Here is a 55,470-nt window from a genome sequence, read left to right on the forward strand (position 1 = left end):
GTCGTCGTGGCGGATGACGAGGTTCACCGCTGCTGCCTGCCTGGCCAGGAAGACGGCTACCTGGCCGGCGGAGTTGCCTCCACCGACGATCGTGACCAGGTCGCCCCTGCAAAGCCGTGCCTCGTTCTCGATCGCAGCATAGTAGACGCTGGCCGGCTCGAGGCGCTCGAGTCCTGGCACGTGGTCGCCGGTAGCGGACCCCCTTGGCCAGAATCACCACGTGGGCGGTGAGCTCCTCGCCGTCACCGAGTCGCACCACGTTATACCCGTCGACCAGGCGTAGCGATCGTGCCACCCCTGGCACCGAGAAGCTGGCGCCGAACTTGCAGGCCTGGACCACTGAGCGGTCGGCGAGCCCGGCGCCGGAGATGCCTGCCGGAAAGCCGAGGTAGTTCTCGATCTGCATCGAGGTGGCGGCCTGTCCACCAGTTGCGACTGCGTCCAGTACCACGGTGGAGAGCCGTGTACTGGAGCTGCACGGCTTCATGGGCGGGATCGTACGCACCGCTGAATCAGTCCGGGCGACCCTTCAGCCGGCGGCTGACCGCACGCTCGGCCTCCCGGCTCGCCTCGCGCTCGGCGAGCGCGTGCCGCTTGTCCCAGGTCTTCTTGCCGCGGGCCAGGGCGATCTCGACCTTCGCGCGTCCGTCCTTGAAGTAGAGGGTCACCGGGACGATCGTCAGGCCGCTCTCGTTGACCTTGCGCTCGATCTTGTCGATCTGGGCACGATGCAGCAGCGGCTTCCGTTTGCGGCGTGAGCCGTCGTTGAACCAGCGGGCCTGGGAGTACTGCGGGATGTGCACGCGGTGCAGCCAGATCTCCCGGTCCTCGATAGCGGCGAAGCCGCCGACCAGGGACGCCCGCCCGGCCCGGAGTGCCTTCACCTCCGGACCCTGCAGCACGATCCCTGCCTCCCAGGACTCGCCCAGATGGTAGTCGTGGGCAGCCTTGCGGTTGCGCGCGACCACGGGGTCGGCGTCGGGTTTCTTCACAGGGTGATTCTGCCCCGACAGCCCGACCTGCGCGCCAACTGAGGTCGAGCTGGCTGCCCTGGCCGAGCAGCGAGCCCCTGTGGCAGAGCCATGTGGAGCGCGAGTACATGCGCGAGGACCCCTTCGAGGGTGCGCTGCGGCAGTGTGTAGAGGATCCAGTTGGTCAAGGCGATCGTGCGGCAGACCGTGGCCGGGGGGCGTCGCCTGTCCTCGCTCAGTTCACTGGTGTTGAGACGTCCGCCGAACCCAGACCCAGTGGTGGCTCCAGGAAACCGGCGAACCGCGATGGTCCGGCAAGAGCCGACGACAAGCGTGGTGCTACACGTGGTGCGAAATCCTGGAAGCCCATGGTGGAATCGGCGCGTGGTGCGTGCGGCCGTGTCAGCAAAGACGCTGGTAGAGGGCATATGGAACGCTGAAAGTCTTCCTCGTAATGAGAAGGTCGTCGGTTCGATTCCGACAGGCGGCTCCACCCAAACCCCCAGGTCAGAGGGCACTTCCCTCGCCCGGGGGTTTCTTCATTCCAAGGCGCGTGGCATGGTTCGTGGCACGAAGCTGCTTACCATGTGCGGCATGGCTAAGCGCGATGGCAAGAAGAAGCGCCAGCCTGGCAACGATGAGACGCTGCCTTCGGGGTCTATCAGGGTGCGGGTCTACGCCGGGATAGATCCGGTCACGAATGTTGCCAGGTATCTACGCGAGACCGTCCCACCCGGACCGGACCAGAAGAGGGAGGTCGAGCGGGTCAAGGCGGAGTTCATCGCCCAGGTACGTGCGCAGCGCCACCCGCGCACGGATGCGACAGTGCAGCAACCGCCCGAACAGCACCTCACCGACGCGAAGCTCGGGTTCAAGACACGCATCAACTACCGCAGCCAGGCAGAGAAGCACATCATTCCCTGCATCGGACGGCAGAAGGTGCGCGCGGTCGACGCTCGCATCACAGACGCCTTTTACTCGGAGCTGCGACGGTGCCGCGACCATTGCAACGGTCGGCCCCAGGTTCAGCACCGGACCACTCAACAGCACGACTGCGATGAGCGCTGTAGGCCGCACGTCTGCAGGCCGCTAAGCGAGTCGAGCATTCTCTACATTCACCAGATCCTCAGCGGAGCCTTCCGGCGGGCGGTTCGCCTGAAGTGCCTCGACGACATGTCGCGGGCGTGACTTAGCTTAGACGAAGGTGGTGCGGGTTTGGTCTGGGTGCGGAAAGACCAGGCAGCTGACTGTCGTCCGGCCGCCGTCGGCAAACACCTCGACCGAGCCGGCATCGACCAGGATGCGCACTGCAACTGAACCGTCCCGAGAGGCGGTGACTGGTGCGGAGTACCGGCCGCGGAAAGCGTCGTGGAAGTCCACGGCACCTGATCGGGTGCGGTCCACGTACACCGACGAAGTCGCTGCGTCGAAGCCGATCTCGGTCCAGTGGGTGTCGGAGGCCAGGACCCGCAACGCGGAGGGGGCCGAGCCTCCGAGGGCGCCTTCGTAGATGAAGGACCTGCCGTCGTGCGGCAGGGAGGTGACGACGGGTACGTCGGGCAGTACGACGGGGGTTTGGACCAGCCGTAGGTCGTCCGCGTCGCGGGCCAGGGTGAGTCTGCGTGGCACCGACATCTGGCCTCGAGAGCCGTCCGATGGCGTCGCTCCGCTGTAGGCCCAGTTGCCTGCCCAGCCGATGGTGACTACCTCTCCGGTAGGTAGGCCGGCGAAGCTGACGGCCGCGTAGTGGTCCGGGCCGTAGTCGAGCCAGCGCACTCGGTCGGGTTCTTGCGCGGTGAAGGTCTTGCCGTCGAAGTCGCCGACGAAGTATTGCGATGCCGATCCACCGTTTCGTGCACCGAGTCCGAGGCTGACCAGCATGACCCAGTGGAGAGGGCCGTCGGGCCCTATCCGTACTCGGAACAGGTCGGGGCACTCCCAGATCCCGTCGGGCGCACCGGCCGGACCGAAGTCGCTCAGGTGCGTCCAGTGGCGGAGGTTGTCGGACCGGTAGAACTGCACCATGCGCCGGTCGGCCAGCACCACCACCATCACCCAGTAGCCACCACCAGCTTCGTCGTACCAGAAGACCTTCGGATCACGGAAGTCGTTGCGTCCGGCATCGATCACCGGGTTGGCGTGGTAGCGGGTAAAGGTACGGCCGCGGTCCAGGCTCCACGCGACGCACTGCACCTGGCGGCCGGTCGACGGGTCGGCGCCGGTGTAGATCGCCACCATGGCGGGGTTGCCTGGCTGACCGAAGCCGCTGGTATCGGCGTGGTCGACCACGATGCTGCCGGAGAACACGTGCTCGTCCGGCAGATACGAGATCGCGACAGGTTGCTCGTCCCAGTCGACTAGGTCGGCGCTGACCGCGTGGCCCCAGGACATGTTGCCCCAGTCGGTGCCGTTCGGGTTGTGCTGGAAGAACAGGTGCCACTCGTCGTCGTATTTGACCAGCCCGTTCGGATCGTTCAGCCAGTTGCGGCGCGGCGTGAAGTGGTACGTGGGCCGATCGTGGCGGCTCAACCTTTGACCCCCGAGGACGCAATGGAGTTTACGAACGCCCGCTGGAAGGCGACGAACAAGACCAGCACCGGGACCGTGATCATCGCGGAGTAGGCCATGATCTGGCCCCACGCGACGTTGAGCTGGAAGAAGTACTGGATGCCGACCATGACCGGCCGTTTTGCCTCACTCTGCACGACCATCAGCGGCCACAGGTAGGAGTTCCAGGCCGGCAGGAAGGTCAGGATCGCCACGGTGGCGACGGCGGGCCCGGACAGCGGCATCACCACGCGACGGTAGATCCCGAACCAGGACGCACCGTCGACCCGCGCCGCCTCGTCGAGCTCGGTCGGGATGCTGCTGAAGAACTGGTAGAAGAGATAGATCGAGAAAGCGTTCGCGATGAAGGGCAGGATCTGCACCCGGTACGTGTCCAGCCAGCCGTCGGACAGGACCAGCGAGAACCCGTTCAACTCCAGCCACGGCAGCTTGTTGACCCACCACACCAGCGGCAGCGCGAGAGTCTCGAAGGGCACGATGAGGGTGGCGATGATCGCGGCGAGCACGATCCGGCGTCCGCGCCACCGCATCCGGCTCAACGCGAAGGCCGCCAGCGAGTTGACCACGATCCCCACCGCCACGGTCACCACCGAGACCATCACCGAGTTGAGCAGGAACTGCGCTGCCGGCACCCGCTCGAACACACCTCGGTAGTTGTCGAGCGAGATGTGCCCGACCGGCAGGAACGCCCTCAGCGAGGTGAGGTCGGAGAAGATCTGCGTGTCCGGCTTGAGCGAACTCACGATCATGAACAGGATCGGCAGCGAGAACACCAGCATCAGCACGATCCGGCCCAGTTGCAGAAGCACGCGCGGTACGCCGGGGCGCCCGGCACGTACGGCGACGTCGACGGCCATGTCAGTCCTTCTCTCGGGTGACGAAGCGCTGCACGGCCGAAACCAGCAGCACGAAGACGAAGAACACCAGCGACACCGCGGCCGCGTACCCGGTCTGCTGCTGCTCATAGCCGGTGCGCACTGCCATGAACACCATCGTGGTCGTGCGGTCGAGCGGACCGCCCTGCGTCATCACCGAGATCTGGGTAAACAGGCTGAGCGCCGCGATCGTGATGGTGACCAGGATGAAGGTGCGGGTCGCCAGCAACCCCGGCCAGGTAACGAACCGGAACCGTTGCCAGGTGGAGGTGCCGTCGAGCTCGGCGGCCTCGTACAGCTCCGGCGGGATGGTCTGCAGGCCGGACAGCCAGATGATCATGTGGAACCCGACCGCCTGCCAGATCGACAAGACGATGATCGCCGGCATCGCGGTGTCGGGGTTGTTCAGCCAGTCGGTGCCCTGCCAGTGCCCGAACGACACCGCGCGGATCACATGGTTGAGGAGTCCGTCCGGCTGGTAGATGAATCGCCACAGCAACGACACCACGACCATCGACGTGACCACCGGCAGGAAGTACACGGTGCGGAAAAAGTTCCGGCCACGAACCTTCGCGTTGACCAGCAGCGCCAGCACCAGGGCCAGCCCGGCCTGCACCGGTACGACGACCGCCGCGAAGTACAGCGTGTTGCGCAGCGACGCCCAGAACACCGGGTCGCCGAACAGCTGGACGAAGTTGTCGAAACCGACCACACGCGCCGGGCGCCGCGAGATCAGCCGGGCATTGGTGAAGGCCAGCCCGAACGCCAACGCCACCGGGACGACGAAGAAGACGACCAAGAGGACGACGGCGGGCGAGGCCATCAGCATCCCGACGACCGACTCGCCGCGCCGTGCACGTCGTACCTCGCGTGCCCTGGTGGGGCGTGCGGGAGCGATCTCCCGCACGGCCACCGTACGTTCAGAACTGGTAGTCGCCATTGGACTTGATGTTGTTGTCGATGTCGGACGTGGCCTTGTCGAGCACCTTCTTCGGGTCACCGCCGGCCAGGATGTCCTGGCACGCCTTCTGGAAGGTGGTCGAGATGAACGGGTACGCCGGTGTCACCGGGCGGACCACGGCGTACTTCTGAGCAAGCTCGAGGAAGACCCGGTACTTGCCGTCGGCGGCGAAGTTCGGCAGCTGGTCCACCGCGGCGGTGTTGCCGGGAATCAGGCCGAGCTTCTGTGAGTACTCCACGAAGTACTTCGTCTGAGCCGAGAACTTGAGGTACTCGCGCGCTCCGTCCTTGGCGGCGCAGTCCGACGAGAGACCCCACTGCCACGAGCCGCCGCCGATCTTCGCGCCGTTGCCCAGGTCCGGCGGCGGCACGAACGCGACGTCGCCGCCGTACTTCTTGGTGATGGCGTCGGCCGCCCACGAACCGGTGTAGACGATCGCGGTCTTGCCGTTGACGAAGTCGACCGTGCCGTCGGCGCCGGACTTCTGCGCCATGTACCCGTTGGCGATCAGGCTCCGCATCCAGGTCGCCCACTCGATCGCCTTCGGGCCGTTGAGGACGTCGGCGGCGCTCTTGTAGTCGCTGCGGTTGATGAGGTCGCCGCCGAAGCTCTGCAGCAGCGGCGAATAGGCGTAGGGCAGCCATTCGCCGGTGCCGGAGGTGCCGAGGTCGAGGGTGTACCGGTATTTGCCGCCGGCCTTGAGCTTGGCGAGCGCGGCGTCGAACTCGGTCCTGGTCCACGGCTTGTCGATGGTCGGAACCCGGACGCCGATCGTGGTGAGGACCGACTTGCGTACGGCCATGTTCAGCGCGACGTCGTAGTGTCCGAACGAGTACACCTTGTCGTCGACCTTGCCCATCGTGCTGGGGAGCTGGTCCTTGAACGTCTCCTCGGGCAGGTCGAGCGGGGCGAGGTAGCCGGCCCAGGCCCAGTTCGGGACGTTCGGGCCGTCGATGTCCAGCACGCACGGCAACTTCTTGGCCGCGGCGGCGGCGGTGACCGCGTCGTTGTACGACGCCTGCGGGAACGCCTGGAGGTCCACCTTGTACTTGCTCTGGCTGGCGTTGAAGTCGGCCACCACCTGCTTGTTGATGGCCAGTTCCTGGGCGTTGCCGCCGTTGTGTGTCCACAGCTTGAGAGTGGTGACGCCGTCGGCAGTGCTGGCGCCGGTGCCGGAACTGTCGGACGAGCACGCGACGAGGCCGGAGCTCGCCGCCACCAGGACGACGGCTGCGGCGATACGCCGGTGGATACGGTGGTGGGACATCGGGGATTCCTCCCGGTTTCGTCGGCAGGGCTGTACGTCGGCCCTGTTCTGGGCAGCGCTGGTCGGCCCGAGGGGGACTCGGGATCGAGGAGCCGCGGGTGTGTTCGGTTAGCTGGGTGTGGCGGTTAGCCGGGCGTCCGGGTTAGCCGGGGGTCTGGCCCGGGGCGGTGACCGAAGCCCGGGTTACGAGCGGGCAGGGCAGGACGACCTGTGCGCGGTCGTCGTTCTGGGGGTTGTCGTCGATCGACCCGATCAGGGTGTCGACGGCCCACGCCCCCATTTCGTAGTGAGGGAGTGCGACTGTGGTCAGACCCGGTCGCAGTCCGTCGGCGATGATCTCTTGGTTGTCGAAGCCGACGACGGACAGATCGTGGGGAATCCGCAGGCCGCGTTCGGCGGCAGCCTGATAGGCACCAAGCGCCATGCGGTCGTTGAAGCAGAACAGCGCTGTGGGCCGGGCGGTCCCGTCGAGGACGGCGGCAGCCGCACGGTAGCCGCCGGCCGAGTCGGAGGCGTCATATGTGACGAGGGACTGGTGATAGCCGACGCCCGCCGCCTCGAGGGCCGCGCGGTACCCCTCGAGCCGGCCGCGCGAGGCCGGGATGTCGTCTCTGTTGTTGAGGAACGCGATCCTGCGGTGGCCGCTCGCGAGCAGCACCTCGACCGCCGTGCGCCCGCCGCCGACCTCGTCCGGGACCACGGACGGGATCGACGGGTCGCGGGACACGGCGTCGAGGAGTATGACGGGCAGGCCGGCCAGCTCATCGGGAAGCTCGACCTCGCGGTGATACATCGTCGCGTACAGGAAGCCATCGACCTGGCGTTGGAGAAGCGCCTGGATCTCGCGGGCCTCGTAGGCCGGGTCCAGGCCGGTGTTCACCAGCATCAGCAGCCAGCCGCGCTTGGACGCGGCCTCCTGGGCGCCGAGAATCATCAGGCCCGCGAACGGCGTGGTGGCGATCTCGTCGCTGATCAGCGCGAGCACCTGCGAACGCCGGGTGCGCAGGCTGCGCGCAACGCGGTTGGGCACGTACCCGAGTGCTGCCGCGGACGCCTTCACCCTCGCGCGGGTCTCGGCGTTGATCCGCTTTCCCGGGACGTCGTTGAGCACGTGCGACACCGTCGTCACCGACACGCCGGCATGCTCAGCGACGTCCTTGATCCGGATGGTGCGGCTCATGGCGGCCTGCTCCTCACTCGATGCCCAAACGATTTGGCAACTGGTACCTGACCACGAGAGTGGATCACGCCCGCCCGCCTGTCAACCCCTCGCCCAAACGATTTGGCAAATCACTTCAGAGGCTGCCCTACTTTCGACTCAGCCGACGTCTCCCACGGCAGGCGACGGGCGGATGAGCTGTTGGATCTGCTGGCTGCACTGACCACCAGCCAGGGCAACGACTCGAGCCCGCCAGCTGCAACAGCACCAAACTCGAGGGAGGTCGACACGCCCCTTCCATCAGCTCACCGTACGAACGCAGCTCCCCAGCAACCACGCTGCAGATCATCACGAAGGCCCGCTCGCCCAACCAACTCCGTCGGGCCGCTAGTGCAGTTAACTGACCACCACAGCCACGGCAATGCGAGCAGGAGCCGCGCCAGGCCACCGAGCTTGGTTGCCAGGCCTGATCGCGCGGCAGTCTTTGGCGCGCTGATCGGCGGGCGAGCCGGTGGGACGATCGAGGCCGGCCGAGGCGGTAGCGGCGCGGGTCGAGGCGGCGGCTGGTCGGCAGGCTCGATGGCCCAGCCGGGATTCAGCATCGGCGAAGGTGTCGAAGGCGGAGGAGCTGCGGCCGGGCCGGCGGCGGGGGAGCTACTGCGGGCAGATGGTGCGGCGCAGGTTGACCGGAACGGCGTTCCGGTCCTGTCGGGCGGCGAGGATCGTTGCTGTGAGCCCCAGTCACTTCTCGGAGCGTAATCGCAGATCCGGTGGGCGGGCCAGGGCTTTTGCAGCTTGTTGCCACTTGCCTAGGGCAACACTCCGGCGGGGCTCGACGGCGACAGGAGCTGGTGGTTGGGCGCACTCTGGATGCATGAACGGACCGGTGCAGGCGATCAACATCGTCTTCGACGGGCCGCCGGCACATGACGGTGGGCGGTTCGTCGAGGTCGAGACCGACGACGGCCGCAGCATGAGGATCGGTCAGTGGTTGGAGCGCGCCGACGGCCGGTGGGTGCTCCGGATCGAGAACGTGCAGATTCCCAGTCCTGATGTCATCAACCGCCCAGACGAGGCGGTACACGATGACCCCGAACCGTGAAGCATCCCAACCCGCAGAATCCCGACCGAGTCTGACCGTGGAGCTGGCGGGCCCCATCGAACTTGAGCTCGCCAAGGCCGTCGAGAAGCTCCCCGGCCGCAACGGCCTGCCTGGTGGGTGCCGCTGCGAATTGAAGTACGACGGCTACCTTCACTGAACTAGACAAGATCCGGATGCCCCGCGGTTGGACGAGGTGCATGAGTGCGGCGAGTCGACGTCTGACTTGCTTCGTTGCGAGATGCACCGATCAGCTCGACTGAACGGGTGGCAGTCCGATGGACTCCGGTGAGCAATCCCGGGTTTCTTGATTCTCGTATCTGTCCGGAGTGCGCTATCGGCGCCGAGTTCGATTCACCAGTCAGTGACGGTGCCGCGTCGGGCGTCACTCATGGCGGCCCAGCCTGGGCCCGGGCCAGGACCTCAGGCCAAACATCCGCATTTGCTTGTGATGCCGGTTCGGTTCGTTCCTTCTGGTCTGACCGGTGCTTCCCGCTGGCCCGGTGAGGTGAATCGCGGGGCGCCCTCCCACAACGGGTGGCGGCGTCGGTGGAATACGTGCATGCGGCGTCTGGACCGTCGGGTGGTTCGATTCTTTGTGTTGGCCTATGCGCTGACAAGGTCGGCCTGGCTGCCGATGCGGTTGCGCCGACTGTTGGCAGCCGCCGCACTACCTGGGAAGTCTTGGTCCCGGCGCAGCGGCGGTGATCCTGACGGCCCGGGAGTCGGGAGTATCGGGTCTGCGTGACCTTTCGCGGCGCGCCATCCGCGGTCCAGTGCCCTGGGTGATCCTGGCGGTTGTCCTGCCGTTCGGGCTGATCGCACTTGGATGCCTGATCGGGTTTGTCGCAGGAGGCTCGCCGGTGGATCTCGGCGAGTTCCTGGGCTCGAAGGAGTATCCCAATGTCGGCTGGGAGTTGGTCCTGATCGAGGTGATCTTCTTCGGGTGCGGCGAAGAGAGCGGTTGGCGCGGGTATGCCCTGGACGCGCTGCGGGCCGATGGCCGCACCGCCTACGCCGCCTCGACGGTACTGGCGATCTTCTGGGCAGGATGGCATCTGCCGCTGTTCTTCTACGCCCACGGCTTGGCCACTCTGTCTCCGCTGCTGGTGCCCGGGTGGCTGGTCAGCCTGCTGTTCGGGTCCTATCTGACGACCTGGCTGTACCGCAGCAGCCGCGACTGCCTGTGGTGGCGCTCTTCCACGGTTGTGTCGACCTGGTGTCGCTGACTCCGGCAGGCAACACGCTGACCCTGGTTGCGGTCAACGGTGGCCTGATCGCGGCTGCCGTGTTCGCCGTGATCCGCTACGCGCCCAGCCTCGACGTGCGCCAACCTTGCACCCCGACCGACCCGCGCGTCCCCGACTCGGACTGACGGAGGACTGTCGGTCCGGCTGCCTTAGCTCAGCTGGCGACCGGTGAGCCCATCCCAGCGCAGCCGCACGTACAACAGTCGGGCCGCGCCGCCAGCCCAGGGATGCGGGTCCCGAAACGTCCGGATCACCGCTAGCTCGTCGGGATCCTCGATCATCTCGCCGTCCCCCGTGGCCACCACGCTCCACCCCTGCTGCCGCTCCAGGTCGAGCCGGTCCACCTCGAAGGCGAGCCTGCTGTTCCACGCGCGCGCCCCCAGCACGCTGTAGGGAGCGGTGCGGAACACGATCGCGTCCTCGACCACCGAGTAGTTCACAGGCCAAATCAGCGGGCCCGAGTCGGTGCACAGCGCCACCCGGCCAACCTCGGCGCTCGACAGCAGCTCACGGCACCGGTCATACGACAGTTCGATCGGCGCGTTCATCCATCCAGTCTGTGCTCTGGCTCGCTCAGTTGGAATGGGTGAGCGTTCCGGCAGTCCACTCATGGCGCTGTCACGGACGGCCTGGCGTGACCAGACATGCCGCGATCCGGCAAAGCGCCGAGGTCCCATTCAGGAGCCTGCTTGCCTTCGGCCCAGGCAGACTCCACTGCCCGACGTGTGTGTCGCACATGTACTGATCAACACCCTCAACACGACAGTGCGCGACGCCCTAGAGACCCTGACGAAAGGTCAAGCACCGCGAGACGGTGGACGCGATCGTCGGCGCGGTCACCGGCTGGGGCAAGGGCAGCAAGACGCCGCTGATCAAGGTCCAGCCCCGGCTGGTCGTCGAGGTCGCCGCCGACGCTGCCCCGCAGGCCGGCCACTACCGCCACCCGCTGCGGTTGGTCCGCCACCGCACCGACCTCACCCCCGACGACGTCGACACCCTCCCCACCCACACCTGACAGCCGGGCCAGGCACCGGCGGTGGACCAATACCCTGGGGAGCGAAACACCGGTTCAGGCCGTGACTTCGGCAGCAGGGCCGAGGTCGATTTATGAGTGACGACGGCATGCACGAGTTGCATGTGACCGCGTTCGACGTCGAGGCTGGAGTCCGCCACGGCGGGCTCGGCGACAACGGCGGTCCTGGTGTGCCGCTGGTGGCACTGGAGATCGAGGGGCGACCAAGCCCGGATGCCGGCGACGCCCACGTCACCCTGGCCTCGCGCCGCTGTACATAGCCGGCCAGTGCCTGCTCGACGGGTTGGTCGGCGGTGAGCATCTCGGCGAGTACGAGCGCGTCCTCGAGCGCCATGGCCGCGCCCTGCGCCATGTTCGGTGAGCTGGCGTGGGCGGCGTCGCCGATTAGCACGACGCGGCGCGCTGTCCAGGCCGGCGCCACCATCTCCTCGATCGGTGCGAAGTACGCCTCTGTGGCTTGGTCAAGCAGAACTGGCACCGGTGCGGCGAAGCCGGCGAACGCCCGGTGCCAGTCCTCGCTTGCAGCAGTGGCCGGGTCGTTCGTGTTGAGGTCGGCATAGCAGTACACGACCCCTTGGCCGAGCGAGACGGTCAGGAACGTGCGTCCTCGGCCCAGCATGACCGTCCAATCGGTGATGTCGGAGAAGCCGTCGGCGATGAATCGCCAGGACGCCTGTCCCACGTAGTTGGCCGGGGGACCCCCAGGGCGAGGTTTCGGATCGTCGAATGGACGCCGTCCGCGCCGACGACGAGGTCGTAGCTGCCGGTCGAGCCGTCGGAGAAGGTCACCTGCGGCGCCCCGCCGATTTCCAGGTCCGTCACCGACGTGCCGAGCCGGACAGGCACTTCAGCGGTCGCCTGGCGAAGCGCCTCATGTAGCACCGCGCGCTGGATCGCGACTCAGCCGCCGACGCCGTCCCAGATTCGGTCGAGGTCGATGTTGGCGAGAAGACGGCCGCGGTGGTTGAGGAGACGCTGACGCCCGATCGGGTTCGCGTAGGCGGTTGCGGCCGGTCCGATGCCGAGCTCGTGCAATGCCCGTACGGCGTTGGCCGGTAGGTACAGGCCGGTGCCGCTCGGCTGCCAGTCTGTTGCCCGCTCGACAACCTCAGCGATGATGCCGCGTTGACACAGGGCGCGGGCCAGCGCGAGACCGGCAACACTTGCACCGACGACGAGCACCCGCGAGGCGTTCATGTTTGCCTCGCTCTATCCGGCACGGGCTCGGGGACGGATGTTCCGGTTCCGGCGGAACAGGTTCTGCGAGTCGTACGCGTTCTTGACCGCGACGAGGCGGTCGAAGTTGGCGCCGTAGGTCGCGCGGACACGCTCCTCGTCTTCGTCGGCGGTCTGGAAGTTGAGGTAGTTGCCCCCTGTCGAGAAGGGTCGGACGCTCTTCCATGCCTCCCGTACCCAGGCCACGTGCTCGTCGTCGGGGCTGTCAGCCTGCCATTGACCGGCGAACGCGGTCATGTAGCGGGCGTCGCGGTTGCCGACCGCCCCGTCGTCGTCTGCTCTCTCGTTCAGCTCACCCGCGAGGTGGATAACAATCGACGCCGACAGCGGGGACGTCACTTTCAAGGCACTGTCGCGGAAGATGTCGAGGAACTCATTCGTCAGGCCGGCCAGGTACTCGGTCTTCCAGTAGTAGCGGTGCCCCTTGGGCTCATCGCCGTCGAACATCGACTGCTGGTCGGTGTAGGGCTTCTCGGTGACGAGGTCGGCGATCGGGTCGCCGAGGGTGCGAACGGGGGCGAGGTCGGCCGCCGCGTCCGCACCGCTGTGGCATATGAGCAGCGCGACTATCGGCCTGCCGTGCCAGTCCTCGGGGAGGAACGGGGCCGGAGGCGCGAGGCGCACGCTCACCGCGGCGGTCAACTCGCGTGGCGCCGACTCGGTGAGGTTGCGGTAGGTCGCGAGCACGTCGTCGACCCGGTCGGCACTCCAGACGATGAGACCGCCGGTAACGGTCGGGCCGACGTCGTGCAGGCGGAACGTGAATCGTGTGACGACGCCAAAGTTGCCTCCACCGCCCCGCAGCGCCCAGAAGAGTTCGGTGTTCTCCTCGCGGTTGGCCGTCCGGATCTGGCCGTCGGCAGTGACGATCTCGACCTCCTCGAGGTTGTCCGCGGTCCAGCCGAAGCGACGCGTGAGGTAGCCCAGGCCGCCGCCGAGGGTCAGGCCAGCGACGCCGACCTCGGAGGAGAAGGAGCCTAACGGCGTGGCCAGCCCGTGCGCCTGGGTCGCCCGGTCGACGTCTTGGAGCAGACACCCAGGCCCGACCTGCGCGAGCCGCGCGTCCGGGTCGACCGTGACGTCGCGCATGCGCGACATGTCGAGCGTCAGACCGCGCTCGGCGATCGAGGTACCGGCCATGTTGTGCCCCCCGCCCTTGATGCTCAGCAACAGACCGTGGTCACGCGCGAAGCCGACGGCAGCTGCGACGTCCCGGGCCGACGCCGGCTGCAGCACCACCGCGGGGGCTTTCGCGACCATGCCGTTCCAGACCAGCACGGCGTCGTCCCAGCTGGCGTCGTCCGAGCGAAGCAACGGACACTCGACCCGCGACTCGAACTCGTCGAGCTGCTCTGACGTCAGCCGCACCAGTGCGCCGTCGAGTCCGGCGACGTCGATGGTGCTCGTCTTCATGCGCCGTCCATCCGCGCCGGCGAACTGTGGCTGATTCGCTTCCATCATGCCGCTCCTCACTTATCGTTGTGCTCAACGCTAAGTCGTTGCCAGGGCGGTGACTGGCGGGATTCGGCCAACTGAGTGGACGTCTACCGAGCTGGCCGAAAACCGCTGATACGGTTGACTCCGGGGCGAGAAATGAGCCACATCGTCGAGGACTTCGAGAGCTGCTACCGGCTGAGTTGCAGCCGCGATCCGCGCTACGACGGCATCTTCTTCATCGCCGTCACTTCGACGCGGCTCTACTGCCGGCCGAGCTGCCCGGCGCGGATTGCGAAGCGCTCGAACGTCTGCTTCTACCCAACGGCGGCCGCCGCGCAGTCGGCTGGCTTCCGCGCTTGTAAGCGCTGTCGCCCCGACGCATCGCCCGGGTCGCCCGATTGGAACTGGCGTGCCGACCGTGTTGGGCGCGCCATGCGCTTGATCGGAGACGGCACCGTCGACCGCGAAGGAGTCTCCGGGCTAGCAAAGCGACTGGGCTTCAGCGATCGGCATCTTCGGCGACTCCTGTCCGAGGAAGTCGGCGCAAGCCCGGTCGCACTTGCGCGCGCCCAGCGTGCCAACACCGCCCGGCTCCTGATCGAGTCGACCGCCATGTCCTTCGCCGATGCGGCCTTGGCGGCCGGGTTCCATAGCGTTCGCCAGTTCAACGCCACTATCAGAGACGTTTTCGACTTGACCCCGGGCGAGATGCGGCACCGGTCGGACCGTGCCTGCGCCCGGTCGCCCGGAGTCGTCGAGCTTCGCCTGAACTGCCGGGAGCCCTTCGACGCGGCCGCCTTGCTGCGGTTCCTGGAAGTGCGCGCAGTCCCCGGTCTCGAAGACGTCAGCGGCGGTACCTATCGGCGAGCGCTGACTCTCGCCCATGGCATCGGGATTGTCGAGCTGACCCCGGAAGTGCGTTCCGTTCGCTGCGTTCTCCTCCTTGATGATTTTCGCGACCTCGCCGCGGCGGTAGCACACTGCCGGCGCCTGCTCGATCTCGACGCCGATCCCCTGGCCATTGCCGGGGCCCTCGGCCGTGACAAGGTGATCGGCGGCCTCGTCCGCGCCCGGCCGGGGCTGCGAGTGCCGGGCTGCGTCGACGGAGACGAACTCGCCCTGCGCGCAGTGCTCGGTCAGCGCGCGTCGCTGCGGGCTGCACGGACACAGACAGCCCGCCTCGTCGAAACGTTCGGTGCGCCGCTGCGCCAGCCGCTCGGGACGGTGACCCATCTATTCCCATCCGCGGCGGTCCTCGCCGAAGCCGCCCCCAACGCGTTTGCCGGGCTGGGGCTACGCCGCGCCCCGTTGCAGACTCTCGCCGCCCAGCTCACCAACGGCGAAGTCCGGGTCGACGCCGGCTCAGACCCGATCGAAGCGCTCACCCGGCTACTCGCGATTCGTGGTATCGGACCTTGGACTGCCGCGTACGTGGCGATGCGAGGATTTCACGATCCCGATGCGTTCCCAAATGGCGACGCTGGTCTTCGCCGCGCACTCGAGGCACTGGGTTGCCCGGTCGACCCCCGCTCGGTCGCCAAGCTGCAACAGCGATGGCGGCCCTGGCGTGCATACGCCGTCGTTCAGCTCTGGACGAGCCTCGACCACTGACCGTGAGCGTTGGTCATGACCCCGCGCAGCCGCGCTTGAACGCGCTGATCTCGAGCTGCGCGGGCCGTGACGCCCTGACCGGGGCGAGGCAGCGCGGGTGGCGCGAAGCGCTTGCCTAGGGCAACACTGGCAAGGTGGGCAAGCTGGCACCCGACCTGCTCGGGCCGGTCGGACTTGAGCTGGCCCGGGCCGTCGAACAGCTGCCCGGCCAGCACGCCATGCCTGGCGGATCCCGCTACGAATTGAAGTGGGACGGGTTCCTTCACTGAACAAGTCAAGCCGTCTCTAGCTGCCCAGTCCAGGCAGGCGTTGCCGGCGAAACGGTCGGCGATCCAGTCGACGTCGGGTTGCAGCGGCCAGCCAGCTCGCCCGGGCCTAGTGTGGTGTCTCGTTATTTGCCGGTGATTGATGCGAGTGCGACCGACCTTCGACCTTCGTGCAGGGGGCTGTGCGGCATGCCAGAACCGGAAGAGCGACCAGCAGGGAACCCGCAGTTATCCGAGGCGCCGTAGCGCTGTCTCGATAGCGACCTCGACCCGGGAAGTCATGCCGGGCACATCGACGGGACGGCGCCCAGCGACCTGACTACGGATCCACTTCGGCCCGCTATCGTCATAGTGCAGCAGGGCATACAGGTCCCACCACGGATCGAGAGTCACCCCGGCGATCGACTCATAGAGCGACCGAAGCTGCTCCGACCACTCGGGCGAGTAGAGCGCCGCCAAGTATCGCCGACAGTGCCCGACGTCAATCGCGCGCGCCCCCCGATGGATGGAGTTCCAGTCGGTCAGTCCAGTAATCCTTCCGCGCGACCACAGCATGTTGACAGGCAGGAGATCGCAGTGCAGAAAGACGGCAGTGTCCTTTGGCGGCGGCGCCGCCATGACACCAAACGCCGCCTTCCACACAGCCGGCTTCTGTGCGTCGACCGGCACCTGAAACCCGTCTAGAGGAGCGATCCAAGAATCCGTCCAAGGTCTGAACATCTTCGCGGGGAGATCGAGGGAATGCAGCAATACAGCAATCTCCGCGATCCTCGTCATCCACGACCGAGGTTCCGCCGGATTGAGGTGAACATGCCCCTGCAACCGTGTCATCAGCAACGATGGCGCGCCCCCCGTCGAAGCACCAGCAACATCAGTAGCCAGGATGCTCGGAACCGGGAGCCCGCTTCCCGCCACCACACCAAGGTTGGCGATCTCCTTCTCCAAGCTCCCCTGCAGGCCAAGCCCGCCCGGGTACTGCCGCAGTACGACGAACGTTCGCATTCCACGTCGCTCGACAGTCAGCCGATTCACGGCGGAGCAGACGCCACCGGTCAATCGGCGATAGCCAACGATGCGACTGCCCCGACCCATCGACGCCGCAACCCAGGCGAGAGTCTCCACGGAGGGCCGACGCTGCCTGAACCCGCCATCCCTCCAGTCGCCGTCGGTCATGAGCGCGAGCCTATTCGTCAGGGGCCTGCGGCGATACGGGTTTTGGGGCTACCCGTCCAGGGCGAACCGGGGCGTGGCTGCGCGAGCGCGGCATCGCCACGACGATCCCGGAACGTGACGACCAGATCGCCCACCGCCGCAAGCGACCTGGCCGCCCGATCGACTTCGGTGACGAGCAGCGGCAGCGGTACCGGGGCCGCAACGTCGTCGAGCTCTGCTTCAACAAGCTCAAGCAGTGGCGGGGCTCGCGATGCGATCAGACAAGACCGCCCGCAACCACCACTCCGGTCAGTGCCTCGCCGCCACACTCCACTGGGTCCAGACCTTTAGCAACACGGCCTAGACCTGCCCCAGGCCGCAGAAGGGGCCTCAGAAAGGCCACCCAATGGCTCTCCTGAGGCCCCTTCTCGATGCCAACCTGCTTTGGTCAGCTCGCGTGCGCTTGCTCAACCTGGATCGGCGGCACACCCGAGCGTCGCCCCATCCAGGCGAACGTCGCGGCGACTCCCTCGACGTAACCCGGGCGACCCGGCCACTCCCACCGCCCGACCAGCCGCTCAGCGTACGGCGTCTCTTCCTCGATGAGCTCCTCGATGACCCACGCACTTTTCAGGGTCAGCGGCGTCTTGGCCATCACACCGTTGCGGCCGTCGATCGGGCCGTTGTACGGAACCCACGCGTTAGCGATCCACCGGCACGCAGCGAGCACCCCGACCAGGTACCAATCGACCTGGTCTTCAGCACGCAACGCATCGCCGCGCTGCTCGGCCTGCCACCACAGATGAGCGAACTCCGTCACCTTCACGCCGCGCAGGTGCTCCCGTCGGATGTGGTCGAAATCCCGGCCCATCAGATCCATACCACAACACGATCCCACCGGGCGCGGACACTTTCTAGCGGAGCCTCGTGTCCACAGGCGCCCCGTCACGGCAGCGTCTGCAGTTCCTCGACCTCCGTACGCGCATCGTGTAGCGCAGTGACGGCAACGTTGAATGAGATCTTCTGCCCGGGACAGGTGGCCGGCCACCCGGTCGACCACGTCGTCCGGGTCCTCGCTCGGGTCTACGAATAGGTCTTGAGGCAACTGAGTCATCCGGTGCGACCCGTCCGCAACCAGGCTGAGCACGTGGATCTGAGCAGCGCCCGCGCCCGGCACCGACCCTCGCCGGTCCGAAACCCTTTGTCAGCAACGGGTTTGGCCCCCACACCACCCCGAGACACCCTAACCTGGCACAGCGGATCTGAGGAGCCCCCAACCGAAGGAGCACCGGAACTCCGAAGAGTTCCGGTGCTCGTCACTTGCGAGTCACAAAGAGGTGATTACGGAGTCGGATCGGCGAACGTTCCGCTGAAGATGTCGCTGTTGCCGAACGTTGCCGGGCACGTGCCGAGCACGTTGGGCGCGCTCGTCGGGCTGCTCGTGTAGAGCGAGGCCCGGAAAGCGTTGATCGAATCGCACGGAGCCGCCTCGCGGGCGTCGTTCCACACCGCTACCGCGAAGTCGTTCGTTGCGGCGGCGTACACGTAGTCACCGAGGAACTCCGAGATCAGGGCGTTCGCGCTGCTGCCGCGAGGATCTCCGACTGGAGTCCGTTCGAGCACCGACCAGCCGGTGGGTACGCCGTTCACCACGTTCGCATGCAGTACGACGCCGACCAGCCCACGTGGACTCGTGGTGTCGTTGCGATATGGCGTGGTGAATGCGTTGTAGACGACGTACAGATCAGTCCCGTCCGGGGAGACCGCCGGTGCACTGTAGACCGGCCGGTCGCCGGTAGCGATCGGCACTGCGAGCGGCGTGGCCCAGGTCTGTCCGGCGTTCCGCGACCAGGTCAGCATCAGTTGCTCGTGGTTGAGACCCAGCCGGCCATCGGCCCAAGTCATGAAGATCTCGTTCGTACCACCGGTCCCAGTGGGCCGGGCGTTCGCGATGTCGACGTTCGGTCCGCCGGCCAGGTCGACCCGGGCCCCGGCGATGCCGTCCATCACGGGACGTCCCTCGACCGGGTCGAAGACACCCGGCTTCACAACGGGCGTGACCAGGAACGGTCCCTTGAAGTGCGCGCCGCCGTCGGTGGACCGGTACATCATCTGGAAGTTGGTGCCCTGTCGGGTGCCGACGCCGAAGACGTAGACCGCGCCCGTGCTGTCCGTACGTACGACGCAGCCGTCGGGCTGGCTGTTGATGCCGTTGCTCGTCGCCGGTCCTACCTGACGAGTGGTCCAACTGGTTCCGCCGTCAGTGGATGTCGCGACGGTCAACGGTACCGGGAGCGCGTGCCCCTTCTCTTGGCTGCGGAACGACGCCCAGCACACGTAGACGTGGCCGAAGAACGGGCTGCTCGAGGCGTTGTCGGCATAGACCTGCTCCTTGTCCGAGAACGTCGTCGAGGACTGCTTGGAGATGATCACCGGCGCCCGCCAGGCGGAGGCGTTGTTCGCCGACGCTCCACGCACGTCGTCGGTGGTCGACACCGCGATCGCCTCGAAGCCGCGGAAGGTCTCGAGTTTCCGGGTGGCGCCGAAGTTCGAGGTCAGGTTCGCGTAGTACAGCCGCGATCTGTTCGCCCACGAGAAGGTCCCGCCGGGACCGGGCCGCGGTCCGAATGCCACCGCCGGGTCTCCGTCGGCGACGAGCCCTGCTTCGACGTAGTGGGGCAGGGTGCCGATCGGACCCACCTGCGGAGTGCAGGCCGCGGGGCCGAGGCAGCCACGGGCGCTCCAGCCGCTGTACGTCGGCTGGTGCCAGGACGCACCGCTGTCGAACGAGAAGTACGCGCCGGAGACTCCGACGCCGTTCGTGAACGGACAGGTCGACGGGTCACCGGCGGCGCAGGACTCCATGTCGATCTCCTCGTTGGCCCCCGCGACCACGACCGAAGGATCGTGTGCGTCGATGGCGACCGCCGGTTCGTTCTGCTTGTTCTGGGAGAACGGTGTCGACGGGCTGCCGACGGTGACCTCGTGATCCGCCGGCGACGCGGAGGCAGCGACGGCGGCTCCGGCGAGAGCAGCTGTGACGGCAGCGACGGAAGCGATGATGCGGCGTGATGTGCCCATGACCCCCTCCTCGGGACGACCATCGGCTCGGGACCGGTTCCCGGCCCGTCTGGTCGTCTCGACACTCCACCTCGGAACCCCTCCGCACAACAGGTCGGAACCCCTGATGACACAGCGCAACAGGCCAGATGCGAAGAGGCTTCATCGCGACGTCGTGGTCCATCGGGCCCCGCCAGCATCGAAACGTTGATCGCGAGGATCAGCACCAGGAACCCGATTGGTGCGACCAGGTCGAACGCGGTGCTGCCGAGCGGCCCGGCCACGCACCGGCCCAGCGACAGTGCCGCGACGACGGCAGCGAGAACGCGCAGCCACGTCCGGCCGCCGGCGTATGCCAGCGCCGCGGCGAACAAGGCGACCGCGCCGAACAGACCCGATGCCAGGGAGTGTGCGCCGAGCCACCGTCGGCGTCCAGGGGCAGCAAGATCTTTTCGGCCGCCACCTCACCCGTCCACCGGACCGTTCCACTCGCGCAAGGACTCCCGGAGCCGAAAACATCTTGCCGCTGATCCCTGGACCCCGCCGCGGTCTCGACTGGTATCGGCATTATCGGGTGAGGGCGAGGAATGGCGAGCCCTGCCTTGTCGCAGCGAACAGCTCGACCTTGCTCCGGGGCATGCTGCCGCTCCCTCAGACGAGCAGCGAAGGAATCGCGCTCAACGCCTCGTCTCGTACCTGGTCAGGACCACGCCGCCGGGAAACGTCCGCGTCTCCACCAGGTTCAGGTTCACCCAGCTGTCCAGCGCGGTGAAGAACGGTGTGCCGCCGCCCACCAGCACCGGATGGGTGACGATCTCGTACTCGTCGACCAGCCCGGCCCGCATGGCCGCCCCAGCGAGCGTGGCGCCACCGACCCTCATCGGCTCGCCGTCGTCGGCCTTGAGTCGGGTGATCTCCGCTACAGCGTCGCCGGTGACCAGGCGGGTGTTCCAGTCGACCTTGTCGATCGTCGAGGAGAACACCACCTTCGGCGTGTCCCGCCAGTTCCGCGCGAACTCGATCTGCGCCGGGGTGGCGTCGGGCTGCTGGTCGCCGGTCGGCCAGTGGGAACTCATCGCCTCCCACAGCTTGCGCCCGTACATCAACAGCCCGATCGCCAACTCCTGGTCGAGCCACCACTGAAACAGCTCGTCGCTCGGCCCGCTCCAGCCGATGTCGTCGCCGGGCGCGGCGATGTAGCCGTCCAGGGTCAGGTTCATGCCGTAGATCAGTTTCCGCATGGCGCCATGCCTTTCTGTCAGTCCGGCGGCCTTTCTCCGGCCGCCCGTCACCCCTACTACGAACGCCTCACCCCGGATCCGACAGGTCATTGGCAGAAATTCTCACGAGGCTTCCCCGTCGGCGCCTATACTGCAGCGGCACTTGCTGGGGCCCGCGCCGATGAGCACCTTGGACTCCGGGTATGGGCCGGTCTCGGGAGTCTAGATCGGCTCGGCGCAGGAAACTGATCTCAAGCGATGGAATCGCACAGGCTGGTCGGCAGAGCCCAAGGGGTGCTGATGGAGCGTTTCGATATCGATACCGATCGGGCGTTCGCGATCCTGCGGCGCTAGTCCCAGGACCACAACGTCAAGCTCACCGAGGTCGCGGCCTCCCTGCTCAGCGACCGCGACCTCCTGTCCCCGCTCCGCGATGTTGACGGCCGGATCCACAGATGACGGATCTGCCCGGGGACGCTGCCGAGCGGCGCTGGCCGACCTGGCTGGGTACGGCACCCTTCTGCCGTATCCGACCAGGCGGTATGCGGAGAACCAGGAATGGCGAAAAGGTATCAGTGCGGCGCTGCGGTGCAGCTTCATCCACCAGCCCATCCCGGCGGGGGAACCGACACCAAGGACGGTGCAGAGGCAGTGGCATCGTTGTGGGTCCAGCAGGTCCTGATTGGCGTGTTCAGGGCGACCAGCGAAGTCCGGGGTGGATGACTGCGACGGGGACTAAGCGAGTCCTGGCCGGCGGCCGTACGTCGTGGTGCGGATCGTGGTGCGAAATGACGGATACCTCTGGGGAATTCGCGCGTGGTGCGGGCATCCGTGTTGCCAAAAGCGCTGGTAGAGAGCGTATGCGACGCTGTAGGTCCTCCTCGTAATGAGAAGGTCGTCGGTTCGATTCCGACAGGCGGCTCCACCCAAACCCCCAGGTCAGGACCCACTTTCCTCGCCCGGGGGTTTTGTAATTCCCGCCTGAAGCTCGGTGGATGTCCCCGAGATGTCCCCGTTGCCCCCGATCCGCTGGGCCGCGTCCCACAGGTTCTGATCGACCAGGTGGCCGTACAGGTCCATCGTCATGGCCGCCGTCGCGTGTCCCAGAATCCTCTGCACAACCTTCGGGTCAGCGCCAGCACCCAGCCAGACCGACGCGGCCATCTGCCGCAGATCGTGTACGCGACGGTTCGGTACGCCGATCGCCTTGGCGGCAGCAGGCCAGCCGACCGACCGCTTCCAGTTCCCCTCACTCAGCATGCCGCCGCGCGGTGCCTCAAACAGCCACGCGTCATGTGCCTTGCCCTCTGCCCAGCGTTCCACGAGGGGCACCAAGGCGGGAACCAGCGGCACCGTGCGACCGCACTTGTTCTTGAGCGTGTCTACGAACAGCCCTCCACTGCCACCGCTCGCCAGGACCGACCGTTGCAGCCGCAGTCCGCGGCCTAGCACCCAAATGCGATCACCGACCTCGAGGCCGGCTGGCGCCTGTGAGCCGCCAACAGATCTGCGACACATGTCCGCCAACTGATGCGCGACAGGCTAGGAGAGTCTGCCGTCCACATGTCGGAGCAACGCACGGATCTGCCGATGACAGTGCGCGCATGCGGAGGTCCGCCGAGTCTTCTGGCAGGGTGTCGGATCGGAACGCAGCGTTCGTGGAACAGGTGAATGGCGGCCGCTCGAGGGCGCCAAGACAAGGAGTCAGGCAATGACGCGTCCACGGTCTGTATGCCACACGAATCCGTCGCACTCAACTCGGGAGGCGTTGTGAAGCTCCTTCTCACATCCGGAGGCGTTACGAACAGGAGCATCCGCGATGCGCTGGTCGATCTGCTGGGCAAGCCGATCTCCGACTCCCGTGCGCTCTGCATCCCCACGGCGCAGTGGGGCCACCCGATGCTCGGGCCCGCCTCGGTGCGAAGCTTCGTCGCCGGCGAGCCTCCGTGGCACATGATGACCAGCCTGGGCTGGGCGTCCTTGGGCGTCCTGGAGCTCACCGCGCTGCCCAGCATCGGCGAGGAGCGGTGGGTGCCGTGGGTCCGAGAGGCCGACGTGCTGCTGGTGGACGGCGGCGAAGCGACGTACCTGTGCCACTGGATGCGGGAGTCAGGGCTGTCGCGGGTCATGCCGTCGCTGCCCGAGACGGTCTGGGTGGGGATGAGTGCCGGCAGCATGGTGATGACACCGCGGATCGGTGACGACTTCGTCTCGTGGCCGTCTGCCCTGGACGACCGCACGCTCGGGGTCGTCGACTTCTCGATCTACCCGCACCTGGACCACGAGCAGATGCCGGGGAACACCATGGCCGATGCGGAGAGATGGGCCGCCGAGATCGCAGGTCCGGCGTACGCCATCGACGACCAGACCGCCATCAAGGTGACTGACGACACTGTCGAGGTCATCTCCGAAGGGCACTGGAAGGTATTCCCCGCCTAGCAGCCGACTGCGATCGGAGTGTCGCAGCGCCCCGGCTGGGGCGTCGTGCTGGGTCCCGCCGCCGACCGACTGCATAGCCTGACCGCTCATTCCGAGATACGCGCTCTCGACTGTCGCAGATCACTTGGCGGACGAGTGTCGCGCATCAATCGGCGGAGGACAGCGCGTACGCCGTACCTCGGCCGACTTGAGCTCTTATGGATCAAGGCGAGCCTTCGGCGCGCGGCGCGGACGTGCGCATGCGGCCTCCGGCCGTTCACCGGCCGCGCACAGGTTGGCTGGTGCTTGCACAGGTCAGGGCAGGTCGGGCTGAGCAGTATCCGCGCGAGAGCCAGCAGCTCAACGATTGTCGCCGCTACCGCCGAGCATCGCTCGTTTCTGCCTGTCAGCAAGCTTCGCAATGTTGAGTTGAGCAACATCCTCAAGCGGGACATCAAAGTAGTCCGCGATAACAGCGACATACCACAGCGTGTCACCGAGTTCTTTCTTAAGATCCTCGATGTCCCACTGAGAAAAGTCGCTATCTTTGTCGCGCACGATCTTCTTGGCTTTTTCGGCGATCTCACCTGTTTCTCCAACAAGCCCGAGCAGAAGGTGGAACAGCTCGTTATATTTCTCCTTCGGTGCAGCTGTGCGAAGGGCTGCCTGTTGATAATCGTTCATATCCATGGCGCAACTATAGGCCGAGCGACGAGGACCGCCGCCGCCTCGGAAGGGGCCCTCCGACGGCCTGCTGCCTTGCGTTCCGGATGGGGTGCAGCGGCGAAGTACAGCACCGCAGAGGCGCCCTCCAACTTGGCTGTCTTGCTAACGGATTTGCTAACAGGACCCGTGGACGCCTATGGACGGCTTGCGGCGATCAAGCCGGGTTGCACACTCACTGGCGAGCCTGGCAGACGGTCCGGTAGACCTGCGCGCCCGGGCCCTCGGCATCAAGCTTGCCGGCGACGCATTCGTGTTTCTCGCGACCCGGCCGGCCAGGATCACCTGAAGCCAGACTCGGTCACACAGCGGCACCACGCTCTGACCTGCGCGGGAGCAGGCGACAGCCGCAGCTTCCGCACCAGTTCCATCCGCGCGGTGGTCGCATGTCCGGGGCGCGGGTGGTGTGGTTTTCGCCGCCCGGCGAATTGAGCACTATTACTCAGTCCGCGCCGGGCTCTCCGCGCGCAGACTGAGCTGAAAGCCCCAGGGGCAGGTCTGGGGTGCACCACGGGATCACGGCCGGTCGCCTCCGCCGGTCCCTGGAGTATCACCGACAGGGGAGGAGCGCAGTCGGCATGACTGTGCGAGGGAAGCAAGCAAGGATGTTCATCGTCCCGGTCGTGCTCGCCGTCGCGGCAGCAGGTGGTTGTGGCGGGCAACAATCAGGGAGCGGGTCCGCGTTGCCTTCGGCAACGTCAACGGTGTCGCCTGATCTGGTCAGGGTTCGAGGCGCAAGCACGGATGACGACGCTGGTTCGAACTCCTTCGAGCTGTTCGCGGACGGGAACAGGCGATACCGGATGACGATACTCACCGGCTCGGAAGCGGGGTCCTACCTGGTCTGGGACGGCAAGGCAGTGCTGATCTACAGCCCCGAGGAGGAACCGAAATACCAGCGGATCGAGAATCCAGACAAAGACGAGTCACTCGACAGCACCTTCTTCTACCGGCCGGGCACCGAGGAGTTCGAACAGCTGTGTCCAGCGGCGAAGCGGCTCGGCACGCAGACGTTGTTCGGGCGGACGGCGGTCCGCTACCACTGCGACAAGGTGGAATCCAGTGACCACGTGCCGGACATGGACGCCAGAGAGATCGTGCTGGACGAGAAGACCGGCCTGGTGATGGTGTACGGCGGTGGAGAAGTCATCACCGAGGTGACCTTCGGCCCGGTGATCGCGGCCGACACTTTCTCAACCAAATTGCCGCCAGGTGCGAACTCGTCCGTGGCGCCCCCGGAGGGCGAGTCGACCGACGTGCCGCCGGATGCCGAGTCGACTGAGGTGCCGCCGGATGGCGGTGACGTCGGGCCCAACGAGATCGGCAGCTTCCGGCTCAACGCGGTCGGTGGCGGGTTCGTCAACAGTACGTCGTACCGCGGAAAGCCGTTCGTGATCGTGGCAGGATCGGCGGACGGGATCCGGACTGCGCTCGGCCGTCTGCTGCCGATGACGCGAGCCGGTAAGCCTCCGGTCGTGGGCTTCCTGCTGGTCATGCCGCCGGAGGACTGGAGGGGCTCGTTGTTGAACCCCAAGGACGTGGACCAACTGGCGGCTTCGATCTCGAAGTCGGCGGGAACGTTCGCCGCTCCGGTCGGCCTCGACTTCAAGGGCGCCGCCAGTTGGGTGTTCTCAGGTGACATCACGGTCCCGCCGGATCTCACGCAGGTGACGATCGCGCTGGTCGCCTCGGACGGAACGTTCGCACACGTGACGCCGGCCCGCGAAGTGACCGACGCGAACCTACGCAACTGGATCGCCGCGCTCTCCTGAGAGCGCAAAGCCACACCTCCGCCTAGACCTTCAACTCGGTGTTGCCCAGGGCTCAGCGTGTTCGCTACACACCGGCAGCTTCAGGCGCAGTACCGCGCCGCTATGACATGGCACGACTTCGGCCGTCCCGCCATGAGCCTCGGCGACCTGTCGGACGATGGCTAGGCCCAGTCCGGATCCGGGATGCGCGCGGGCAGCGGGTGAGCGGTAGAAGCGGTCGAAGACGAATTTGAGGTCGCTGTCGGGGATCCCAGGGCCGGTGTCCGCGACGTCGAGAATGCCCTCCTTGACGCTGATCAGGACCCGGCCGCCGGACGGGCTCCATTTCACGGCGTTGTCGACCAGGTTCGCAACGGCACGTTCCAGGGCGTCGGGATCTCCGTGGACGAGGGTGGGCGCGCAGGTCAGGTCGAATCCGATCTGTGCTGCCCGACGTGTCGCGCGGGCCGCGACGCGCTCGGCGACGAGGTCCAGGCGGACGTCTTCAGTGTGGAAAGCGGGCTGGCCGTAGCGGGCCAGGTCGACCAGGTCGTTGATCAGTGTTTTGAGTTCGCCGGCCTGGTCGAGCGCTTCGGCGGCGAGGTGTGGGGCCTGCGTGTCGGCCAGGTCTTCCGCCAGCAGTTCGAGGTTCACGGTCAGGCTCGTCAGTGGTGTGCGCAGTTCGTGCGAGGCGTCGGCGACCAGGCGGCGCTGGGCGCCGACGGACTCGTCCAGCGCGGCGGTCATCCCGGCGAACGCGGAGCCGAGACGGCCAATCTCATCCTGGCTGTCGGCGGGGATCGGGATGGCCAGGTCGCCGGTCGTGCGGATCATTTCGACGGTCTCGGTGAGCTGACGTACGGGGCGTAGGACCCGGCGCGCGGCCAGCCGTGAGGCAAGTGCTGCCACGAGTCCGGCGGCCACCGTCGATGTGGCGAGCAGCCAGGCGAATTCACGCAGGGTGGGTGCAGGATCGGATTGCGGGATCGCTGTGCGCACGAGCGCGCCGGGTGTTCCTGGGAATGGGGTGGTGTAGACGCGATAGGCGACTCCGTCGTAGACCGCGTTACGAAAGTAGGCAGCGGCAGTTCCGTTCGCGACCTCGACGTCGCGGATGGTGAGGTCGACGAACTGCGTCGAAGGCCCGACCCGGACCGGGTCCGGCACGATTTGCAGCTGGGTGCTCCCTATCCCCAGCGGAACAGTTGGGAAGGCCGACTCGTTGGACGTCCCCCTGAACTTCTCCTTGATGGCTTTCGCCACGTCCGGTGCCTGGCCGGCCGCCGCCACCAGGGAGCTGTCGATCTGGCCGCGGAGATTGGCTTCCACGGCCGGATACAGGACGACCGACACGAGCACCAGGGCGCCCGCGGCAATGGACCCTCCGGCGATGGCCAGCCGGGTGCGCAGGTTCATGGCTCCTCGCGCAGGACATACCCCAGGCCGCGCACCGTCTGGATCAGTCTGCTGCCGCCGTCCGCTTCGAGCTTGCTTCGCAGGTAGCTGATGTAGACCCACAGCGCGTTCGACTCCGGGCCGAAGTCGTAGCCCCAGACGGACTCGAAGATCTGGGTCCGGCTCAGCACGCGGCGGGGATTGCGCAGGAACAGCTCCAGCAGGGACAGCTCCGTCTTGGTCAGCTCCAGGGGCCGGCCGGCGCGTTCGGCCCGGCGGCCGCTCAAGTCCAGTTCGACGTCGGTGAAATGCAGCACCTCGTCTCTTGCGCCGCTGCGCCGCAGTAGGGCTCGAAGTCGGGCCCGCAGCTCCTCCAGAGCGAAGGGCTTGGCCAGGTAGTCGTCGGCCCCCGCGTCGAGCCCGGCGACCCGGTCGGTGACCAGGTCCCGGGCCGTGAGCATCAGGATCGGCGTGTCGTACCCGCCCGAACGCAGCGTCCGGCATACCTCGAGCCCGTTCGGTTCGGGCATGAGGACGTCGAGCACCACCGCGTCCGGGCGGAACACGCCGTGCTCCGCGAGGGCGGACGCCCCATCAGCGGCGGATGCCACGTCGTAGCCGTCGCGGCCCAACGCATGCTCCAAGGACCGCCGAACAGCCGGGTCATCGTCCACGACAAGTATCCGCATGGTCGTCCATCCTCGCCGTCGATCATGAAGTTGTGATGATGTGAGACTAGGCCGCTGTCAGCCGTTGGCCAGTGACTGCTTCAGATCCCCCAACGCGGTCTTGAACCGATCGGCGCTGACCCCGAGCGAGTGGGCGATATCACGGAATGCCTTCGACGTCGGAACGATTCCGCCGGGAGCCGATACCACAGCGACCAGGGCGGCCTTGGCCTTCGCCCGACTGACGCCGAGTGCCGCGGCCAAACGTGCCGCTGCGGCGTTGGTCGTGAACGGCGAGTTCCGCGGGTCGTCCGCCCCCTTCCTGTCCTTGCCGACCTGCTTGCCATCGCCGGCACGAGGGCGCCCAGGCCTGAGAAGCATCGGTTCCACGGCGTCCTTGACCCGCGAGGCCGGCAGCCCCAGGTTGGCCGCGACCGCCGCGACGAATGCCTCCGGCGTAACTCTGGTCGAGGTGGCCAGCGACCTCTTGGCCGCGACCAGCGCGGCGGTGAGCCGGTCGGTCGTCACCCCGAGCTTCGCCGCGATCGCGGCGAAGTCGGCATCCGCGGCCGGCTTGGACTTTCCCTCCACCTTGACTGCGGCACCGGATTTCGCGGCGCCGGGTTTCGGATCCGAACCGGACGTCGCCGCCGACGCAGTACCGGTCGTGGCGAGCGCGGCGAGCGTTACCGTGGCCGCGACCAGCCGTGTGCGTTTCATCATCGTGATTCCTTTCGTCCACTGAGCGCGCCGGACGAGAACCGGCGCCGTGGCGACAACACAAGCAGCGCGGCCTCAGGTGTGGTTTCAGCCAGCTTTAGAGCTTCCTTAGAAGGGGCCGGCAAGATGTCTGCGAAGACTCACGCGACCAAGAAACGAGCTGAGTCGTTCCGGGCCGAGCAAACAACCGCAGCACGGGAGGGGATCCCGTTCGATGTCCGCTCCGGCTGCCCGCTCCCATGGCGAGCTATTCAGTCGCTGTAGCTGGTTCCAGGCGCACGTCGCTGGCTTAGAACCTGTTGCGTGGGCCCCGCAACCCCGAGCGTTGTAATCGGCATGAGCGCGCGGAATGCGGCAGATGAGTGAATTGCCCAAAGCACCCGCGAGGGAAGCGGACGGCCTCCTCAACCGGCAGCGGCAGGTCTAGAGTCACGAGAGTGACTGCGACATCGACCCCGCTGCCGATCCTGCCGACCTCGCTGGTGGGCAGCTACGCCCAGCCGGACTGGCTGATCGACCGGGCCAAGCTCGCTGGCCGCTTCCCGCCGAGGGTGCGGGCGAAAGAGCTGTGGCGGGTCAAGGCGGAGTACCTCGAGCAGGCGCAGGACGACGCCACGTTGCTGGCGATCCGCGCCCAGGAGGAGGCGGGACTCGACATCATCACCGACGGGGAGATGCGGCGCGAGTCGTACAGCAACCACTTCGCCACCGCCCTCGATGGCATCGACATCGACAACCCTGGGACGGCCCTCGATCGCAGCGGGCATCCCAACCCGGTGCCGCGGATCGCCGGCCCGATCGTGCGGCCGCACCCCGTCGCCGTCCGCGACCTGAAGTTCCTGAAGGCGAACACCGATCAGACGGTCAAGATGACCGTGCCCGGCCCGTTCACGATGTCGCAGCAGGCACAGAACGACCACTACCCTGACCTCGCGTCGGCGGCCCTGGCGTACGCTGCCGCGGTCAACGCCGAGATAAGGGACCTGCATGCCGCCGGCGCCGACCTGGTCCAGATCGACGAGCCGTACATGCAGGCACGGCCCGAGGCGGCCCGCGAGTACGGCCTCGCCGCGCTCAATGCCGCGCTCGACGGCGTCACCGGCACCACCGCCGTCCACGTCTGCTTCGGGTACGCCGCGATCATTCACGAACGGCCCGAGGGGTACTCGTTCCTACCCGAGCTGGCCGGCTGCTCGGCCGACCAGATCTCGATCGAGACCGCCCAGTCGGGTCTCGATCTCGGCGTCCTGAAGGACCTCAGTGAGAAGACCATCATCCTGGGCGTCATCGATCTGTCCGACCGCGAGGTCGAGTCCGCCGAGCTGGTCGCCGATCGGGTACGCCGAGCCTTCTCCTACATCCCACCGGACCGGATCACCATCGCCACCGACTGCGGGATGAAGTATCTCCCTCGCGCGAGTGCGGAGGGAAAGATGCGTGCCATGGCCGGCGCGGCGTCGATCCTGCGCGCCGAGCTCTAACGGGAGCCGTGCAGCCCGCCGGTCCCCCGCCTGCAGGGTGCTGCCTGCCCGACCGTCCTCAGTTCAGCGATTTCAGGCCCGGCACATTGACGACGATGAACTCGTTGTCGTCGGCGAGCGAGGGATTGCGGCCGGTGTTCGGGAAGTTGTTGTCGCACCCGAGGAGGAGCCGCTCTCCGTCGATGACGTGGATCGCCTCGATGGACTCGCAGGCGACGCCAAAGGGATCGCCGAGGCGAACGTCGCCGGCGTGGATGGGCGGTAGGGAGATCAGGTCCGGATCGGGGATCGCCGTCAGGTCGACGGCCTTGTGCTTCTCGAGGAACCCGTCGGGGCTGGCGTCACGAAGGTCGACCACATAGGTGTTGCGGAACGTCGCCGTGAGGCCTCGCCCGCCGTCACGCTCGATGACCACCATCCGATGCTGGTCGAGCGCCCACATGTCCGCAACGAGGTAGCCCGGCTGCTCGGTGTGATATTGCCAGACGCGGCCTGTGAACTCGCCGTCATCGATGCTGAACTCGAACAGGAAGCGCCGGCGAGTGTCGGGGTCGGCCGCGGTCGACCCCTCGAGGATCGGGTACAGATGCTTCCCGTCGGGCGTCGACGACATGGCCTCGAAGCCTCGGCTGTTCGGCTGGGTCGCGGTGGCCGGCGGGATCAGGAAGGGGTTGTTAGGCGACATGAGACTTCCCGGCACCGTCGGCTGGACAAGGCCGCCAGGCACGGGGAATGGCGGCTCGAGCAGCACGCCGGTCGCGCCGAAGTGCAGGACCCACGGGCCGAACTCGTCACCCACCCACAAATCGCCGTTCTTCGCCCTTTGCATCGACTCGGGATCGATGTCCCCGCCGGTCAGGAGCCGTTGAGTCGTGGCCGCGTTGACGATGGGGAAGCCGATGAGACCGTTCGGATCCCGGAACTGGATGAAATCCTTCACGGTGACCGCGCCGGTACCGCCCTTTGCCGTCTTGAAGTCTGGTTCGATGTAGTACGCGCGGATGAGGAAGTCGCCGGAATTAGCCTTCGAGCCGAAGCCGTTGTCGGGCATCGCGAGGAACTCACCCGGCGTACGTCCACTCAACACTGCCGAGAAACCCTCGACCGGCTGCGACGGCGTCGGGAACGAAATCCCGTTGATCGTCTGCCCCGCAAAGAACGAACCAGCGGGAGGTCCGGGCGCGTACGTCGCCACAGGTAGCACGGCGCGACCCTCAAGAGTCGGCTCAGGCGCGGAGGCCGACGCGGGGTAAACGACAAGACATAGCGGGACGACAGACAACGCCAATGCACGCACGAGTTTCATGGTCCACCCCTCGATCTCGCTACCGACGGCAAGGCTCGATCGGCAATTCACCCACCCGCTATCAGCGACGTAATACCTTTATCCCCTGCTTGTCAATGTCGGATGGGTGTCGCAGTCCATCGCGCTCAGCGTCGGCAAATGTCGCGAATCCGGATGCGAGCGAACGAACGCCAGTCCGGCCTTCGCTTCGATCGCGGTGCCGATTGCCGCCGACAATGACTGGCCCGAGGGCCGCAGAGACTCCCTTGCCGCTCGGTCGAACTCGTCCTTCGGAGGCAAAAGGACGCGGTCGACCAGCACCGACCTCGCTTGCCGCACGGCCATCGGACAAGCAGGAAGCCGCCTGCCTCGCACCACGCGGCATGTCCGTACGTTGCAGGACCCGCGGTCGACAGCCTGCCTGGGTGTCGACCTACTTTGCGTGCCGTCGGCTACACGACTTCGCAGACGAGCCGGTCATGCTGTTTGAGGAAATCGATGAGCAGCGCTGCGAGACAAGGAAGATGCACCAATACGCGGACGGTTGCCTGGTCAGGACGGACCGAATAAGTGATCTGAGTACAAGCCTCGCCTGGGTACCTGCCCGCCAGAGGACGAGATCGCCAGCCAACGTGAGTTCGAAGTCCTGCCCCTTAGCGCGGAGGAAAGTGCTTCCAGTGCCCTTCGGACACGACCTCGACGGTGCCATCGACTACCCTGATGGCCGTCTCGTCGTCCATCGCGTACGCCGGACCCGAGATGCCGGCCGCCCATTGTTCCGCCTCGGCCATGGAGTTGCCCGGCATGCCCTCCTGAGCCAGGTGTGGACAGATCGAGAAGTCGACGATGCCCAACGTGCTGTCGTCACCTGCCGGCGGTCTCCACTGGACGAAGTCCTCCCCGATCCTGGGGGTCATCACCATGCTCCCGGCGCTCAGTCCCACCCAGACCGTCTCGCTCAGGGACGGGAGCAGGTCTGCCAGTCCGGACTGCCGCATCCAGTGGCACAGGTAGAGGGCATCGCCGCCCGCCACCAGCAGGACGTCTGTTTCCCGGACCATGGGCACCCAGCGCTCTTCATCGATGCTAGGCAGCGCGGTGAGCTCCAGTACGCCGACGGACTTCCAGCCCAGGTCGACCATCGGATTTTCGGAATTCCCACTGATGAACTGCCAGGCCCCGACACCGGGGCCGACCATGGGGTGCCCATACTGCGCGGTGGGGATGCACAGAGCGCTCGAGTCGGCGATCGGCTTGCCCAGGAGCTCGACCAACGCGCGGTGGATGCTGGCGTTCTTGACGCCCGCGGACGTGAGCAGAAGTCTCAAGATGCCTCCCGATTCGAAGGTGATGGAGCGGTCCGAGGTATAGACCTGGGACACCTCATCGCTGCTGAACCAGGCAAAATCTACCTGCACACACCGGCGCTCCTGCGCGCTGGCACGTTCTCGGCATGGCTCTTCCCTTTGGTGGCTTGCCGATCCGTTTCGATCCTGTCTCCGGACCGTCACGGTGGCGGTCGCTTGTGGTGCCAGGTGTCGGCTACTCCTCGGCCGGGCCGTAGCGCTGCTCTGGTTGCGTCGACTGATCGGCGCTAGTGCTGTAACCGCATAGGTTCGCCGGGTTGGATGCTGCGGCGGTTGGACATCCCGAGACGTCTGTCCGTCGCTGGGGGTGTGGTGTCGGAGCCCTCCGGCCGCAACAATCCCCTGGTGTTGAAGGCAGAGCCCGTCGAGGACGGTTTCGCCTTCTTCGTTCGCTTGACTCCCGATGGTGACGACGGCGCCTGTCACCTGCAGGTGGAATTCGATCCGATCCTGATCGAGGAACTGCGTGAGGGGTGGGCCGGTGGGTTGATCGGTCGGCGAGTTTGATCGCTGCCGAGTCTGCTGATTAGCTGGCCGACATGACTGAGCTCGGACCCGTCGCCTGGCCGCCTGAGCCGATCCGGACCGAGAGGCTCGTACTCCGTGAGTCCGAGGCCCGGGACCGTTCGGCGTTCATCGAGCTGCTGGCGTCGCCAGAGGTGCACACCTACCTCGGTGGCCCCCGGCCGCGTGACGAGCTTGAGCGCGAGATGCCCGGGGCGCCCGAGCGGTGGGCCGGGAGTTTCGTCGTTGATCTCGACGGGGCGATGATCGGCCAGATCCTGCTCAGGAGAGCAACCGGGCACCGTAGCCCGGCTGCCGCGGGGAAGGCCGATCTCGGTTACCTGTTCCTGCCGCGGGCGTGGGGATTCGGGTACGCCGCCGAGGCGTGCGCGGCGGCACTCGACTGGTTCGACGGCGTCCTTCCCGGCGAGCCGGTGGTGCTCACCACCCAGACCGCCAACGTCGGCTCGATGCGCCTCGCGGCGAAGCTGGGGTTCACCGAGGTAGAGCGGTTCCAGGCCTGGGACGCCGAGCAGTGGCTCGGCCTGCGGTCCCCGGTCACGCTGTCTGCTTGAGCTCACCATCGTCCTCAACCACGGGGCCTGTGAGCCCGACCCTCGGGCTCACGTCCTCGAATTCGAGGACCTGGTTGTCATCGGAGGGAACCACGGTCCGGTGCCGGCTGGCGCTTTCTGCCCGGATGTTCAGCATCGGACAACTGCGCTCGTCACCTTGGCCGTGCCGCAAGGAGACCGCGCGGTCATCAGCGCAGCCACAGGCGTCAGGCTCACACCCGACCCTCCGTCCAATAAGGCGGGAGTCCAAAGCTGGCGACCTTTCAACCCGCACAGCCTCCACGTAGATCTTCTCGCCGGGAATATAGCGGGTCCAGTAGCGGTGCTCGGCCGCCGCCAGAGATTCCATCCACGCTTGGTTACGACGCGAACCACGCTCCAGAACCAGGTCGAAGTCGATGTCTACGAAGATGCGGAAGTCCCAGACGTCATGCAGCTCGGGGCGGTACAGGAACGCGCCGTCAACCAGCATGATCGCGTCATCCGCCGCCGTTTCCCGCGTCACAGGGACTTCGACTTGCCGCCGTTGGTCGAACGTCGCCGTACGGAACCGACGGGTGCCGTCCGGCCGGTCGGGAAGGCCCTTGGTTGGTGCTTAGGGCAACGAGTTGCCGTGCGAGCTTGCAGCTAGCGAGGCTGTGGTGAGGTTGTTGGCGTCTCCCCTTCGTCGAGGGAGGTCAGGAACAGGTGTAGCAATCTCAACGGCATGGAGCGAACTGAGCTCTGCCAACTGATCGTCGCCTCGCCGGGGTCATCGTCGGGCACCTCATATAGCTGACCGTCGTGCTCCCGCACATCCATGCTTCCCGACCGGGCCTGCCACCAGGGAGCGCGAGCAGTTCACCAGCCCATGTCGCGGGCGACCTCTTCGCGCGCGGTGTCGAGTTGTTCCTGCGTGACTCCTGGGATGTCGGTCTCATGTTCTAGGCGTGTGAGCAGGTCCGCGAGTTCCTGTTTCTCTGCCGGATGGGTGATCGGTACCGCGTTGAGGTCGACCGACATCAGCCAGTCGAACAGACGACGGCGTGAGCCTCCAGAGCTCCAAGCGAACCTTCGGCAAGGACGGATCCATGGTGCGAATCATGCGGCACGACGCCCGCACATGAAGCATTTGGCGCCGGTGACCGTCGCCGCTTGCCCGTCTTGGACACCAGTCGTGAACATGCAGTGCGACGTGCTGGTGTTGACACTTGTCTACGGTTGGCAGGCGTGCGAGCGTCGTAGTCATGGGGACTGGCATGGCCAGCACGCCGCGGCTCCAGACCAAGAGGCGGCCGTCGTCCACGGTTCGGTACCGCCAAGGGCTGGTCATTGGGCTGGTCGTCCTGATGGGGTTGTACGCCGTCGCGTGCGGTGGGACGGCACCCTCCGGGTCGGTCTCTGTCGCTGGGCCCACGTCAACCGCCTCCGCGTCGCAGTCGCCGCCGAGCGCGCGACCGCCGGCAACAGGCGGCGCGCAGCTCGTAAGTACCCACCAGGTGGACGGCCGCGCCTGGGATCTAACAGTGCGGTCGCCGGCGGTCGGCACGGACGTCCACGTGCGGTTGCTCCTGCCCAGCCGATTCACCAGCGCCCCGGATGAACGATGGCCGGTGCTGTATCTGCTTCACGGATGCTGTGACAGTTACGTCAGCTGGACCAGGTCCACTGACATCGAGCGGCTCTCGAGGGAGCTGGATGCTCTAGTCGTGATGCCGGATGGCGGAAAGGCAGGGTTCTACTCCGACTGGATATCTGGACCGCACTGGGAGACCTTCCACCTGCAGGAGCTTCCGAGTCTGCTCGAAGAGCGTTATCGGGCCAATGACCGGCGCGTTGTCGCCGGGGTCTCGATGGGCGGGCTCGGGTCGCTGGGTTACGCCGCCCGCCACCCGGGAATGTTCACCGTGGCCGCCTCCTTCAGTGGCATCGTCAACACCCGCCTTGCCGCGGGGGAGTCGCAGGCGTACCTCGGGCTGCTGCAGTCACAAGGCGAGGATCCGCACGGACTGTGGGGAGACCCAGACGCCGACGTGGACGTCTGGCGGGCGCACAACCCCTATGACCTCGCGGAGAAGCTCGCAGGCACCCGGCTGTACATCTCCGCGGGATCGGGCCAACCAGGCCCCCTCGACTCGGCTGACGCGACGTTCGACCAGACGGAGAGCGCACTCCGCGCCGAGAACGAAGTGTTCGTCAGGCGCGTGCGTGAACTCCACATCGACGCCCAGATTGACCTGTATTCGCCCGGCACCCACAAGTGGGTCTACTGGCAGCGAGAACTCCACAAGGCCTGGCCGCTACTCAGCGACGGCCTCCACGACGGCTGACGAGGTCGACGCCCCGGCTGAATCCAATGCTGCCGACGTGATGTTCGTGCCGACATCGGCAGTGATCCTCAACCCGAAAGGGGTTGGGTATCCTCGCCCGCCCTGGGGTCTCGCTCTGGGAGCCAGCTGGTGCCGTTGTCCTCACCAGCCGTCAGGTGCTGTGGCTTGAGATCCTTGACGCACCGTTGTCCGTAGTAGTTGTAGTGCTCCGGATCAGTCGCGAAGGCCCTTGCCCCGGCGGGCAGTGAAGTGGCCAGCGTGGGCAGTTGTCGGAGGTAGATCCTCGGGTCCGAGTAGGTGCCGTCCCTTGTGAATTCCACCTTGACGTACTTCATGCACCCGCCTGTTCCGAGGTCTTCGAACAGCCTCTTGGTGAGCTGTGGGGAATCGACGATGAGGTGGGCGAGCCATGGAGTCGGACGGATGACGAGCTGGCTGGGATTGTGCGCCAGGCGTGCGTCGAGCAGGTGCAGCACTGACGAGGTGCCCGGGTCCCTCTGTGGCAAGCGGGTCCCACGGGCGCCGCAGGGGCGCCCGTGGGGCTGGTCAGGGGGCGACGTATTCCGCGAGGTGTTTGCCGGTGAGGGTGGTGGGGGTGGAAATGAGGTCGGCGGGGGTGCCTTCGTAGACGATGCGGCCGCCGTCGTGGCCGGCGCCGGGGCCTAGGTCGATGATCCAGTCGGCATGGGCCATGACCGCTTGGTGGTGCTCGATGACGATGACGGACTTGCCGGAGTCGACGAGGCGGTCGAGCAAGGCCAGCAGTTGCTCTACGTCGGCGAGGTGGAGGCCGCTGGTCGGCTCGTCGAGGATGTAGATGCCGCCCTTCTCGCCTATGCGGGTGGCCAGCTTGAGGCGCTGGCGCTCGCCGCCGGACAGGGTGGTGAGGGGCTGGCCGAGGCTGAGGTAGCCGAGCCCGACGTCGGCGAGCCGGTCGAGGATCTTGTGGGCGGCCGGCGTGGCCGCCTCGCCCGCACCGAAGAACTCCTCGGCCTCGGTCACCGGCATCGCGAGTACTTCGGCGATGTTGCGGCCGCCGAACTCGTACTCCAGCACCGACGCCTGGAACCTCTTGCCCTCACACTCCTCACAGGTGGATTCGACGGTAGCCATGATGCCCAGGTCGGTGTAGATGACGCCGGCGCCGTTGCAGGCAGGACAGGCGCCCTCGGAATTGGCGCTGAACAAGGCCGGCTTCACCCCGTTGGCCTTCGCGAACGCCTTGCGGATCGGTTCGAGCAGCCCGGTGTACGTCGCGGGGTTGCTCCGGCGGGAGCCCTTGATGGCGCCCTGGTCGATCGACACGACCCCCGCGTCGGTGGGCATCGACCCGCGCACCAGCGAGCTCTTGCCGGAGCCCGCCACGCCGGTGATCACGCAGAGCACCCCGAGCGGGATGTCGACGTCGACGTCCTGCAGGTTGTTGGTGTCGGCGCCGCGGATCTCCAGCTTGTCGGTTGCTGTCCGCACCGTCTCCTTGAGTTTGGCCCGGTCGTCGAGATGGCGGCCGGTGATGGTGTCGGAGGCCCGCAGGCCCTCGAGAGTGCCCTCGTAGCAGATGGTGCCGCCCGCAGTACCGGCGCCGGGGCCGAGGTCGACGACGTGGTCGGCGATCGCGATCGTCTCCGGCTTGTGCTCCACCACGAGCACGGTGTTGCCCTTGTCCCGCAGTTGCAGCAGGAGGCCGTTCATCCGCTGGATGTCGTGGGGGTGCAGGCCGATGGTGGGCTCGTCGAAGACGTAGGTGACGTCGGTGAGCGAGGAGCCGAGGTGGCGGATCATCCTGGTGCGCTGCGACTCGCCCCCGGACAGAGTGCCCGACGGCCGGTCGAGCGAGAGGTAGCCCAACCCGATCTCCGCGAACGAGTCGAGAAGGTGTTGCAGCCCGGTGAGCAGCGGGGTCACCGACGGCTCGTCGAGGCCCTTGACCCAGTCGGCCAGGTCGCTGATCTGCATCGAGCAGACGTCGGCGATGTTCTTGCCCTTGATCTTCGACGACAGGGCTTCCTTGCTGAGCCGGGTGCCGTCGCACTCGGGGCAGGCCGTGAACGTCACCGCCCGCTCCACGAAGGCGCGGATGTGCGGCTGCATCGCCTCGACGTCCTTGGACAGGAACGACTTCTGGATCTGCGGGATCAGACCGGCGTACGTCAGGTTGATCCCCTCGACCTTGATCTTGGTCGGCTCGCGGTAGAGCAGGTCGTGCATTTCCTTCTTGGTGAACTTGCGGATCGGCTTGTCCGGGTCGAAGTACCCGCAGCCGCGGAAGATCCGGCCGTACCAGCCCTCCATGCTGTACCCCGGGATCGTCAGCGCGCCCTCGTTGAGCGACAGGCTGTCGTCGTACAGGGCGGTCAGGTCGAAGTCGGTGACCGCGCCCATGCCCTCGCAGCGCGGGCACATGCCGCCGAGCCGGTTGAAGGTCGCCTTCTCGGCCCTCGTCTTGCCGCCGCGCTCGACCGTGATCGCACCGCTGGCCTTCACCGACGGGACGTTGAACGAGTACGCGTTGGGCGAGCCGATGTGGGGCTTCCCGAGCCGGCTGAAGAGGATGCGCAGCATCGCGTTGGCGTCGGTGGCGGTGCCGACGGTGGAGCGGACGTTGGCGCCCATCCGCTCCTGGTCGACGATGATCGCCGTGGTCAGCCCCTCCAGTACGTCGACCTCCGGCCGCGCCAGCGTCGGCATGAAACCCTGCACGAAGGTGCTGTAGGTCTCGTTGATCAGCCGTTGCGACTCCGCGGCGATGGTGCCGAAGACCAGCGAGCTCTTGCCCGAGCCGGAGACGCCGGTGAACGCCGTCAGCCGGCGCTTCGGGATCTCGATGCTCACGTCCTTGAGGTTGTTCACGCGCGCGCCGGTGACGCGGATCAGGTCGTGGCTGTCGCCGACGTGCGCCGCAGGCGGCTGCTTGTCCGTCTTCTTGGCCGTGCTCATGGTGTCTCCATCTGTCAGTCGGGCCGCCCTCGCGGTCTCCGTCAGGGTCGCCTGGCTCGATCTAACCAGCCTCCGGTACTACGTGGCCGCGGTCGCTCGGCCCGTACTACGTGGCGTCGGTCGCTCAGCGGTACTGCGGGAGCCGCGGTCGCTCAGCGGAGTTGCTGGATGCGGACCATGTTGCCCGCGGGGTCGCGGAAGGCGCAGTCGCGGACACCGTACGGCTGGTCGGTCGGCTCCTGGACGACCTCGGCGTCGCCGGCCTGCAGCCGCTCGAAGGTGGCGTCGAGGTCGGCGGTGGCCAGGTTGATGCCGCCGTAGGTGCCCTTGGCCATCATCTCGGTGATGGTGCGGCGCTCCTCGTCGGTGATGCCGGGGTCGGCGGCCGGCGGGTGCAGGACGATGGACGTGCCGGGCTGGTCGGGCGGGCCGACGGTGATCCAGCGCATCCCCTGGTAGCCGACGTCGTTGCGGACCTCGAAGCCGAGGGCGTCGCGGTAGAAGGCGATCGCGGCGTCCGGGTCGTTGTGCGGGAGGTAGCTCGCGTGAATGGTGATGTTCATGACAGTCACGCTAATGCGACTCGGTGACCGGCGCTTCTCGATTCCTGATCGGTCTGGTCACCTGTTTCGCGACGCAGGACGGCATCCCCGCGGTCGCGAGCCCCGCCTCGCGCCGGTAGACGCTGGGTGGGACACCGACCAGTTCCGTGAAGCGGGTGCTGAAGGTGCCCAGCGACGAGCAGCCGACCGCGAAGCAGACCTCGGTGACGCTCATGTCGCCCCGACGCAGCAAGTTCATCGCGCGTTCGATGCGCCGCGTCATCAGGTAGCCGTACGGCGACTCACCGTAGGCGGCCCGGAACTCGCGGCTCAGGTGCCCGGCCGACATGTGCGCGCCACGGGCGAGCGCCTCGACGTCGAGCGGCTGCGTGTACTCCCGGTCGATCCGGTCGCGGACGCGCCGCAGCCGCGCAAGATCACTCAAGCGCTGCACCCCGTCGGCTTTGCTGGTCACGCTAACGATCGTGCCACATCCCCAGGACCAGCAGTCGAGCGCTGACGCGGTACGGCGTACCTAGTGGTCTGGGGTGAAGCGGTAGACCTGGGAGTTGCGGGGTTGGAAGCCCAGTCGTTGGTAGAGGTGGTTGGCGGAGGTTCGGTCGGGACGGGAGGTGAGGTCGACCGTACGGGCGCCGGCGGACTGGGCCAGGCGGATGGCTTCGTTGGTCAGGGCGGCGCCGATGCCTTGGCCTCGGGTCGAATCGTCGACCACCACATCTTCGATGCGGGCTCGTAGGCCGGTGGGGATGGGGAACATCACCAGGGTGAGGGTGCCGACGATCGCGTCCGGGGTGCGGGCGATCAGGATGGTGTTGGCTTCGTGGGACACCAGGCGGCGCAGCGCTTCCTCGTCGAGCGCTGGGGCGGAGCTGGAGAGCTGCGGGAGGAGGCGGGCGAAGGCCGCGGTCACCTCGTCGGTGATCTCGCTGAGTACCTCGACTGTGACGGTCACGCTCGGAACCCTACTGATCTCGCCGACCGCCAGCAGTAGCCGGTCGGTCAGTTCACTGACGGGCAGCCTCCCGTCGAGGAGCGTAGCGCCGTACCGGGCGCAGTTCGACGGTGGAGTCCAGGAGGCGGCCGACCATGGCGAAGTTGTACTGGTCGACCATGCTGCATGCCTCGAGGTCGGCGACGAAGCCGTCGTGCTTCGAATGCGTCGGATGCCGCCAGACAGCCGTGTGCTCCGCGCCTGCAGCCCGTACTGCGCTTGCAAGGTCCGCGGGATCCGGGCTGCTTCCGCGCAGCAGCGCACCGAGGTGTACTGCGCAGGCCTCGTCTTCTGAGGTGTCTCCGGTGCACAGAGCGGTCACGGGGGAGTGCGGATGGTGCTCGGCGATCCAGCGGGCGGTGGCGGTGATGTTCGTTACCGCGGCGGCGAGGAGCGCGGTGGCTTGCTGGGCGGCGGCGAGGCCTCGGGTCCCGTTCGAGGTCCGCTGGATCACGTGAGCCCCGGTGAGGTCGGCCGCTGCGACCTCGATCGGGGAGTTGCCCAGGTCGAAACCCTCCGGACGCTGGCCGTACTCCTCGCCCATCAGGACAGCGCCAGGGCGCTGATCCCGCAGAGCGAAAGCCTCGTCGAGCTTCTCGACACAGACAATCCGCTCGGCCCCTGCAGCGAAGGCGGCTGCCGCGGTGGTGAAAGCGCGGATGACGTCGATCACCACGACCACCTCGGTCAGCACCGGCCGGTCCCGGAGATGAACCACGCTGAAGCTCTTCATCGCTCGGAAGCCTCGCACGGCAAGGGAGCAACCGCAGTCAAAGGGCACCGAGCCAGCCTGCGACCACCACTCGCTCCACGGGGTCAGGATGCCACTCGAACGACGGGGCCGGCGCCTGGATTCCAGACGCCGGCCCCACTACTCATAACTGTTTACGCAGCGCGGAAGAGTGCGCCGCCTGAGGTGATACCGACTGAGGTCTTCACGCCGGCGACGACGAGGTCGATGACGTACGTCGTACCGGACCAGCGTCCCTTGTAGGTGACCGAGCCGGTCGCCTTGACCGGGGCGATGAACGACAGGATCGAGGACGAGTAGCCCGAGCGGGCGAACATCAGCGTCGGCGCCGAGTTGCGGGTGAAGATGTTCGGGTAGTGCCAGCCCTGGATCGGGTTGGTCTGCGCCTGCTTGATCAGGATGGCGCCCGCCGGCAGCGCCTGCCGGAACGGGACCTGGAACAGGATCGTCCGGCTGGTGTCACCTGCCTTCGCCGCGATCGCGGTCGTCCGCGAGTAAACCGTGGCCTTCTGGTCCGACGGCATGTGCCACAACGTCTGGAACTGTTGCGCCGTCTTCGAGGTCGCCCGGTCCAGGGACACGATCAGGTCGGGATCCTTCAGCACGAGGTAGCCGCGGGTACGGCTGATCCCGGAGCCGGGGACGTCGGTGAACTCGAAGAACTCCGCGTTGGCCTTGACCACCTGGCGGTTCAGCTTGGTGACCGGGAGGGTCTCGGCGGACAGCGGTGTCGTCATCGAGTTGGCGGAGAACTGGCCCTTCGCCCAGGTGCGCCAGACGTCGTTCTGGTAGCCGGCGTGACCACCGTTGATCAGGATGTCGCGGCCCTTGGCGGTGTAGGTGATCCCCATGTGGTCGCTGTGCCCATGCACGGCACGCCCCGGTCCGAAGCGGATGCTGTACGCCGACTCCTGCGTGAACGGCCGCGTCTGGCCCCAGCCGGTCCGGCCGAACACGTATCCCGCGTTGTACACCTTCACCCGGTCGGCTGACGGCGTACCCGACGCACCCTTCGTACCGGCGTACTCCATCGGCGTACCGGCATAGGGATTGGTGGCAACGACCTCGGAGTCGCCGATCTGGGCGTACTTGCCGAGCGAGTTGGTGGCCAGCGCGAGCCAGTTCGCCATCAACGCGCGCCGGGTGTTGATCGTCGTACCGGGGTCGGCGCCGCACTGCTGCAGCACGGTGACCGCCCGGCCCCAGAGGGAGTAGTTGAACTGCGCGTACGCCGTCGACTGCTCGTTGGTGGAACCCTGGGAGTCGATCGAGGTGGTGATGCCCTGCGCCAGGCGGGTCTGCGCCGTGGTCTTGTAGTCGGCGCGGTTCAGCGTGCACCCGATACCGAACAGAGCGATGCTCTCGTCCGTTCCGTGGTTCCAGGCGCCGCTCCAGTTGTTGATCAGGAACGTGGCGTGCTGGGTGAGCGCGGTGTCGAGCCACGAGTACGCCGCCGGCAGCGTGGTCACGCCCAAGCCGGAGATGACTGCCTGACGGACGCAGATCAGAACGTTGGTCCGGTGCATCGTGGCCTCGTACGCGCCGACGTCGGCCTTCCACGAGTACGGGTTGTCCGTGACCCAGTCGCGCACGATCGTGGTCACCCGGTCCATCGCGGTCGTGTCGCCCGTGCTGGCGGCGACGATGCCCTGGCCGAGCCAGCGCAGCGAGTGCAGCCACATGTACCAGCTGGGGTTCTTGTACGGGTTGAGCCGCCAGTTGATGTTGCCGCTGCCGTTACCCACCTTGTACGGCGCGTACGGGCCCCAGGTGTAGGTGTCGTTGAGCAGGTTCGCCACCGGGTTCGGGGTGTCGATGCCGCTGAAGCCCGGGCAGGTGTACGACCCCGCGACCAGCTTGCCGTCGGCGGCCCGGCGCGGCGCCGCCGTGGTGATGTCCTTCGCCGCTACCGCGGTCGGCGGCACCACGTTGCTCTTGCCTTCCTCGAACTGCGCGAACTCCGGTTCCGGAAGGTCGGGCAGCACCGCGATCGGCGGTTTGGTCGGTCCCGCGGCCACCGCCGTAGAACCGACTCCGGGGGCTACCAGCCCGCCCCCGAGGCCGGCCAGTACGCCGAATCCGGCGACCAGTCCGACCCATCGTGAGAATTTCCCACCCATCACAACCCCCAGCTAGTTTCACGGTGCAAGCCGCTGCTTCACCGTGCTAGAGACGCCTTCTGTTACACCCGATGACCAGATCGGGCAGAAAGTTGCCGAAACGCAATGGGAATTGGTTCAGCACCTCCCCCGGGACTCTAGGGGTGACCCAGGTCATGTCCTACGGGGGCCCGGCGGATCGCAGTACCAGGGGTCAGTGCCGGTAGCTGAAGCCTTCGCTGGTGAGGCGGGCACGGAGGTTGGCGACCTCGGCGGGCGGAGCTTGCCGGTGGGTTGACGAGACGTCAGCCTGAGCGCTGTCCGGGGACTTGGTGGAGGCCGGCACGGCCGGTGGCCGGCTGCTGCGCTTGCGTCCCCAGGGCGTCCACATGCTCCCCAGCATGACGCAGCGAACGGTGCGGGAGAAGAGGCCGTACGGCGGAGACGCCGTACTAAGGTCAGTGGATGTTCTCCGCACCGCAGGTCAACATCTACTCCGCGGACGTGGTCCGCTCGGTCGGGTTCTATCGGAGCCTCGGCTTCGAGGAGACGTTCCGTACGCCGGCCGAGGGCGAGCCGATCCACGTGGAACTCGTCCTGGACGGCTTCAAGATCGGCATCGCGTCGGTCGACTCGGCGGTCGCGGACCAAGGTCTTCCGCTCGATCTCACCCAGCCCGGCCGCGGCATGGAGATCGTCCTCTGGACCGACGACACCGACGCCGCCCACACCCGCCTGGTCGCCGCCGGCGCCAAGCCCCTCTCCACCCCGCACGACTGGCTGGGCAGCCTCCGAGTCGCCTGGGTCGCCGACCCCGACGACAACCCCATCGAACTGGTCCAACGAGTCAACTAACGCCCAGCACCCGCGCGGCGCTCGCTGGCGGCCGAGCGCTCGGCGTGCTCCAGGGCCAGTTGGACGCAGTTGGCCTGGTCGGAATGGCAGTACATCGACATCACCAGATCCCGGACGTTCCAGGCGATCGCCGGCAGTTCAGCGGGGCCCCACTCCTCGAGAGGTGCCCCGAACCTCTCGATCAGGAGCCGCCGCAACTCGTCGTACCGGGGACGTGCCTCGCCTTCGAACAGGAACAGGCTGAAGCCGAGGAACTGGTCGTCGTACGTGCTCCACTGCCCCTTGCCGCCGAGCGCGGTGAAGTGCCTGTCGCCACCAGACACGTCCAGGAAGCCGACCTCAGCGAACAACCCGACGCGCTCCGCCTCGGTGGTCGGCCAGCGAGCCTCCACGATCCTGCCGACGGTCTCGACAACAGCCGCAGCTCTCATGCGCCCACCCAACCACGCCCGCGGACCGTAGTACCGGGGGTCAGCCGTCGAGTTCCTGCTGGCTGCGTTCTATGCAGAACTCGTTGTTCTCGGGATCGAGCAGGGTGACCCAGCCGCGGCCGTTGGGCTGGCGGTGGTCTTCGTGGATGGTGGCGCCGAGGGCGAGGAGGCGGGCGACCTCCTCGTCGCGGGTGCGGTCGGTGGGCTGCCAGTCGATGTGGACGCGGTTCTTGAGGGTCTTGGCCTCGGGGACGGCGATGAAGAGCAGGCCTGGCACCGGGCTCGGGGACTCGACCAGTACTTCGGTGTCGCCGGGCTCGTCGACCGCCGAGACGGGCCAGCCGGTGACCTCGCTCCAGAAGGTGGCGAGCGCGTAGGGATCGCCGGAATCGATGGTGATGTGCCGCAGGATCATGACCGCCGACCCTAGTGGTGAGCGCAGGTCAGGCGGCCGGCTCCGCGCCCCCTCCGCGACTGCCCGATCACGCGACGGATTCGTGCCGGGACCGCCTGAGAACCGTGCTCTTCGAGGGCTCGTGGACTGTCGGAAGGTGGGTCTAGGGTGCGAAGCCTAGGCAGTATCCGGGCAACGAGCGGTCTTCGGACCAGGGGGTTTGTGATGGCTTCGCGACTCAATCCGTACATCAGCTTCGACGGCACCGCGCGGCAGGCGCTGGAGTTCTACCGTGACGTGTTCGGCGGTGAGCTGGCGATCAACACGTTCGGGGAGTTCGGCGCGGCGGATTCGCCGGACGCCGACAAGATCATGCACGGGCAACTCGAGAGCCCCGCGGGGTATGTGCTGATGGGGTCGGACACGCCCGAGGGGATGGAGCGGAGCACCAATGGAACCATCAGCCTCAGCGGCGACGACGGTGACGCGCTTCGCGGGTACTTCGAGCGCCTGGCCGAGGGCGGCACCGTGACGATGCCGTTGGAGAAGCAGATGTGGGGCGACGAGTTCGGCATGTGCGTCGACAAGTTCGGCATCGGCTGGATGGTGAACGTCAGCCAATCGCAGGGCTGAGTGTCCGCTGACCTGCTGCGGCTGCCGGACGGCCGGCAGGCGCAGTACTGGCAGGGTGGTTCGGAGAGCGGGCCGGTCGTGTTCTTCCTGCACGGCTGCCCGGACACGCGCCATGCGGCGTTCGCCGGGGACGAGGCGGCGCGGCGTACTGGCGTGCGCCTGATCTCGGTCAACCGGCCCGGCTACGGGTGGTCGGACGAGGCCGCTTCCACCCACGGGTCGGTGGCGGACGACGTCGCCGCGGTGGCGGACCTGCTCGGCATCGAGCGGTACGCCGTACTCGGCATGTCGATCGGTGGTCCGTATGCGCTGGCGTGCGCGGTCCGGCACCCCGGGCGGGTGACGGCGGTCGGCGTCGTCGCGAGCCCGGCGATCCTGACCGAGCTGGATCCGCCGATCCACCGGGACGACCTGTCAGCGGACGAGCAGGAGTACTTCGCGGACTTCGCACGCAGGTCGGTCGAGGACACGATCGAGCTGGCCCGGCCGGAGTTCGAGGCGTACGTCGAGAGCCTCGCGCCGGGTGATCCCGACGACGAGGCGCTGGTCCGGCGGTTCACCGAGCGGGTGTCGCCTCTCGACGCCGAGGTCCTCGCGCAGCTGACCCCCAGTGAGCTCGCGGGCTCGGTCCGGGAGGCCCTGATCAACCTGAACGGGTACCTCCGCGACGCCGCGATCACCTTCAGGGCCTGGGATTTCGACCCGTCGAAGGTCAGCTGCCCGACCACCTTCTGGTACGGCGAGCTCGACGCGAACGCGTCCGTCCGGAACGGCGAGTGGTTCGCCGCGAGCATTCCCGGAGCGACGCTCGTGGTTCGTGAAGGCGCGGGCCATCTCGGCTCGCTGCACGATCATTGGGAGGAGATCCTCGGCACTCTCCGTGGATAAATGGGTACATCTGGTGCGGCGTGACGACCTACCGTCGGAGGAAACCGGCGACCGACGGGAGAGATCGTGAACGAGGTGCTGCTCGACGCAATCCGGCACAACAACTGGGCGACGAAGCATCTGCTCGCGTTCTGCCGGGACCAGCCCTTCACGGCGGAACAGTTGGAAGTCACGGGTGTCGGCACCTTCGGCGGGATCCTCGCGACGTTGCACCACATCATCACGTGCGACGGGAGTTACCTGCGCCGGCTGGCCGACAGCGACCTCCTGCCGTGGGCCGACGGCAGCGAGACGGAAGCCGACTTCGACACGCTCGAGCAGTGGGCCGAGGAGGCAAGACTGCTCTGGGAGGACACCCTCTCCAAGCCGATCGAGGTCGAGCGGATCATCATCGTGGACGACGAGACCCGCGGCACCCGGGCCGGCATCTTCATCGCCCAGGCCCTCAACCACGCGAACCACCACCGCGAGCAGGTCTGCGCCATCCTCACCGGCTTCGGCATCGAGCCCCCCGACATCCAAGCCTGGGAATATGCCTGGCAAACCAACCGAATCTGGGACCTCCCCACCCAGCCTGCTAGTTGAGGACGGTCTCGTGGGGCCATTCCTCTGTCAGGACGCGGGCCAGGAGAGGATAGGAAGATTCGGTGCAGTACGGGGTTTCGTCTTGGTTCTTCACTGTGGCGATGACCGGTACGGCGAAGAGGTCCCAGGGCTCGAGGCGGTTCGCGAGGATGCCGTCGAGGCGTAGGGCAGGTCGAGGATGGGATCGGGGAGGGTGAAGCGCACGTGGCGGTCGTGGGCGTCGGTCGCCCGCCCGCAGGTCGCGCAGGTGTCGGTGGTCATCAGGCGGGCGATCAGGCCTCGTCGAAGGTTGTTATTACGGATTTGGGGGCTTGGAGGCGCCAGGCGTCGGTGAGGAGTTCTCGGAGTTCGGCGGGGGTGATGGCGGGGAGGCGGACGAGGATTGCGGGGTAGTTGGCGTAGTGGGGTTCGGTGAAGAACTTGGCCGGGTCGGCGGCCAGGAGGGACTGTTTCTCGCCTTCGTCGGCTACCCGGACGACCAGTACGTCGGGGTTCGTGACGCGCTTCTTCTTCGGGTCGGGCCGCTCCAGCCAGCCCCAGGCGAACCCTCGCCTCTCGACGGAGAACGCGAAACGGTCCTCGGCCTCCCGGACCTCCGGCAGTTCGAGTGCGATCTTTCGGACGTCCTCTTGATCAGCCACGCCCTCTCCCTACCAGATCCCTCGACTCCTGGACAGCAGTCACCGGTACGCCGGTGGCGAACCAGCTGACCAGGTTCTCCACCACCAGGCGGCCCATCGCGTCGCGGGTCGGGACTGTGGCGGACCCCACGTGGGGGAGCAGTACGGCGTTGTCGAGCTCCAGCAGACCGGGGTGCACGGCCGGTTCGTGCTCGAAGACGTCCAGCCCGGCGCTCAGGATCGTCCGGGAGCGCAGCGCGTCGACCAGCGCGGCCTCGTCGACCACGGTCCCGCGGGACACGTTGATCAGGATTCCGTCGGGACCGAGGGCCTCGAGCACCTCGGCGTTCACCAGGTGCCGGGTCCCGTCGCCGCCCGGGATCACGATCGTCAGGATGTCGACGTCACGCGCCATCTCCACCAGCGACGGATAGTAGCGGTAGGCAACATCCTTCTGCCGGCGGTTGTGGTAGGCGATGGAGATCCCGAACGCCTCGGCCCGGTGCGCGATCGCCTCGCCGATCCGGCCGAGCCCGAGGATTCCCATCGTCCGGCCCTTCAACGTTGCCGGCGCCAACGGATACGCCCGCTCGTTCCACTTCCCTGCGCGCAGGTACCGCTCGGCCTGCGGGAGCTCCCGAGCCGTCATCAGGAGCAGCCCGAGCGCGGTGTCGGCGACCTCGTCGTCCAGCACGCCCGGCGTGTTCGTCACCACCACCCCGCGTTCCGCCGCGGCCGTAGCGTCGATCTTGTCGTACCCCACGCCGAAGCTCGCCACGATCTGCAGCGACGGCAGCTTGTCCAGGAAGGCGCCGTCGACAGTCGCACCCGAGTTGGCGACGGCAACGATGTCCTTGCCCCGCTCGGCCAGTACGGCGTCCGGGTCGTCCGCCTCCCAGAGCCGGATCACCTCGAAGTGCTCCGCGGTACCGGCGAGCACCGACCGGTTCATCGGGCCTGGCATCAGCACGGTGGGACGAGCCATCACGGATCTCCTCTGACGAGCACGGGCCGGGGAAGTTCATCGAGGCTTTGCGCCGCCAAGCCTATTTCCCGGCCGTCGCGAGAGTCAGGATCGGGGTACCACGGCCGCAGTACCGGCTGGGAGACAGTGAGGAGCGGACCATGATCGTCGACTGCGCTTACTACCTCGGCGGCCGTCGTCAGCATGTCGGGGCGATGTCGGTTGAGGAAGCCGCCGAGCGGTGCAGGCAGGGCGGGTTCGTCTGGCTCGGGCTCTTCGACCCGACCATGGAGGAGCTCGACCAGGCGAGCACGAGCTTCGGCCTGCACGAACTCGCCGTCGAGGACGCCCGCACCTTCCATCTGCGGCCCAAGGTCGAGCCGTACGAGGGCGACATCCGGCTGGTGATCCTGCGGACCGCCCGGTACGACGAGGAGCGGGAGGAGGTGGACTTCGGAGAGGTGAGCGTGTTCGTCGGGAAGGCGTTCGTGATCACCGTCCGCCAGGGGGTGGCGAGTGAGCTGCACGGCGCGCGCACCCGGCTCGAGCAACGCCCCGAGCTGCTGGAGAACGGCACGAACTCCGTGCTCTGGGCGATCCTGGACCAGGTCGTGGACGGGTACGGCCCGGTCGTCGCCGAGCTCGAACGCGATATCGAGCAGGTCGAGGCCACGGTCTTCGCGGGATCCGTCGCGCCGACCGAGCGGATCTACTTCCTCCGCCGCGAGGTGACCGACTTCTACCGCGCGGTGCACCCGCTCCTCGCAGTACTGGCGACTCTGGAGCGCGGTGCGCGCAACACCGGCCTGCTGCCGTACTTCCGCGACGTGCACGATCACCTGGTACTGGTGAACGAGGAGGTCGCCGCGCAACGCGATCTGCTCGCCACTGTGCTCGAGGCGAACATGGCCGTGATCTCGGTCGAGCAGACGAAGGTCAGCGTGCGGCAGAACGCGACGATCGAGCAGCTCACCATCCTCGCCACGGTGTTCCTGCCGCTCACCTTCGTCACCGGGTTCTTCGGGCAGAACTTCGGCTGGCTGGTCGACCACGTCGGCACCTTCTGGGATTTCCTCGTGCTCGGCGTCGGCGGCCTGCTGATTCCTTGCATCGCGTTGTTCATCTGGTTCCGGCGCCAACGTGCCGCCCGGATGGATGCCGTGCGTGCCGACCAGCATCCATGGGCCGGTCGCTAAGGCCGGCGCCGAGTCCGTCCCCACTCGGTGGTGTGCGGCGTCCAGACCTGGGACACCTTGTGGGGACCTGGCGCAGGTCATTTCGTGTCCGAGGTCTCGAGTGGGTGTCCGAAGCCCCACCTTGTGCACCATTTGAGCGTTCGGCCGCCCAGGATCTGCTCACGCGGTGCACAAGGTGCCGGTTTTGAAGAGTCGCGCCGCCCCGGGGTCGGCTACGCGGCAGCGGTAGTTGCCCTCGGCCGACCGCCTCTTCGGTGGTTGGTTGGCCGGGCTTGTGGGGTTCACGGGTGCGGGTGGGTGGGTAGGTGCCTGGCATGCCTGCTCTTGGACCGTTGTATGCCTTGTATGTCCGTCGCCTCCGGGCTCAGTTGCGCGGACGTGCGTTGCCTGGGCACATCGGTGTGGTGATTGATGGGAATCGGCGGTGGGCTCGAGGGCAGGGGCATGCGAATCCGAGTGTCGGGCATCGCTACGGGGCCGAGCACATCGGAGATTTGCTCGGGTGGTGCGAGACGGCCGGCATCCCGCACGTGACGATCTTTCTCTGCTCGACCGAGAACCTGGTCAAGCGCGGTGACGCCGAGGTCGCTCACCTCATGCAGGTCACGGAGGACATCCTCGCCAACCGGCTCGCGGAACCCGGCGGGCGGTGGCAGGTGCACATCGCGGGACTGCTCGACCTGCTGCCGGACAGTACGGCGTACGCGCTGAAGGGTGCCGTCGAGGCCACGAAGGACTGCGCCACCGGCAACCACATCACGCTCGCGGTCGGGTACGGCGGTCGGCAGGAGGTGGTTGAGGCCGTCCGCTCATTGCTGGAGTCCGAGGCGGAGGCCGGCAACGACCTGACCGGCCTGGCCGGCACCTTGAGCGCCGAGGACATCACCAAGCACCTGTTCACCGTCGGCCAGCCGGACCCGGACCTGATCATCCGCACCAGCGGCGAGCAGCGCATGTCGAACTTCCTGCTCTGGCAGAGCGCCTACTCCGAGCTCTACTTCTGCGAGGCCTACTGGCCCGCCTTCCGCGAGGTCGACTTCCTCCGAGCCCTCCGCTCCTACACCGACCGCCAACGCCGCCGCGGCGCGTAGTACCGACCTGTACTCCGCCACGTCGCACCAGCCTGTACTCCGGGCCGCGGGGCTCAGGCCTCCCAACCTCAAAGGGTGCCGAGGTCTTCGAAGATGAGGGCTGTGCGGGTGGCCAGGACTTCGGGGATCGCCTGGAGCTTTTCCAGGACTACTCGACGGAGGCCCTCGTTGTCGGCGGCTCGGACCAGGAGGATGGCGTCGAAGTCGCCGCCGACCAGCGCCATGTGCTTCACCTCGGGGATCGCCTGCAACTGTTCCCGCAAGGTTCGCCAAGAGCTCTGGCGGAGACTGAGGGTGACGTAAGCCGAGGTCGCCAGGCCTAGTTTGAGCGGGTCCACGGTGGCCGTGAAGCCGGTGATCACGCCGGTGCCGGTGAGGCGTTCGACCCGGGCATAGGCGTTCGCGCGGGAGATGTGCACCTGGTCCGCCAGGGCCCGGATCGAGAGCCGCCCGTCCTGGCTCAGGGCCGCCACGATCTGCCGATCGATCTCGTCGAGCGCCGGGGCGACGACCATCTGTCCAGCTTCCGCCGCCGCGGTGATCACCTGGTCGGACATTCTGCTCCTGAGGGTTGCTGACCGAGACCAAACATCTCGTGATTCTTCCAGCTATGGATCCGAATGGCCAGAAGTATGACGATGAAGCATCCGTCCGTCTCCTGTGCAGGAGGGTCCATGACCACCGTCGAGGAGCGTTTGCTCCCCTCCGCCGAACCAGTTCAGCTGATCGACGAACACGGCGCCCGGCACGACAACCCGCAGTACGGGATGCCGGCCGCGGACGCCCTCGTCGACGGTTACGCACAGTTGGTGGTGGGCCGCAGGATCAACGACCAGGCCGGCGCGCTCGTCCGGCAGGGACGGCTCGCCGTCTACCCGTCGTCGCACGGCCAGGAGGCGTGCCAGGTCGCGGCCACGATGGTGCTGCGCGAGCAGGACTGGCTGTTCCCGACCTACCGCGACACCGTCTCCATCATCAGCCGTGGCGTCGACCCGATCGAGACGCTCACGCTGCTGCGCGGCGACTGGCACTCCGGGTACGACCCGCACGAGCGCAACGTGGCACCGCAGTCGACGCCGCTGGCGACGCAGTTGGTGCACGCCGTCGGAGTCGCGCACGCCGCCCGGCTCAAGGGCGAGGACACCGTCGTGATGGCGCTCTGCGGAGACGGCGCGACCAGCGAGGGTGACTTCCACGAGGCCCTGAACTTCGCCGCCGTCTTCAAGGCGCCGGTGGTCTTCTTCATCCAGAACAACGAGTACGCGATCTCCGTACCGCTCGCGCGGCAGACCGTCGCGCCGTCCCTCGCGCACAAGGGCATCGGGTACGGCGTACCGGGGGAACGGGCCGACGGCAACGACCTGGCCGGGCTGCTCGCAGTACTGGGGCAGGCGGTCGACAAGGCCCGGGCGGGGGAAGGTCCGCAGCTCGTCGAGGCGCACACGTACCGCGTGCAGGCGCACACCAACGCCGATGATGCGAGCCGGTACCGCGACGACGAGGAGGTCACTCCTTGGCTCGAGCGTGATCCGATCAAGCGGCTGGACGCATACCTGACCGAACAAGGCCTGCTGGAGGAAGCGCACCGCGCGGAGGCGACGGCGGCGGCCGACAAGATCGCGGCCGATCTCCGGGATGGGTTGATGCAGGACGTGTCGCCGGATCCGGCCGAGTTGTTCCAGCACCTGTATGCGGTGCAGACGCCGCAGTTGAAGGAGCAGGCGGCGTTCCTGCAGGACGAGATCGCGCGAGAAGAGGCCTGAGATGACGCACCAGAAGCTCACCATGGCCCAGGCGCTGAACCACGCGCTGCGGGACGCGATGCGGGCCGACGACACCGTCCTGATGTTCGGTGAGGACGTCGGCGCGCTCGGCGGGGTCTTCCGGATCACCGACGGCCTGACCGCGGAGTTCGGCGAGGACCGGTGCTTCGACACCCCGCTGGCCGAGTCCGGCATCGTCGGCATGGCGGTCGGGCTCGCGATGAACGGGATGCGCCCGGTCGTCGAGATGCAGTTCGACGCCTTCGGCTACCCGGCCTTCGAGCAGGTCGTCTCCCACGTCGCCAAGATGCGGAACCGCACCCGCGGCAAGGTCACCCTGCCGATGGTGATCCGGATGCCGTACGCCGGTGGCATCGGCGGGGTCGAGCACCATTGCGATTCGTCCGAGAGCTACTACGCGCACACGCCCGGGCTGACTGTGGTCGCGCCGGCCACCGTGGCGGACGCGTACACCTTGTTGCGCAAGGCAATCGAGTTCCCCGACCCGGTGATCTTCATGGAGCCGAAGAAGCTCTACTGGGCCAAGGAGGAGGTCGACCTCACCACCGAGCAGCCAGGCATCGGGAAGGCCGTCGTACGCCGGGAAGGCCGTGACGCGACGCTGATCGCCTACGGCCCGTCGGTGCCGATCGCGCTGGAGGCCGCCGACGCCGCCGCTGCCGAAGGACGCCAGTTGCAGGTTGTCGATCTGCGCTCGATCGTGCCGTTCGACGACGAGAAGGTGTGCGCGGCGGTCCGCAGTACTGGGCGGGCTGTCGTCGTGGCCGAGGCGAGTGGGTTCGCGAGCGTGTCGTCCGAGATCGTTGCCCGGGTCACCGAACGGTGCTTCCACTCATTGGCCGCGCCGATCCGGCGGGTCACCGGGTTCGACATCCCGTACCCGCCGCCGAAGCTGGAGCGGCACCAACTGCCGGGCGTGGATCGCATCCTCGACGCGGTGGACGACCTGCAGTGGGAGGACTCGTGACGACCGCGCAGACCTTCCTGCTGCCTGACCTCGGGGAAGGGCTGACCGAGGCTGAGATCGTCCGCTGGCTGGTGGCCGTGGGCGACGTCGTGGTGGTGGACGCGCCGGTCGCCGAGGTCGAGACAGCGAAGTCGATCGTCGAGGTGCCTTCTCCGTACGCCGGTGTGGTGGCCGAACTGCACGGCGCGGAGGGCAGCATGGTCGACGTGGGGAAACCGCTGATCACGATCGGCGTGCCTGCTGTTGGCGAGGACACCGCGGCCGAGGGGGTTCGCGAAGAGGACGAGGCGGCCGAGGCGTATCGCAAGGAGGAACAAGCCGGCTCGGGGAACGTCCTGATCGGCTATGGAACCTCCGACGGCGCGCGCAACGGACGGCGTCGCAAGCCCCGTACTGCGGTGGTCGCCGAGGCGGTCGCGTCGTCGGTTCCGCTGGTCATCTCTCCATTGGTACGCCGGATGGCTCGCGACGCGAAGGTGGATCTGCGCGAGGTGAGTGGTTCCGGCGCCGGCGGCCTGATCATCCGCCGCGACGTCGAAGCCGCCATCGCGGGCGCTCGCCCGGAGGCAGCGCTTGCCCGAGGCGCCGGATCACCCTCAACCGTGCAGACGCCCGCCCTCCAGGCTCTCGCCGCGCAGACTCCGGCCGCCTCGGCTGACTCGCGGACTGGGTTGCCGGAGTTGCGGCGGATTCCGATGAGTGGGTTCCGGAAGGCTGTCGCGGCGACGTTGAGCCGGAGCCGGGCGGAGATTCCCGAGGCGACGACCTGGGTGGACGTGGACGCCACGGCGCTGGTCGAGCTGCGGGAGTCGTTGCGCACATCCTCGGATCCTGGTCCGGGACTGCTCGCGCTGATGGCGCGGTTCGTGGTGGCCGGGCTGCAGAAGTACCCGGAACTGAACGGTTTCGTCGACACCGAGCGCGAGGAGCTCGTGCAGTACGACGGGATCAACCTCGGGCTGGCGGCTCAGACCGAGCGCGGACTCGTCGTACCGGCTGTCGTCGGGGCGCACGCGCTGACCACGCGAGGCCTCGACGCGGAGATCCGGCGGCTGACGGGATCGGCGCGGGAGGGGCGCCTGACCGCGAACGAGCTGTCCTGCGGCACGTTCACGCTGAACAACTACGGCAGCTTCGGGGTCGACGGCAGCGCGGCGATCATCAACCACCCGCAGGTCGCGATCCTCGGCGTTGGCCGGATCATCGATCGCCCCTGGGTGGTCGACGGCGAACTCGCGATCCGCAAGCTCACCCAGCTGTCGCTCGTCTTCGACCACCGGGTCTGCGACGGTGGCGTGGCCGCGGGCTTCCTCCGCTTCGTCGCCGACGCCTTCGAGTCGCCCACCTCAGCCTTCGCCGA

At 67.0% G+C, this 55,470-nt stretch carries 59 protein-coding genes and 2 pseudogenes (1 of these 61 cut by a window edge); 25 read left to right on the top strand and 36 right to left on the bottom strand.

From position 1 onward, the window contains the following. Positions 1-512: 512 nt before the first annotated feature. Positions 513-992: an SsrA-binding protein SmpB gene (smpB, locus tag EV648_RS01090; protein WP_132284113.1), complete on the bottom strand. Its 480-nt coding sequence runs from the start codon at positions 990-992 to the stop codon at positions 513-515. Positions 993-1,565: 573 nt separating this feature from the next. Here smpB and EV648_RS01095 point away from each other — a divergent pair. Beyond that, entirely contained in the window at positions 1,566-2,159 is a 594-nt protein-coding gene (locus EV648_RS01095; RefSeq protein WP_132284115.1) for a hypothetical protein, read from the top strand. A gap of 6 nt (positions 2,160-2,165) precedes the next feature. Here EV648_RS01095 and EV648_RS01100 read toward each other — a convergent pair whose 3' ends face one another. The 5 genes from EV648_RS01100 to EV648_RS01120 form a co-directional block, all read right to left on the bottom strand. Then, entirely contained in the window at positions 2,166-3,500 is a 1,335-nt protein-coding gene (locus EV648_RS01100) for a glycoside hydrolase family 32 protein (RefSeq protein WP_132284117.1), read from the bottom strand. Continuing rightward, entirely contained in the window at positions 3,497-4,396 is a 900-nt protein-coding gene (locus tag EV648_RS01105) for a carbohydrate ABC transporter permease (protein ID WP_199234381.1), read from the bottom strand. Before EV648_RS01105 ends, EV648_RS01100 begins: the two co-directional genes overlap by 4 nt. 1 nt (position 4,397) lies before the next feature. Further along, complete coding sequence (locus tag EV648_RS01110; RefSeq protein ID WP_132284119.1) at positions 4,398-5,354, bottom strand: carbohydrate ABC transporter permease; 957 nt, start codon at positions 5,352-5,354, stop codon at positions 4,398-4,400. Then, positions 5,335-6,642: a sugar ABC transporter substrate-binding protein gene (locus EV648_RS01115; protein ID WP_132284121.1), complete on the bottom strand. Its 1,308-nt coding sequence runs from the start codon at positions 6,640-6,642 to the stop codon at positions 5,335-5,337. The genes EV648_RS01110 and EV648_RS01115 overlap by 20 nt, the downstream gene beginning before the upstream one ends. A gap of 142 nt (positions 6,643-6,784) precedes the next feature. After that, positions 6,785-7,822, bottom strand: coding sequence for a LacI family DNA-binding transcriptional regulator (locus tag EV648_RS01120; RefSeq protein ID WP_132284123.1), 1,038 nt, complete (start codon positions 7,820-7,822; stop codon positions 6,785-6,787). 853 nt (positions 7,823-8,675) lie between these two features. Here EV648_RS01120 and EV648_RS01125 point away from each other — a divergent pair. From EV648_RS01125 to EV648_RS42370, 3 genes are all read left to right on the top strand, one after another. Then, positions 8,676-8,903: a hypothetical protein gene (locus EV648_RS01125; protein WP_132284125.1), complete on the top strand. Its 228-nt coding sequence runs from the start codon at positions 8,676-8,678 to the stop codon at positions 8,901-8,903. 782 nt (positions 8,904-9,685) lie between these two features. Further along, positions 9,686-10,129, top strand: a complete 444-nt coding sequence (locus tag EV648_RS01130; protein WP_158293864.1) for a type II CAAX prenyl endopeptidase Rce1 family protein — start codon at positions 9,686-9,688, stop codon at positions 10,127-10,129. Further along, the gene (locus EV648_RS42370; RefSeq protein WP_158293865.1) at positions 10,120-10,275 is read left to right on the top strand and encodes a hypothetical protein; all 156 of its coding nucleotides are present in this window, start codon (positions 10,120-10,122) and stop codon (positions 10,273-10,275) included. Before EV648_RS01130 ends, EV648_RS42370 begins: the two co-directional genes overlap by 10 nt. A 24-nt stretch (positions 10,276-10,299) precedes the next feature. Here EV648_RS42370 and EV648_RS01135 read toward each other — a convergent pair whose 3' ends face one another. Then, positions 10,300-10,698 carry a pyridoxamine 5'-phosphate oxidase family protein gene (locus EV648_RS01135; protein ID WP_158293866.1) on the bottom strand — a complete coding sequence of 133 codons (399 nt, stop codon included), beginning with the start codon at positions 10,696-10,698 and terminating at the stop codon, positions 10,300-10,302. A 266-nt stretch (positions 10,699-10,964) separates the two neighbouring features. Here EV648_RS01135 and EV648_RS01140 point away from each other — a divergent pair, with 266 nt between their 5' ends. Both EV648_RS01140 and EV648_RS43735 read left to right on the top strand, forming a co-directional pair. Then, the gene (locus EV648_RS01140) at positions 10,965-11,165 is read left to right on the top strand and encodes a hypothetical protein (protein WP_199234382.1); all 201 of its coding nucleotides are present in this window, start codon (positions 10,965-10,967) and stop codon (positions 11,163-11,165) included. Between the two features lie 92 nt (positions 11,166-11,257). Next, on the top strand, positions 11,258-11,443 hold the full coding sequence (locus EV648_RS43735; protein WP_241994801.1) for a hypothetical protein: 186 nt from the start codon (positions 11,258-11,260) through the stop codon (positions 11,441-11,443). A 32-nt stretch (positions 11,444-11,475) separates the two neighbouring features. On the opposite strand, the pseudogene EV648_RS45010 reads toward EV648_RS43735, so the two are convergent. The 3 genes and pseudogenes from EV648_RS45010 to EV648_RS01155 all read right to left on the bottom strand — a co-directional run. Beyond that, positions 11,476-11,802, bottom strand: a pseudogene (locus EV648_RS45010) (FAD-dependent monooxygenase); the annotation flags it as partial. Between the two features lie 281 nt (positions 11,803-12,083). Continuing rightward, positions 12,084-12,380, bottom strand: coding sequence for an FAD-dependent monooxygenase (locus EV648_RS01150; protein WP_132284131.1), 297 nt, complete (start codon positions 12,378-12,380; stop codon positions 12,084-12,086). A gap of 12 nt (positions 12,381-12,392) precedes the next feature. Next, positions 12,393-13,832, bottom strand: a complete 1,440-nt coding sequence (locus EV648_RS01155; RefSeq protein WP_158293867.1) for an FAD-binding oxidoreductase — start codon at positions 13,830-13,832, stop codon at positions 12,393-12,395. A 180-nt stretch (positions 13,833-14,012) separates the two neighbouring features. Here EV648_RS01155 and EV648_RS01160 point away from each other — a divergent pair, with 180 nt between their 5' ends. Together EV648_RS01160 and EV648_RS44660 are read left to right on the top strand one after the other, a co-directional pair. Beyond that, on the top strand, positions 14,013-15,467 hold the full coding sequence (locus EV648_RS01160; protein WP_305000050.1) for an AlkA N-terminal domain-containing protein: 1,455 nt from the start codon (positions 14,013-14,015) through the stop codon (positions 15,465-15,467). Positions 15,468-15,601: 134 nt separating this feature from the next. Next, complete coding sequence (locus EV648_RS44660; RefSeq protein WP_255511372.1) at positions 15,602-15,736, top strand: hypothetical protein; 135 nt, start codon at positions 15,602-15,604, stop codon at positions 15,734-15,736. A 225-nt stretch (positions 15,737-15,961) separates the two neighbouring features. Here EV648_RS44660 and EV648_RS01170 read toward each other — a convergent pair whose 3' ends face one another. The 4 genes from EV648_RS01170 to EV648_RS01185 form a co-directional block, all read right to left on the bottom strand. Then, complete coding sequence (locus EV648_RS01170) at positions 15,962-16,906, bottom strand: phosphotransferase family protein (protein ID WP_132284135.1); 945 nt, start codon at positions 16,904-16,906, stop codon at positions 15,962-15,964. Positions 16,907-17,333: 427 nt separating this feature from the next. Then, positions 17,334-17,765 (bottom strand): hypothetical protein, encoded by a 432-nt coding sequence (locus EV648_RS01175; RefSeq protein WP_132284137.1) that lies wholly within the window; start codon positions 17,763-17,765, stop codon positions 17,334-17,336. A 461-nt stretch (positions 17,766-18,226) separates the two neighbouring features. Next, positions 18,227-19,966, bottom strand: a complete 1,740-nt coding sequence (locus EV648_RS01180) for a sialidase family protein (protein WP_132284140.1) — start codon at positions 19,964-19,966, stop codon at positions 18,227-18,229. 656 nt (positions 19,967-20,622) lie between these two features. Then, entirely contained in the window at positions 20,623-21,186 is a 564-nt protein-coding gene (locus EV648_RS01185) for a dihydrofolate reductase family protein (protein ID WP_132284142.1), read from the bottom strand. A gap of 237 nt (positions 21,187-21,423) precedes the next feature. Between EV648_RS01185 and EV648_RS01190 the strand changes: the two genes are divergently transcribed. Next, positions 21,424-21,519 (top strand): ANTAR domain-containing protein, encoded by a 96-nt coding sequence (locus EV648_RS01190; RefSeq protein WP_132284144.1) that lies wholly within the window; start codon positions 21,424-21,426, stop codon positions 21,517-21,519. Between the two features lie 585 nt (positions 21,520-22,104). On the opposite strand, the gene EV648_RS01195 is transcribed toward EV648_RS01190, so the two are convergent. Then, positions 22,105-22,683 carry a tyrosine-type recombinase/integrase gene (locus EV648_RS01195; RefSeq protein WP_132284146.1) on the bottom strand — a complete coding sequence of 193 codons (579 nt, stop codon included), beginning with the start codon at positions 22,681-22,683 and terminating at the stop codon, positions 22,105-22,107. A 252-nt stretch (positions 22,684-22,935) separates the two neighbouring features. On the opposite strand from EV648_RS01195, the gene EV648_RS01200 reads away from it, so the two are divergent. Further along, complete coding sequence (locus EV648_RS01200) at positions 22,936-23,604, top strand: Type 1 glutamine amidotransferase-like domain-containing protein (protein WP_132284148.1); 669 nt, start codon at positions 22,936-22,938, stop codon at positions 23,602-23,604. 339 nt (positions 23,605-23,943) lie between these two features. On the opposite strand, the gene EV648_RS01205 is transcribed toward EV648_RS01200, so the two are convergent. After that, entirely contained in the window at positions 23,944-24,273 is a 330-nt protein-coding gene (locus EV648_RS01205; protein WP_132284150.1) for a nucleoside triphosphate pyrophosphohydrolase family protein, read from the bottom strand. 836 nt (positions 24,274-25,109) lie between these two features. On the opposite strand from EV648_RS01205, the gene EV648_RS01210 reads away from it, so the two are divergent. Further along, a complete protein-coding gene (locus EV648_RS01210) occupies positions 25,110-26,078 on the top strand; it encodes a hypothetical protein (protein ID WP_132284152.1) in 969 nt (322 codons plus the stop codon). Between the two features lie 30 nt (positions 26,079-26,108). Here EV648_RS01210 and EV648_RS01215 read toward each other — a convergent pair whose 3' ends face one another. Genes EV648_RS01215 through EV648_RS01225 form a run of 3 tightly spaced genes read right to left on the bottom strand, consistent with a single transcriptional unit; the run spans position 26,109 to position 28,843 of the window. After that, complete coding sequence (locus EV648_RS01215) at positions 26,109-27,473, bottom strand: cell wall metabolism sensor histidine kinase WalK (protein ID WP_132284154.1); 1,365 nt, start codon at positions 27,471-27,473, stop codon at positions 26,109-26,111. Continuing rightward, positions 27,470-28,141, bottom strand: coding sequence for a response regulator transcription factor (locus EV648_RS01220; RefSeq protein ID WP_132284156.1), 672 nt, complete (start codon positions 28,139-28,141; stop codon positions 27,470-27,472). The genes EV648_RS01215 and EV648_RS01220 overlap by 4 nt, the downstream gene beginning before the upstream one ends. Before the next feature lie 57 nt (positions 28,142-28,198). Then, the gene (locus EV648_RS01225; protein WP_132284158.1) at positions 28,199-28,843 is read right to left on the bottom strand and encodes a hypothetical protein; all 645 of its coding nucleotides are present in this window, start codon (positions 28,841-28,843) and stop codon (positions 28,199-28,201) included. Between the two features lie 434 nt (positions 28,844-29,277). Between EV648_RS01225 and EV648_RS01230 the strand changes: the two genes are divergently transcribed. Next, on the top strand, positions 29,278-30,321 hold the full coding sequence (locus EV648_RS01230; RefSeq protein WP_199234383.1) for a hypothetical protein: 1,044 nt from the start codon (positions 29,278-29,280) through the stop codon (positions 30,319-30,321). Between the two features lie 58 nt (positions 30,322-30,379). Here the strand turns inward: EV648_RS01230 and EV648_RS01235 are convergent, their stop codons facing one another. Then, positions 30,380-31,627 (bottom strand): esterase-like activity of phytase family protein, encoded by a 1,248-nt coding sequence (locus EV648_RS01235; protein ID WP_132284160.1) that lies wholly within the window; start codon positions 31,625-31,627, stop codon positions 30,380-30,382. 362 nt (positions 31,628-31,989) lie between these two features. Between EV648_RS01235 and EV648_RS45015 the strand changes: the two are divergent. Then, positions 31,990-32,154, top strand: a pseudogene (locus tag EV648_RS45015) (hypothetical protein); the annotation flags it as partial. A gap of 105 nt (positions 32,155-32,259) precedes the next feature. Here EV648_RS45015 and EV648_RS01240 read toward each other — a convergent pair. Beyond that, positions 32,260-32,934: a Type 1 glutamine amidotransferase-like domain-containing protein gene (locus EV648_RS01240; RefSeq protein WP_132284162.1), complete on the bottom strand. Its 675-nt coding sequence runs from the start codon at positions 32,932-32,934 to the stop codon at positions 32,260-32,262. A 384-nt stretch (positions 32,935-33,318) separates the two neighbouring features. Between EV648_RS01240 and EV648_RS42375 the strand changes: the two genes are divergently transcribed. Continuing rightward, positions 33,319-33,480 carry a hypothetical protein gene (locus tag EV648_RS42375; RefSeq protein ID WP_158293870.1) on the top strand — a complete coding sequence of 54 codons (162 nt, stop codon included), beginning with the start codon at positions 33,319-33,321 and terminating at the stop codon, positions 33,478-33,480. 32 nt (positions 33,481-33,512) lie between these two features. Further along, entirely contained in the window at positions 33,513-34,052 is a 540-nt protein-coding gene (locus tag EV648_RS01245) for a GNAT family N-acetyltransferase (RefSeq protein WP_132284164.1), read from the top strand. Here the strand turns inward: EV648_RS01245 and EV648_RS01250 are convergent. Then, complete coding sequence (locus EV648_RS01250; RefSeq protein WP_132284166.1) at positions 34,036-34,557, bottom strand: hypothetical protein; 522 nt, start codon at positions 34,555-34,557, stop codon at positions 34,036-34,038. The genes EV648_RS01245 and EV648_RS01250 overlap by 17 nt on opposite strands. A 335-nt stretch (positions 34,558-34,892) precedes the next feature. After that, a complete protein-coding gene (locus tag EV648_RS01255) occupies positions 34,893-35,054 on the bottom strand; it encodes a hypothetical protein (RefSeq protein ID WP_199234384.1) in 162 nt (53 codons plus the stop codon). A gap of 326 nt (positions 35,055-35,380) precedes the next feature. Here EV648_RS01255 and EV648_RS01260 point away from each other — a divergent pair, with 326 nt between their 5' ends. Then, positions 35,381-36,361, top strand: a complete 981-nt coding sequence (locus EV648_RS01260; protein ID WP_241994857.1) for an alpha/beta hydrolase family protein — start codon at positions 35,381-35,383, stop codon at positions 36,359-36,361. 68 nt (positions 36,362-36,429) lie between these two features. Here the strand turns inward: EV648_RS01260 and EV648_RS01265 are convergent, their stop codons facing one another. The 8 genes from EV648_RS01265 to EV648_RS42380 form a co-directional block, all read right to left on the bottom strand. Continuing rightward, positions 36,430-36,837 carry a hypothetical protein gene (locus tag EV648_RS01265; protein ID WP_132284170.1) on the bottom strand — a complete coding sequence of 136 codons (408 nt, stop codon included), beginning with the start codon at positions 36,835-36,837 and terminating at the stop codon, positions 36,430-36,432. A 70-nt stretch (positions 36,838-36,907) separates the two neighbouring features. After that, positions 36,908-39,298 carry an excinuclease ABC subunit UvrA gene (locus tag EV648_RS01270; protein WP_132284172.1) on the bottom strand — a complete coding sequence of 797 codons (2,391 nt, stop codon included), beginning with the start codon at positions 39,296-39,298 and terminating at the stop codon, positions 36,908-36,910. A 152-nt stretch (positions 39,299-39,450) separates the two neighbouring features. Further along, positions 39,451-39,861 (bottom strand): VOC family protein, encoded by a 411-nt coding sequence (locus EV648_RS01275; protein ID WP_132284174.1) that lies wholly within the window; start codon positions 39,859-39,861, stop codon positions 39,451-39,453. Between the two features lie 10 nt (positions 39,862-39,871). Then, a complete protein-coding gene (locus EV648_RS01280; protein ID WP_132284176.1) occupies positions 39,872-40,315 on the bottom strand; it encodes a helix-turn-helix transcriptional regulator in 444 nt (147 codons plus the stop codon). A 60-nt stretch (positions 40,316-40,375) separates the two neighbouring features. Beyond that, complete coding sequence (locus tag EV648_RS01285; RefSeq protein WP_132284178.1) at positions 40,376-40,813, bottom strand: GNAT family N-acetyltransferase; 438 nt, start codon at positions 40,811-40,813, stop codon at positions 40,376-40,378. A gap of 52 nt (positions 40,814-40,865) precedes the next feature. Next, positions 40,866-41,585, bottom strand: coding sequence for a 2-phosphosulfolactate phosphatase (locus EV648_RS01290; protein WP_132284180.1), 720 nt, complete (start codon positions 41,583-41,585; stop codon positions 40,866-40,868). A 152-nt stretch (positions 41,586-41,737) separates the two neighbouring features. Further along, positions 41,738-43,723: a heparinase II/III family protein gene (locus EV648_RS01295; RefSeq protein WP_132284182.1), complete on the bottom strand. Its 1,986-nt coding sequence runs from the start codon at positions 43,721-43,723 to the stop codon at positions 41,738-41,740. Between the two features lie 193 nt (positions 43,724-43,916). Then, positions 43,917-44,093 carry a hypothetical protein gene (locus EV648_RS42380; protein WP_158293872.1) on the bottom strand — a complete coding sequence of 59 codons (177 nt, stop codon included), beginning with the start codon at positions 44,091-44,093 and terminating at the stop codon, positions 43,917-43,919. 74 nt (positions 44,094-44,167) lie between these two features. Here EV648_RS42380 and EV648_RS01300 point away from each other — a divergent pair, with 74 nt between their 5' ends. Next, positions 44,168-44,557, top strand: coding sequence for a VOC family protein (locus EV648_RS01300; protein ID WP_132284184.1), 390 nt, complete (start codon positions 44,168-44,170; stop codon positions 44,555-44,557). Here EV648_RS01300 and EV648_RS01305 read toward each other — a convergent pair. Together EV648_RS01305 and EV648_RS01310 are read right to left on the bottom strand one after the other, a co-directional pair. Continuing rightward, complete coding sequence (locus EV648_RS01305; RefSeq protein WP_132284186.1) at positions 44,554-44,988, bottom strand: hypothetical protein; 435 nt, start codon at positions 44,986-44,988, stop codon at positions 44,554-44,556. The two genes, EV648_RS01300 and EV648_RS01305, sit on opposite strands and share 4 nt — an antisense overlap. Before the next feature lie 40 nt (positions 44,989-45,028). After that, complete coding sequence (locus EV648_RS01310) at positions 45,029-45,403, bottom strand: VOC family protein (RefSeq protein ID WP_132284188.1); 375 nt, start codon at positions 45,401-45,403, stop codon at positions 45,029-45,031. A gap of 204 nt (positions 45,404-45,607) precedes the next feature. On the opposite strand from EV648_RS01310, the gene EV648_RS01315 reads away from it, so the two are divergent. From EV648_RS01315 to EV648_RS01325, 3 genes are all read left to right on the top strand, one after another. Next, on the top strand, positions 45,608-46,015 hold the full coding sequence (locus EV648_RS01315; protein WP_132284190.1) for a VOC family protein: 408 nt from the start codon (positions 45,608-45,610) through the stop codon (positions 46,013-46,015). After that, positions 46,016-46,903: an alpha/beta fold hydrolase gene (locus EV648_RS01320; RefSeq protein ID WP_132284192.1), complete on the top strand. Its 888-nt coding sequence runs from the start codon at positions 46,016-46,018 to the stop codon at positions 46,901-46,903. Positions 46,904-46,969: 66 nt separating this feature from the next. Continuing rightward, on the top strand, positions 46,970-47,488 hold the full coding sequence (locus EV648_RS01325; RefSeq protein WP_158293873.1) for a DinB family protein: 519 nt from the start codon (positions 46,970-46,972) through the stop codon (positions 47,486-47,488). Positions 47,489-47,760: 272 nt separating this feature from the next. On the opposite strand, the gene EV648_RS01330 is transcribed toward EV648_RS01325, so the two are convergent. Both EV648_RS01330 and EV648_RS01335 read right to left on the bottom strand, forming a co-directional pair. Beyond that, a complete protein-coding gene (locus EV648_RS01330) occupies positions 47,761-48,129 on the bottom strand; it encodes an MmcQ/YjbR family DNA-binding protein (protein ID WP_132284196.1) in 369 nt (122 codons plus the stop codon). After that, a complete protein-coding gene (locus tag EV648_RS01335) occupies positions 48,122-49,093 on the bottom strand; it encodes a 2-hydroxyacid dehydrogenase (RefSeq protein ID WP_132284198.1) in 972 nt (323 codons plus the stop codon). Before EV648_RS01335 ends, EV648_RS01330 begins: the two co-directional genes overlap by 8 nt. A 140-nt stretch (positions 49,094-49,233) precedes the next feature. Here EV648_RS01335 and EV648_RS01340 point away from each other — a divergent pair, with 140 nt between their 5' ends. Together EV648_RS01340 and uppS are read left to right on the top strand one after the other, a co-directional pair. Beyond that, complete coding sequence (locus tag EV648_RS01340) at positions 49,234-50,268, top strand: magnesium and cobalt transport protein CorA (RefSeq protein ID WP_132284200.1); 1,035 nt, start codon at positions 49,234-49,236, stop codon at positions 50,266-50,268. Positions 50,269-50,582: 314 nt separating this feature from the next. Then, positions 50,583-51,359, top strand: coding sequence for a polyprenyl diphosphate synthase (gene uppS / locus EV648_RS01345; RefSeq protein WP_132284202.1), 777 nt, complete (start codon positions 50,583-50,585; stop codon positions 51,357-51,359). Positions 51,360-51,427: 68 nt separating this feature from the next. Here the strand turns inward: uppS and EV648_RS01350 are convergent, their stop codons facing one another. Beyond that, entirely contained in the window at positions 51,428-51,916 is a 489-nt protein-coding gene (locus EV648_RS01350) for an Lrp/AsnC family transcriptional regulator (RefSeq protein ID WP_132189498.1), read from the bottom strand. A gap of 117 nt (positions 51,917-52,033) precedes the next feature. Here EV648_RS01350 and pdhA point away from each other — a divergent pair, with 117 nt between their 5' ends. The 3 genes in view from pdhA to EV648_RS01365 are tightly spaced (at most 1 nt apart) and all read left to right on the top strand, a layout consistent with a single transcriptional unit that may run on beyond the window. After that, positions 52,034-53,122 carry a pyruvate dehydrogenase (acetyl-transferring) E1 component subunit alpha gene (pdhA, locus tag EV648_RS01355; protein ID WP_132284204.1) on the top strand — a complete coding sequence of 363 codons (1,089 nt, stop codon included), beginning with the start codon at positions 52,034-52,036 and terminating at the stop codon, positions 53,120-53,122. Between the two features lies 1 nt (position 53,123). Then, positions 53,124-54,110 (top strand): alpha-ketoacid dehydrogenase subunit beta, encoded by a 987-nt coding sequence (locus EV648_RS01360; protein WP_132284206.1) that lies wholly within the window; start codon positions 53,124-53,126, stop codon positions 54,108-54,110. Continuing rightward, on the top strand, positions 54,107-55,470 hold the 5' portion of the coding sequence (locus tag EV648_RS01365; RefSeq protein ID WP_132284208.1) for a dihydrolipoamide acetyltransferase family protein. 7 nt of this gene lie beyond the right edge of the window; 1,364 of the gene's 1,371 nt are visible here — the first part of the coding sequence; the start codon lies at positions 54,107-54,109; its stop codon lies off the right edge, out of view. The genes EV648_RS01360 and EV648_RS01365 overlap by 4 nt, the downstream gene beginning before the upstream one ends.

Origin of the sequence: Kribbella sp. VKM Ac-2568 (assembly GCF_004345365.1) — a bacterium.
Lineage (GTDB): Bacteria > Actinomycetota > Actinomycetes > Propionibacteriales > Kribbellaceae > Kribbella > Kribbella orskensis.

Bases quoted from the DNA above. Each gene is read 5' to 3' on its own strand.
- EV648_RS01095 (WP_132284115.1), top strand. From the start codon at position 1,566: ATGGCTAAGCGCGATGGCAAGAAGAAGCGCCAGCCTGGCAACGATGAG.
- EV648_RS01105 (WP_199234381.1), bottom strand. From the start codon at position 4,396: ATGGCCGTCGACGTCGCCGTACGTGCCGGGCGCCCCGGCGTACCGCGC.
- EV648_RS01110 (WP_132284119.1), bottom strand. From the start codon at position 5,354: ATGGCGACTACCAGTTCTGAACGTACGGTGGCCGTGCGGGAGATCGCT.
- EV648_RS01115 (WP_132284121.1), bottom strand. From the start codon at position 6,642: ATGTCCCACCACCGTATCCACCGGCGTATCGCCGCAGCCGTCGTCCTG.
- EV648_RS01120 (WP_132284123.1), bottom strand. From the start codon at position 7,822: ATGAGCCGCACCATCCGGATCAAGGACGTCGCTGAGCATGCCGGCGTG.
- EV648_RS01125 (WP_132284125.1), top strand. From the start codon at position 8,676: ATGAACGGACCGGTGCAGGCGATCAACATCGTCTTCGACGGGCCGCCG.
- EV648_RS01135 (WP_158293866.1), bottom strand. From the start codon at position 10,698: ATGAACGCGCCGATCGAACTGTCGTATGACCGGTGCCGTGAGCTGCTG.
- EV648_RS43735 (WP_241994801.1), top strand. From the start codon at position 11,258: ATGAGTGACGACGGCATGCACGAGTTGCATGTGACCGCGTTCGACGTC.
- EV648_RS01150 (WP_132284131.1), bottom strand. From the start codon at position 12,380: ATGAACGCCTCGCGGGTGCTCGTCGTCGGTGCAAGTGTTGCCGGTCTC.
- EV648_RS01155 (WP_158293867.1), bottom strand. From the start codon at position 13,832: ATGAAGACGAGCACCATCGACGTCGCCGGACTCGACGGCGCACTGGTG.
- EV648_RS01160 (WP_305000050.1), top strand. From the start codon at position 14,013: ATGAGCCACATCGTCGAGGACTTCGAGAGCTGCTACCGGCTGAGTTGC.
- EV648_RS01170 (WP_132284135.1), bottom strand. From the start codon at position 16,906: ATGACCGACGGCGACTGGAGGGATGGCGGGTTCAGGCAGCGTCGGCCC.
- EV648_RS01175 (WP_132284137.1), bottom strand. From the start codon at position 17,765: ATGGATCTGATGGGCCGGGATTTCGACCACATCCGACGGGAGCACCTG.
- EV648_RS01180 (WP_132284140.1), bottom strand. From the start codon at position 19,966: ATGGGCACATCACGCCGCATCATCGCTTCCGTCGCTGCCGTCACAGCT.
- EV648_RS01185 (WP_132284142.1), bottom strand. From the start codon at position 21,186: ATGCGGAAACTGATCTACGGCATGAACCTGACCCTGGACGGCTACATC.
- EV648_RS01190 (WP_132284144.1), top strand. From the start codon at position 21,424: ATGGAATCGCACAGGCTGGTCGGCAGAGCCCAAGGGGTGCTGATGGAG.
- EV648_RS01195 (WP_132284146.1), bottom strand. From the start codon at position 22,683: ATGTGTCGCAGATCTGTTGGCGGCTCACAGGCGCCAGCCGGCCTCGAG.
- EV648_RS01205 (WP_132284150.1), bottom strand. From the start codon at position 24,273: ATGGATATGAACGATTATCAACAGGCAGCCCTTCGCACAGCTGCACCG.
- EV648_RS01210 (WP_132284152.1), top strand. From the start codon at position 25,110: ATGACGATACTCACCGGCTCGGAAGCGGGGTCCTACCTGGTCTGGGAC.
- EV648_RS01215 (WP_132284154.1), bottom strand. From the start codon at position 27,473: ATGAACCTGCGCACCCGGCTGGCCATCGCCGGAGGGTCCATTGCCGCG.
- EV648_RS01220 (WP_132284156.1), bottom strand. From the start codon at position 28,141: ATGCGGATACTTGTCGTGGACGATGACCCGGCTGTTCGGCGGTCCTTG.
- EV648_RS01225 (WP_132284158.1), bottom strand. From the start codon at position 28,843: ATGATGAAACGCACACGGCTGGTCGCGGCCACGGTAACGCTCGCCGCG.
- EV648_RS01235 (WP_132284160.1), bottom strand. From the start codon at position 31,627: ATGAAACTCGTGCGTGCATTGGCGTTGTCTGTCGTCCCGCTATGTCTT.
- EV648_RS01245 (WP_132284164.1), top strand. From the start codon at position 33,513: ATGACTGAGCTCGGACCCGTCGCCTGGCCGCCTGAGCCGATCCGGACC.
- EV648_RS01255 (WP_199234384.1), bottom strand. From the start codon at position 35,054: ATGTCGGTCGACCTCAACGCGGTACCGATCACCCATCCGGCAGAGAAA.
- EV648_RS01260 (WP_241994857.1), top strand. From the start codon at position 35,381: ATGGGGTTGTACGCCGTCGCGTGCGGTGGGACGGCACCCTCCGGGTCG.
- EV648_RS01270 (WP_132284172.1), bottom strand. From the start codon at position 39,298: ATGAGCACGGCCAAGAAGACGGACAAGCAGCCGCCTGCGGCGCACGTC.
- EV648_RS01275 (WP_132284174.1), bottom strand. From the start codon at position 39,861: ATGAACATCACCATTCACGCGAGCTACCTCCCGCACAACGACCCGGAC.
- EV648_RS01290 (WP_132284180.1), bottom strand. From the start codon at position 41,585: ATGAAGAGCTTCAGCGTGGTTCATCTCCGGGACCGGCCGGTGCTGACC.
- EV648_RS01295 (WP_132284182.1), bottom strand. From the start codon at position 43,723: ATGGGTGGGAAATTCTCACGATGGGTCGGACTGGTCGCCGGATTCGGC.
- EV648_RS42380 (WP_158293872.1), bottom strand. From the start codon at position 44,093: ATGTGGACGCCCTGGGGACGCAAGCGCAGCAGCCGGCCACCGGCCGTG.
- EV648_RS01300 (WP_132284184.1), top strand. From the start codon at position 44,168: ATGTTCTCCGCACCGCAGGTCAACATCTACTCCGCGGACGTGGTCCGC.
- EV648_RS01305 (WP_132284186.1), bottom strand. From the start codon at position 44,988: ATGAGAGCTGCGGCTGTTGTCGAGACCGTCGGCAGGATCGTGGAGGCT.
- EV648_RS01310 (WP_132284188.1), bottom strand. From the start codon at position 45,403: ATGATCCTGCGGCACATCACCATCGATTCCGGCGATCCCTACGCGCTC.
- EV648_RS01315 (WP_132284190.1), top strand. From the start codon at position 45,608: ATGGCTTCGCGACTCAATCCGTACATCAGCTTCGACGGCACCGCGCGG.
- EV648_RS01335 (WP_132284198.1), bottom strand. From the start codon at position 49,093: ATGGCTCGTCCCACCGTGCTGATGCCAGGCCCGATGAACCGGTCGGTG.
- EV648_RS01340 (WP_132284200.1), top strand. From the start codon at position 49,234: ATGATCGTCGACTGCGCTTACTACCTCGGCGGCCGTCGTCAGCATGTC.
- uppS (WP_132284202.1), top strand. From the start codon at position 50,583: ATGCCTGCTCTTGGACCGTTGTATGCCTTGTATGTCCGTCGCCTCCGG.
- EV648_RS01350 (WP_132189498.1), bottom strand. From the start codon at position 51,916: ATGTCCGACCAGGTGATCACCGCGGCGGCGGAAGCTGGACAGATGGTC.
- pdhA (WP_132284204.1), top strand. From the start codon at position 52,034: ATGACCACCGTCGAGGAGCGTTTGCTCCCCTCCGCCGAACCAGTTCAG.
- EV648_RS01360 (WP_132284206.1), top strand. From the start codon at position 53,124: ATGACGCACCAGAAGCTCACCATGGCCCAGGCGCTGAACCACGCGCTG.